This window comes from Streptomyces sp. NPDC048111 (assembly GCF_043202815.1).
In the GTDB taxonomy this organism is placed as follows: domain Bacteria; phylum Actinomycetota; class Actinomycetes; order Streptomycetales; family Streptomycetaceae; genus Streptomyces.
The window spans coordinates 217,034-272,929 of sequence record NZ_JBIDBD010000002.1 but is presented as its reverse complement, the minus strand read 5'-3'; the positions used below and the strand labels follow the sequence as shown (position 1 = coordinate 272,929).

The following is a 55,896-nucleotide window of genomic DNA, read 5'->3' as shown; positions in this document are numbered from 1 at the left end:
GCCGGGCTCCTGGTACGACGCCGACCGCTACACGGTGCGCACCGTTTTCCTCGACGGCTCGGAGCCGGCCGAACTCCTCGACAGGATCCGGGAGTTCGCGGCCCTGCCGCAGCCGCTCCCGGCCGACGCCGAGCAGGCTCTGACCCGGCTGCGCAGGGGCTGGCACCTGCTGACCCCGCAGGAGGAGCTGGTCCACGCCCAGGCCATGGTCGCCCAGTACGCCGAGGCGCTCGACGCCATGACGACCTCGCGCGACCTGTACAAGGAAGCGGCCGAGGCGGCCCACGCCGCCCTCGCGGAGGCCTCCGGGGGGCCCGGAGCCGCGATCCTGCCGGGCCCGCGCCCGGTCAAGCCCGAGGCCTCGCCGCTGAGCTCCCTCACCAAGGCGTTCGGCCGGCTGCGCGGACCCAACAAGTAGGGCGCGGCACGACCCGCTCGGGGCCGCCCGGTGATGCCGGGGCCCCGGGGGGCCGAGCCCGCCGCGACCCCTCCTCCTGTCCGGCGCGTGTACGGCGCCGATCAGCGTGGACCGGCGCCGCCCCGGGCCTCGGCCGCCGTCTTCAGGTTGGTGAGCCAGCCTTCGAGGCCCTCGCGGAGTATGCCGGTGGCGGCGGGCACGTTCGCATCGACCTGGGGGCCGGTGTGGGTCTCCTCGGTGCGTACCAGGACGCCGTCCTTGACCTTGATGAAGTTCCACACGTGCACCCCGTCGATGTGCAGACCCTCGCCGTCCGCGGGACCGGTCCAGCGGATGCACGTGTGGTGCCGCACCTGCTGGACGGTCGAGGTGATCGACAGGCTGGTGGCCGGGGTGGAGGGGTTCGGCGGGATCGGGGTCGTCCACCGGAAGGCCGCCCCCGGGCGCAGGGGTCCGTGGTAGAGCCGCTCCACCGACGAGACGGGTGCCTGCCAGGACGGCCACCGCTGCACATCGGTCTGCAGCTTCCAGATGGTGCTCAGCGGGGCGTGGATCACTTTCTCGGTCCGGTAGCGCACGGCCGCGTCCGGATCGACGCCCCGGCCCCGGCAGGTCAGGGAGGCGGCGGACGGGGACGCGGCTCCGGCGGGCGCTGCGGCGCCACCGATGACGGCGAGCACGAGCGGGACGGCGAGCAGGGTGGCGTGGACGCCGGTGCGACGGGTGATGGACATGGTGAATCCCCTTGCCTGATGGGCGAGTTGAGGTGCGCGTGTCTGAGGGTCCTGAACGGCGAGGATCCAGGGAGGCGCTGTACCGCTATAGATCTTGCCGTTCGTTATAAGTTCTAACATTCTCTGTTCGGAGGCGTCAATCACTTCGGTGATACCTTCTAACCGAAGCGTGGGGCCGCCGTCGTGCGGGTGTGGAGAGGTGAAGGTCATGCCGGAGTCGGGTGCGGGGACACCGCGGGAGCGCTACCGGGCCCAGGTGCGCGAGGAGATCAAGCAGCACGCGTGGGAGCAGATCGCGACGGCGGGCGCCTCCGCGCTCTCGCTCAACGCGATCGCCAAGCAGATGGGACTCAGCGGCCCCGCGCTCTACCGCTACTTCGCCGGCCGGGACGACCTGATCACCGAACTCGTCCGGGACGCCTACCGCAGCCTGGCCGACGCGCTGCGACGGGCGACCGAGGCCTCGGGGCCCGATCTCGCGGCCCTCGCGCACGCCCTGCGGGAGTGGGCGCTCGCGGACCCCAACCGCTACTTCCTCGTCTACGGCACCCCCGTACCGGGCTACCACGCGCCCGACGACACCGTCCTCATCAGTGACGCGATCATGCGGATGATCCTGGACGCCGCCATGACCCTGCCCTCGCCCGGGGAGCCGGAGCCGTTCGCCGCGCACCTCGAAGAACGGCGCCAGTGGGCGCAGGGCCATCCCGCCCCGCCCGCGGTCCTGCACCGCGGCCTGCTGTTCTGGACCCGGCTGCACGGCGTGCTGTCCCTGGAGGCCGCGGGCCACTTCACGGGCATGGGCCTCGACCCGGCCCGCCTCTTCGAGGCCGAGCTGGACGACTTGCTGCGGCGCTAGGGCGTGTCTGACTCGTCCCGTCCGTGGCGCGGCCCGGGCGGACGACGCCGTGTGTCAGACGCGCCCTGTCCGAACCACCCCGCCCGCAAGCCGAGTTGGCCCGGTGGCGCAACCGCGCGGGTCATCGCGGTACGGGATCCGCCGCCCTGCGCAGGGCTTCCCGGCAGGCCTCCACGGCCGGATGCCGGCCGCGTCCGCTGCGTACGACGGTCAAGACGCGGCGGGTGTGCCGGCCATGCGGAAGCCGCCGCAGGGGGACGGTCGGGCGGCCCGCGCTCCAGACCAGATCGGGCAGGAAGGCCGCGGCGTGCCGCTGCTCCACGAGGCGCAGGTGGAGCAGGAGATCGGGCGTCTCGAACCGTACGTCCGGCTCGAATCCGGCGCTCCGGCACAGCGTCGTCGCCCAGTGCCGGGCCGCGCTGCCCTCCGGCTCCATGACCCACGCCTGACCGGCCAGCGAGCGCAGCGCGGCCAACGGGGCGGCGGGAACCGGAGGTTCGGTCCCGTCGAGGTGCGGGGGCAGGGCGAGGCGGAGCGGGTCGTCCAGCAGGACCTCGTGGTCGAGCCCGGCCGGGCGCGGGACGGGGTGGTCCGGGTACTCCTCCGCGAGGACCAGGTCGAAGTCGCGGGCCAGCAGCGCCGGCAAAGCGCTCTCGGGCTCCAACTGCGTGATGTGGACGCGGAGTCGGGGGTGGGCGTCGCGCAGCAGACCGAGGGCGGCCGGGACCAGGGCCAGGGCGGCCGTCTGGAAGCAGGCGATGCGCAGGGTGCCGCTGAGGCCGGTCAGCGATGTGGCGATGTCGGCCTCGGCGCGCTCCAGGCGTTCGAGCACCGCCTCGGTGTGGGCGACGAGGATCTCGGCCTGCTCGGTCAGCCGCACCCGGCGCCCGACCGGTTCGAGCAGGGGCACCCCCACCTCGTGCTCCAGTTGCGAGAGCTGCTGGGAGATGGAGGAGGGCGCGTAGGAGAGGGCCGCTGCGACGGCGGCGAGCGTGCCCCGGTGTTTGAGCTCGCGCAGCAGGCGCAGCCGGTGCAGATCGAACATCGTGGGCCCGTCCCCCCTTGACGCGACGTCGTGCCGTTGTGCCCGGGTGTTCCGCCCATCATGGATCGGCTTGCCCGGGTGTTCCGCCATCATGGGTCGGCCTGTTCGACGAGTACAGGTCGCAAACGTGCGCTGGACCGATCACTGGTACGGGCCCCACCCTGGTGACGTGCCCGAGACCACCTCGCCCCTCCGCGTCCTGCCCGAGACCTGGCTCGCCCGTCCGGGCGCCCGCACCTGGCGCTGTCGGCCGGCGCCTGCCGAGGTCCGGGCCTTCCATGCCGCCCTGCGCGGCCACGCACCCACCCCGCTCGTGGAAGTCGCCTCGCTCGCACGGGAGTTGGGGTTCGGCCGCGTTTTCGTCAAGGACGAGTCGTGCCGCCTGGGGCTGCCCGCGTTCAAGGCGCTCGGCGCCTCCTGGGCGGTGCACCGCGTCCTCGCCGAGCGGGCCGAGCGCGGCGCCGGACCGGGCCCCGTCACCCTGGTCACCGCGACCGACGGGAACCACGGGCGCGCGGTGGCCCGGGTGGCGCGCCTGCTCGGACAGCGCGCCCGGGTGTTCGTGCCGCGCGGAGTGCACCCGACGGCGGTGACGGCGATCGCCGGCGAAGGGGCGGAGGTCGTCGCGGTCGAGGGCCCCTACGACGAGGCCGTCCGCCGTGCGGCCGGGGCCGCGGCGGACGCCGACACCGTCCTGGTCCAGGACACGGCCTGGCCCGGCTACGAGCGGATCCCGGGATGGATCGTCGAGGGCTACTCCACCCTCTGTGCCGAGATCGACGAACAACTGGCGGAGCAGGGCGTTCCGGCGGGGCCGGATCTCGTCGCCGTACCGGTCGGCGTGGGGTCCCTGGCGCAGGCCGTGGTGACCCACTACCGCAGCCGGCCGGCCGGGAACGCGCCGGCGCTCGTCGCGGTGGAGCCGCGGGCCGCGGCCTGCGTCCTGGAGAGCCTCACACGGGGGGAGCTCGTCAGCGTCGCGACGGGGGACACCCGCATGGCCGGGCTGAACTGCGGAACGCCCTCCAGCATCGCCTGGCCCCACCTGCGCGCCGGACTGGACGCCGCCGTCGCCGTGTCCGACGCCGCGTCCGCGCGGGCGGCCGTGCACCTCGCGGAGCACGGAGTGGCGTCGGGCCCGTGCGGTGCGGCGGCGCTGGCCGGGCTGCGCGCCCTGCTCGGCGGGAAGGACGGCGACGGACGCCGCGCGGCGCTGGGGCTCGGCCCGTCCTCGGTGGCCGTGCTCCTCAGTACCGAGGGCGCGGGGGCCAACCCGTCACAACCGCAGGCGGCGTCCGCCTGACGGGGCGGGGCTGTCGCACGGGGCGCGGCCGTCTCCGCCTGACCGGTACGTGCTCGCCGAATTCCGGACGGGCCGAACGACTGTTGACACAGCCGAATCACTTCTGAAACCTGCGGCGTTGACACGGGTCGTACGCGGCCACGAGAATTCCCGGCATGAACAGCGCGCAGGGATATTCCCCGATGGCCGGTTCGCGGCAGGTCCGCCACCCGGTGCTCGCAGTCGCGCCCTCCACGGTCCGGCGGATTCCGCTGACCAGGTGCCGATTCATCGATCTGATGCGGATCGGTCGCACTCTCTGTTGCTGACGTGCGCAGTTGTGCGCGCAGCCGTCCCGTCGACGCACTGACGGCCTGACGGCCTGACGTGCCCGGCGCGCGGAGGCGCCCCCGACATGCCGGGGCGCGCTCCGCCCCGTGCCCCGACCCGACCCGCCCCGGCCCGCTCCGCTCCGCGAGGGGTCCGTTCTGCGGACATGCGCGCATTTCCTGTCCCGCGCAATTCCCCCAAGTTCTCGGCGTGCCCCAATAAGGCCCTGATCTCGCCGCGCCCATTCCTTCCCACTGTGCGGAGCGCATTGCGTGCCGCGCGCCGGCCGCCCTTTCGCGTGCGCTCCTTTTTCCTGAACATCCTGAATTCACGGAGTCCTGACATGCCACCAGTGCCACCAGCCGTCCCCGGAGTCGACCGGCGGCTGTTCCTGTCCTCCCTGCTGGGCGTCGCTGCCGCCGCCGCGCTCAGCGGCTGCGCGGGCGTCGGTGCGGCCGACACCGTGGCCAAGGGGGCCGCGACCGCCCCCCTGGCCACCACCGTGCCCGCCGGTACCCGCTTGAAGATCGCCTCGTACCAGGGTGTGCAGCAGCTCCAGTTCAAGCTGGCCGGCCTGGACGATCTGCCCTTCACCGTGTCGGACTGGGTCAACACCGGGGCCGGGCCCGACGTCATCAACGCGTTCCGCGCCAAGTCGCTCGACGTCGGCAACAACGCGGGGATCCCGCCGATCCAGGCGCGCTTCCAGGGCTACGACGCGAAGATCGTCGCGATCGACCTCACCCGCAGGCCCACCTATGTCTTCGCCACCAAGCCGGGCAGCGGCATCCGGGACGTCTTGGGGTTCCGTGGCAAGAAGCTCGCCTTCTCGCAGGGGCAGGCGCAGGGCGTCGTCCTGCTGCGCGCCCTGAAGAAGGCGGGGCTCTCGCACGACGACGTGCACCTCGTGCCGCTGACCAGCAACCAGTTCTTCACCGCGCTCCAGGCGGGCCAGGTCGACATCGCCCCGCTCGCCAACAGCCAGGCGCCGGCCTACCTCAAGCAGTACGGGCCCAGGGGGGCCCACACCATCGCCACCGACGTGGTGGACCTGCTCAATGTGCTGTGGGCCCCCGCCTCCGTACTCGCCGACCCGGCGAAGGCCGCCGCGGTCGCCGCGTACGTCCCGCGCTGGGCCAAGGGGCAGGTCTGGGCGTACGAGCACCCGGACGCGTGGAACCAGGAGTTCTACGTCAAGACCCAGAACCTCAGCCTCGACCAGGCCCGCTCGATCACGGCGCTCGCCAACAAGCCGCTGTTCCCCGCCAGTTGGGACGAGGCGGTGAAGTGGGAGCAGGAGACCGCGGACCTGTTGGCCGAGGGGGGCTTCGTGAAGCGGTTCCCGGTCGACGGGCTCTTCGACCGACGTTTCGAGGGCCTCGCGGCGAAAGCCGTGCCCGCCGAGTACCAGAGGTGACGGCCATGACGACCACCGCGACGACCACCGCGACGTCCACCGCGACGTCCACCGCGACGACCCCGCAGACGCCCCCTTTCGCGTCCGCTCCCGTTCCACCGGCGGCACCCCCGCGCAAGGCCCGCCGCCGTGCTCTGGCGCCCGGCAGGCGGCTGCCGGCCTCGCGGCTGATCGGCCCGGCCCTCGTCCTGGCCCTGTGGGCCGCCGCGTCCGCCGCCGGGCAGCTGGACCCCGCCGCGATCCCGGCCCCCTGGACGGTCCTGCGGACCGCGGGGGAGCTGTGGACCGGCGGCACCCTCTCCACCGATGTGCTCACCTCCCTCGAACGCGCCGCATACGGCTTCGCGCTCGGTCTGACCGCCGGGGTGGTGCTGGCCCTGGTGGCCGGGCTCAGCCGGATCGGTGAAGCGCTGATCGACGGAACGGTCCAGCTCAACCGGGCCATCCCCACGCTCGGTCTGATCCCGCTGTTCATCCTCTGGCTCGGCATCGGCGAAACGTTCAAGATCGCGATCATCGCCATCGTCGTCTACATCCCGATCTATCTGAACCTGCACGCGGCCCTCGCCGGCATCGACGCGCGCTTCGTCGAACTCGCCGAAGTCCAGGGCCTGTCCAGGGCCCGCTTCATCCGGCAGATCGTCGTCCCCGGTGCCCTGCCCGGCTTCTTCGTGGGGCTGCGGCTCGGTGTGACCGGCTCCTGGCTCTCGCTGGTGGTCCTGGAGCAGATCAACGCCACCAGCGGCCTCGGCTATCTGATGTTCCGGGCCCAGAACTACGGGCGCACCGACATCATCCTGGTCGGCCTGTTGATCTACGGCGTCTTCGGCCTCGTCTCGGACACCGCGGTCCGCCTCATCGAACGGAGGGCGCTGTCATGGCGACGCACACTGAGCAACTGACCCCCCAGCAACAGACCGCGGTCCGCGCGCCCGCGGTGCGGATCGCCGGACTCGCCCGGTCCTTCGAGGGCCGCACCGTCCTGGACGGCATCGACCTCGACATCCCCGCGGGACAGTTCACGGCACTGCTCGGCCACAGCGGATCCGGCAAGAGCACCCTGCTGCGCGCCATCGCCGGGCTCGACCACCAGGTCACCGGCAGCGGCCGACTGGACGCCCCCGAGCGGGTGTCCGTGGTCTTCCAGGACTCGCGCCTGCTGCCCTGGCGCCGGGTGCTGGACAACGTGACCCTGGGCACGGACGGCAAGGAGGCCGCCGAGCGCGGTCGTGCCGCACTCGCCGAAGTGGGCCTCGCGGGGCGCGAGCGGGCCTGGCCCAACGAACTGTCCGGCGGCGAGGCCCAGCGCGCCGCGCTCGCCCGCTCCCTGGTGCGCAGGCCCGAACTGCTCCTGGCCGACGAGCCGTTCGGCGCCCTGGACGCGCTCACCCGCATCCGCATGCATGCGCTCCTGCGCGAACTGTGGGAGCACCACCAGCCCTCCGTCCTGCTCGTCACCCACGACGTGGACGAGGCGATCGTGCTGGCCGACCGCGTCCTCGTACTCGACCGGGGCCGCATCGGGCTCGACCTCACCATCGAGCGCCCTCACCCGCGCTCGTACCGCGACCCGCTCCTCGGCGAGTACCGCGAACGCCTGCTGGCGGCCCTCGGCGTGACCGCCCACGAGGACCGCGCCCAGAACCCCACCCACGCCCCCGCGACCGCATCCCACCAGGAGGACCCCCAGTGACCCGGCGCCAACTCCACCTCAACGCCTTCCTGATGAGCACTGGGCACCACGAGGCCTCCTGGCGGCTGCCCGAGAGCGACCCGTACGCGAGTGTCGACCTCGCCCACTACCGCGACCTCGCCCGCATCGCCGAACGCGGCACCTTCGACTCGCTCTTCCTCGCCGACGGACCGGTCCTCTTCAACCACGTCGGCCAGCGCCCCTCGGGCGTCCTCGAACCGCTCACCCTGCTCACGGCGCTCGCCGTGGCGACCGAGCACATCGGCCTGATCGCCACCGCCTCCACGTCGTACAACTCGCCCTACAACCTGGCCCGCCGGTTCGCCTCCCTCGACCACATCAGCGGTGGCCGGGCGGGCTGGAACATCGTCACCACGGCGGGCGCCGACGCGGCCCGCAACTTCGGGCTCGACGACGAACCCGCGCACGCCACCCGGTACGAGCGCGCTGCCGAGTTCCTGGACGTGGCGCGCAAGCTCTGGGACAGCTGGGAGGACGACGTCGTCGTCGCCGACAAGGCGGTCGGCGTCTGGGGCGACGAGCGCAAGATCCATCCGCCGCGCCACCGGGGGACCCACTTCAGCGTCGAGGGCGCCCTCAACGTGCCGCGCGGACCGCAGGGTTACCCGCTGCTGGTGCAGGCCGGGTCCTCACAGGACGGCCGGCACTTCGCCGCCCGCCACGCGGAGGCCGTGTTCACCGCCCAGCAGACGCTCGGCGACGCGCAGCGCTTCTACGCCGACCTCAAGGCGCGCGCCGCGGCCGAGGGGCGCGATCCCGACCACCTCAAGATCCTGCCGGGGATCGTGCCCCTCATCGGCGCCACCGAGGCCGAGGCGCGCGCCCACGAGCGGGTCCTCGACGAGCACATCGTGCCCGAACACGGCCTCCAGCACCTGGAGCGGCTGCTCCGCCTGGAGCCCGGCACGCTGCGCCTCGATGCCCAACTGCCCGCGGACCTCCCCCCGGAGAGCGCCATCGAAGGAGCCAAGAGCCGTTACACGCTCATCGTCGAACTCGCCCGCCGCGAGCGCCTGACCGTACGCGAGCTCATCGGCCGGCTCGGCGGCGGGCGCGGCCACCTGACCTTCGCCGGCACTCCCGAGCAGGTGGCCGACGCCATCGAGAAGTGGTTCGGTCTCGGCGCCGCCGACGGCTTCAACATCATGCCCGCCCTGTTGCCCTCAGGGCTCGCCCTCTTCGTCGACCACGTCGTGCCGATCCTGCGCGCCAGGGGGCTGTACCGCACCGAGTACGGGCCACGCGGCACATTGCGCGACCGCTACGGCCTGCCGCGCCCCGTCAACCCGTACACCGTCCCGTCCCTCACCCACGCCTGAGCCCGCGGGCCGACACCCTAGGCTGCCCCTGGTTACCGACCCCGACCCCAGGAGCGCGCACCGTGTTCGACCCCGCATCCGAGAACCCCTATCCCGACGCCGGCACGCCGGACGGCAAGCCCGCTCCGCACGCGCTGCTCGGGCCCGTGCTCGGCCTCCTCGGCACCTGGCACGGCCGGGGCGAGGGTGAATACCCCACGCTCGACGCGGATTTCGCGTACGCCCAGGAGGTCACCTTCAGTCATGACGGCCGCCCCTTCCTGCGCTACGAGGCCCGCGCCTGGCTCGTGGACGCCGACGGCGCCCCGCTGCGTCCTTCGGCGCGGGAGAGCGGCTGGTGGCGGCTCCAGGCCGACGGGCGCATCGAGGCGCTCATCACCCAGCCCACCGGGATCGCCGAGATCGCGGTGGGCAGCGCGAGCGGCACGACGGTCGACCTCGCGACCCACGAGGTGGCCATCACGCCGACGGCCAAGCAGGTCGACGCCACGCGACGGCGCTACGAACTGGCCGACCAGGACACGCTGACGTTCACGCACGACCTCGCCGCGGTGGGCCGCCCGCTCCAGCACCACTTGTCGGCCCGGCTGCGCCGCCGCGCCTGAACAGGGGCCCACGGCGCCCGAAGGGGGGGCCACGGGGACGTCGGCAGGGGCGGCCGTCCTGCCCTTTACGGGGGCGGACGAGCCCCCGCAGGCCGTGGCGCCCCGGTCACCCGATGCCGAGCCAGCCCTCCAGGGCGGCCTCGCGCTCGCGGGCCCGGAGGACTTCCGCGGGGCGCACCTCACGCCACCAGCGCGTCAGGACGCCGGGGGAGAGCTCGCCCCGCACGAAGCGGGCGAGCAGGCCGAGCGAGAGGTCGACCTCGCGCTGACTGTGCGCGACGGCCGCGCCGGAGAACACCGGCGTCTCGGTGCTCTCCCCGTCCTTCGTGGTGAGCGTCACCGTCATCTCGGCCGGCCCGCCGGGTATCCAGGCGTCCACGGCGGCGGCCGCCACGGACAGGGCGTGCGTCGCCCACCGCGTGACGGCCGAGCGGACCGGGGCGTCGGACACCCGCAGGTCGAGCAGGTCGGACCAGAGCCACTCCCGGGGCGCGTCCCCGCTGATCCGCACGCCCGCCGGCGTGAGGAACACCCCCGCTTGCCGAGGGCCGGGCGGTGTCCCGAGACACACCTCTTCCCCGTTGATCCACAGCAGCCCGACCACGCTGCCGACCTTGCGGCCCGCTGCGGGTGACGGTGACGGTGACGGTTGCACCCTTGCTCCTCCTCGCTCTCACGACGCTTCGGCCGCCGGCCCGTGGCCCGCGGGTGCGGGGCGCCGGCGCCCGCCGCGTCGGCGGAAACGCGTCCGCCGCAGGTAAAACGCGTACCGCCCCGGTGTCGTTCCCTGCGCGCCGCCGTCGGCCCGCGGCGGTTCCTGGGCTCTCAACCCGCCTATGGCGACGGGGTGTTGCGTGAGCCCCCGGTGCATCGGCTGCGGCAGCGCCCCGCCGCGCGCCACTCCGGGGGGTTTGGCTCTGGCCATGGTGGCTACCCGGTGTGATGAGGCCTCGACGGGCTCCCCTCGCGAGACGGACGACGAGACGGACGAGAAGAGGACAGGTCTGTGATGAACAATCGGCTGGGTTTGGGGCTCGCGGTAGGTGCGGGCTATCTGCTCGGACGCACCAAGAAGGCGAAGCTGGCGTTCGGCATCGGAACACTGGTCATGGGCAAGCGCCTGCAACTGAGCCCACGGGCGATCGCGGACTTCGCGGCGGCACAGCTGTCGGAGAACCCGCAGTTCAAGGAGATAGGCGACCAGCTCAGGGAGGATCTGCGCGGAGTGGGCAAGGCCGCCACCGGCGCCCTGCTCAACCGGCAGATCGAGGGCATCGCCGACCGGCTGCACGACCGCACGCTGAATGTCCAGGACCGCATGTCGGGCGTGGCTCCCGAGGCCACCGGCAAGGTGCTCGGCAAGGACGATCCGGACGAGGCGGACGACGTGGAGGAGGACGAGGACGACGACCGCTCGGCGAAGTCGTCCGCGAAGTCCTCGTCCCGGTCCTCTTCCCGATCCTCCTCCCGGTCCTCGGGCTCGTCCTCGCGGTCGTCCTCGGGACGTGGCTCCGGCCACGGCGCGTCGGACGACGACGAGGAGTCCGCCAAGCCGCGTTCGACCGGGCGCACGGGCGCCAAGTCGGCCGCCTCGAAGGCCACTTCGGCCAAGAAGACGGCCAAGTCCGCTCCGCGCGGCGCCAAGAGGGCGCCCGCGAAGAAGACGGCGAGCCGGCGTGGCGGCCAGGGGGGCGGCGACCGTGGCTGAGTCCAAGAACCCGCTCACCCAGAGTCCCGCCGCCGACCGCCTGAAGTCGGAGCTCCAGGGCTATCTGCTCGCCCAGGGCGAGCGACTGCTCACCGGGATGGGCCACAAGCTCGGCGAGACCACGAACAAGCTGAACGACATCGCGGAGGGCAACAGCCCCGGCTTCGCCAAGCTGGCGCTCGAAGGCGGACGCAAGGTGGCCGAGGGCAAGGGCCCGGTCCGCGCCGCGGTGGAGATGGGCGCCTCGCATCTGAAGGACAGCGCCAAGGACATGTTCAAGGGACTCGGCGGCAAGCGGAAGAAGGGCGGTGCGGGCCGCAAGCCCACCGTCATCATGGAATCGGTGGACGTCGGCGTCCCGGTCCGCGAGGCCTACGACCAGTGGACCCAGTTCCAGTCGTTCTCCACCTTCGCCAAGGGCGTGAAGAGCGCGACCGTCGCCGACGACACCACCTCCGACTGGAAGGTCAAGGTCTTCTGGTCCAGCCGCAGTTGGAAGGCCCACACCACCGAGCAGGTGCCGGACGCCCGCATCGCGTGGACCTCCGAGGGCGCCAAGGGCACCGTCAAGGGCGTCGTCACCTTCCACCCGCTGGGCGAGAACATCACCCGCGTCCTGCTCGTCATGGAGTACTACCCCAAGGGACTCTTCGAGAAGACCGGCAACATCTGGCGCGCCCAGGGCCGCCGCGCACGCCTCGACCTCAAGAACTTCGCGCGCCACATCGCCCTGCGCGGCGAGGCCGAGGGAGGCTGGCGCGGTGAGATCCGGGACGGCGAGGTCGTCGTCAGCCACGAGGACGCGGTCGCCGAGGAGGAGCAGGAGGAGCAGGAGGAGTCGGGGGAGTCCGGCGAGCGGGGCCCCGACGACGAGGCGGTGGCGCAGGAGGACGAGGACCAGGACGACGCCGCGCTTCGCGACGAGGACGACGAGTACGAGGACGAGGACGGCGAAGCCGAAGAGGACGAGTACGACGACCGGGACCAGGACGGGGCACCCGAGCAGGAGGTCGAGCAGGACGAGGAGCCCGAGGCCGAGCCCGACGAGGATTACGAGGGCGACTACGAGGACGAGGCGGAGCCGGAGGAGGAGTACGAGGACGAGCCGGCCCGGGGCGACCGCGAGGACCTCGAAGAGGAGCCGGCCGAGGACGAGCCCGAGGACCTTGAGGACGAGCCGGTCCGGGACGACCGCGAGGACCTTGAGGACGAGCCCGACGAGGACCCGGAGGAGGCCTCGTCCGCGCGCAAGCGCCGCGCCTACGCGGGCTCCCGCGACGGCCGCCGCTGAGGCGACCGGGACCGGGGCGCGCGAACGGCGGGCGGGAGGGGCGGTGTCCCTCCCGCCCGCGCGGGGCACGTACCGCACGGGCTGTGCGAGGTGTGCCCGGTGGAACCCGCGAGGTCCGGGCAGACATCGCGGGGTCACACGAGGGCGCGCGCGAACGAGAACTGCGAGAACGAGAACTGACGGATGATCACATACCGCGCCGCGACGGGGACATGGTGAAGTGACCGCAGACAAGAACGACCGCAAGACCCGGCTGACCGTCCTGGTGGCGCTCGGGGCCAACCTCCTGATCGCCGCCGCCAAAGCGGTGGCCGGAGTCGTCGCCGGGTCGCCGGCCCTGCTCTCCGAGGCCGCGCACTCCGTGGCCGACAGCATGAACGAGGTCTTCCTCCTCGCGGCCCTGCGCCGCAGCAGGCGCCCGGCCGACAGCCGGCACCCCTTCGGCTACGGCAAGGAGCGCTACTTCTGGTCCCTGCTCGCCGCCGTCGGCATCTTCGTGATGGGCGGCTGCTTCTCCTTCCTCCAGGGCATCGAGGCGCTGCGTTCGCACGAACAGGAGTCGACCGGCGGATACATCGTCGGCCTCTCGGTGCTCGGCGTGGCCCTGGCGGCCGAGGGCGGCTCGCTGCTGCGCGCCCTCTACCAGGTGCGCCGCCAGCCGGGCGGCATCGGCCACGACCCGGCGCTGCGCACCGTCATCGCCGAGGACGGCACGGCGGTGCTCGGCGTGCTGCTCGCCGCCGGAGGCATGGCCCTGCACATGGTGACCGGGAACGTCGTCTGGGAGGCCTCGGCCTCGCTCGCCATCGGCCTCCTCCTGGTGTACGTGGCCTACCGGCTGGGCAAGGAGGCCCGCGAGCAGCTCATCGGCGAGGCCGTGGACCCGGAGCTGCGCGACGGCATCAGGGGGCTGCTCGACGAGCAGCCCGAGATCGACAACGTGGCCTCCCTCCTGACGATGCGGCTCGGCATGGACTCCACGCTCATCGCGGCCAGGATCGACCTGCGGCCCGGTCTGGACAGCGAGGACGTCGAGCTGGTCTCCGAACGGATCAAGGGGGCCATCGCGAAGGCGTGGCCGGAGGCGGACCAGGTCTTCCTCGACATCACGGACGCCCCGCCCCACACCGCCGCCGAACACCGCTCGCACGCCTGAGACCGGTCCCGGGTACCAGTGGCCCGGGCACGCGTCCGACCGGTGGCGCGCCCCCGGCTCCGGCTCGGCGAAGGCCCAACAGGACGATGCCCGGCCGCAGTTGGCGGCCGGGCATCGGGTGGGGAGGGGGCTCACATGTGCGGGCCCCCGTAGTACCCGCCGATCTGCTCGTGATAGGTCGGGTCCCCGAGGTGCTTCTCCTTGTCGAACTCGGGGGAGTTCTTGATCTGCTCCTTGGAGCAGGCGACGTGGATCGTCTTCTCGACGGGGTCGATGCGCGTGAGGACTCCGGCGGGCAGCAGCACGCTCTTGCCGAAGATCCACGGTCCGGTGTCGACGACGATGTACGAGGCGCTGACCTCCTCGGAGTGCTTGTCGACCTTGCCGATGCTGCCGTCGGTCGCCTCGACCTTGAAGCCGGTCAGGTCGGTGCCCGGCTGGTACGCGGCGGCCTCCTGGTAGGCCCAGATGTTCTCCATGGTGCGGTTCCCTTCGGGGGACGGCGAGTGCGGAGTGCGGACGGCGAGCGCCGTGGCTGCACGGCACCGCGCCCGCGCAGCTGCCGGGTGCCCCGGTGCCCGGGCCCTACACCCGCCGGGCCCGGCGAGGGGATTCTTCCGGCCGAAGGGCGGTGCGGGGGCCCGCCCGGGGGTACTCCTGTGATCGGCCGATGGCGGGCGTGGACCGTGGGACGAAAGGTGGAGCGGCGTGACCGGCATCGATGGGTTCCTCGACCGTCTCGACTACCCCCTGTACGTCGTGACGGCGGCGGCGGGCGGGGAGCGGGCGGGGTGCCTGGTGGGGTTCGCCTCGCAGTGCTCGATCGAACCGGTGCGCTTCATGGTGTGGCTGTCCACCGCCAACAGGACGTACCGCGTGGCCTGTTCGGCCGAATTCCTCGCCGTACACCTGCTGGACCGGAGCCGGCACGACCTGGCCGAGCACTTCGGCGGACTGACGGGTGACGAGGTGGACAAGTTCGCCGGCGTCGCCTGGCACCTGGGGCCCGAGGGCACGGTGCTCCTGGACGGGGCGCCGGCCTGGCTCGTGGGGCGGGTGGAACAGCGCCTGGAGGGCGGCGACCACGTGGGCTTCCTGCTCAGTCCGGCCGGGGCGGGGGCCGGGGCGGCGCTGCGGCGGCCGTTCCGGCTGAGCGACGGCCGGGACATCGACGCCGGCCATCCGGCCTGAGACGTGTGAGGCCGCACGGCCGTGGGGCCGGGGCGGCGCAGCTCACCGTAGCCGGGCGGCTCAGGTCTGGGCGGTGGGGCGGACGACGATCTCGTTGACGTCCACGTCGTCCGGCTGCTCGATCGCGAACGCGATGGCTCGGGCGATGGCCGCCGGTTCGATCGCGAACGTGTCGCGCGCGGCCTGGTACTGGGCCCGCACCTCGGGGTTCGAGGTCTGGTCGACGAAATCCGTCCTGACGAAACCCGGACTGATGAGCGTGACACGCAGCGCCTCACCGGCCTCCTGGCGCAGCCCCTCGGAGAGCGCGTGCACGGCTGCCTTGGTCGCCGAGTAGACGCCCTGCTGGGGCATCGTGCGACGCGCGGCGGTGGACGACACGTTCACGAAGTGCCCGAAGCCCTGGCGGCGGAAGACCGGCAGCGCGGCGGCGATCCCGTACAGGACGCCCTTGATGTTGACGTCGACCATGGCCTCCCATTCCGCCACGCGCAGATCGTCCAGTGGGGACACGGCGCCGAGCCCCGCGTTGCTGATGAGCGCGTCGAGCCTGCCGTAGCGGCCGGTGGCGAGTTCGACGAGCGCCCCGAGGTCCTCGCGGCGCGTGACGTCCACGGGCAGGTGGGCGGCCGTCGCACCGGAGGCGGTGATGCGCTCGGCCACCGCCGCGAGCCGCTCGGAGCCGCGGGCGCCGAGCACGACGGTGGCGCCCCGCTCGGCCAGCAGCCGCGCGGTCGCGGCGCCGATTCCGGCACTCGCGCCGGTGATGGCGACGACCTTGCCGTGGAGCGGGCGGGCGGTGGTGATCTGGGTGCCTGACACGGATACCTCGTTCGTGGGGAGTGGGTGCGTCGCGGGCAGCGCCGTAGGAGCCCTAGAGTGAAAGCGGAGGCGCCGCCGGTTCTCAGCATAAGCGGAGGGGCCTCCATTTAGCGAAGGCGCATGACGCGAGGAAGAAGGGGACTCCGGTGGCGGACGACTCGAAGCGGCCCCTGCGGGCGGACGCCCAGCGGAACAGGGACAGGATCCTGACCACCGCGGCGCGCATGTTCGCCGAGCGCGGCCTGGACACGCATCTGGAGCACATCGCGAAGGAGGCGGGGGTCGGCATCGGCACGCTCTACCGGAACTTCCCGACCCGCGACGCCCTGGTCGAGGCCGCCTACCGCAACGAACTGGCCCGCCTGTGCGACGCGGCTCCCGAACTCCTGGCCGCACTGCCGCCGCGCGAGGCACTGCGGGCCTGGATGGGCCGCCTGCTCGACTACGCGTCGGCCAAACAGGGCATGGCCGACGCGCTGCGCTCACTGGCCGCCCAGGGCGCGGCCCCGCACGCCCGCAGCCGCGAGCTGATCCAGGACGCCCTCGCCTCGCTGATGGACGCGGCGGTCGGCGCGGGCACGATCCGGGCGGACCTCACGTCGGACGACCTGTTCGTGGGGCTCACCGGCATCGCCCTGGCCGCGGCCGGACCCGAGCAGCGCGAGCAGGCCGAACGCCTCCTCGACCTGACCATGGACGGGCTGACCACCCGCCCGCGCTGAGCCCGTCGGCGAGGGCCCCGCGCGGCTCGGGCAGGCGTGCGCGCCGCCGGATGCGAAGGGCGCGGCGGAGCTCCCGGGAACGCACCGTGCCGCCGACCGGGTGCGGGGCACGCGGTCGGCGGCACGGTGAGGACGCGGGTGGACGGCCGGCGGACGTCCGGGTGGTTCGGGAGTGGGGGAGGCGCCGGGCCCTCAGGCCTGGCGGGCTTCCTTCTCCTTGTTCTTCTCCTTGATGCGGACCGCTTCCTTGCGGACATCGGCCTGGGTGGCGCGCTCCTTCTGCAGCCACTCGGGGTTGTCCTGCTTCAGGGCGTCGATCTGCTCCGTGGTGAGGGCCTCGGTCACCCCGCCGCGCGCGAGACCCGCGATGGAGACGCCGAGCTTCGCCGCCACGACGGGCCTGGGGTGCGGGCCGGTGCGTCGCAGGTCCTGCAGCCACTGGGGCGGGTCGGCCTGCAGGGCGTTGAATTCGGTGCGCGAGACGACCCCCTCCTGGAACTCTGCGGGGGTGGCCTCGAGGTACACACCCAGCTTCTTCGCCGCGGTCGCGGGCTTCATCGTCTGGGTGGTCTGGTGCGACGTCATGCTTCCAAGAGTAGCGAGCGTGTGCGAGGGCGCCGACCACGACCGGTAACCTGGCGGGGTGACTGGCTCGGAAGAACCCCCCTCGTTCCGGCTCGCCTATGTTCCTGGTGTGACGCCGAGCAAGTGGGTGCGGATCTGGAACGAGCGGCTGCCCGACGTCCCCCTGACCCTCAGCACGGTCTCCGCCGCGGAGGCGCCCGGTGTGCTGCGCGGCCGGGGCGCGGACGCGGGGTTCGTACGGCTGCCGATCGACCGCACGGGCCTCAGCGCGATCCCGCTCTACACCGAGACGACGGTCGTCGTGGTCCCCAAGGACCACCTCGTCGCGGCGGTCGACGAGGTCTCCGCCGACGAGCTGGCCGACGAGATCGTGCTGCACCCCCTCGACGACACCCTGGACTGGGAACGGCCCCCCGGCAGGCCCGCGTTCGAGCGCCCCGCCACCACCGAGGACGCCGTCGAGCTCGTGGCGGCGGGGATCGGGCTGCTGTTCGTGCCCCAGTCCCTGGCCCGTCTGTACCACCGCAAGGACCTCACCTACCGCACGGTCACGGGCGTCCCCGAGTCGCGGGTGGCCCTGTCGTGGCCGGAGGAGGAGGTCGCTCCCGACCTGGTCGAGGAGTTCATCGGGATCGTCCGCGGCCGTACCGTGAACAGCTCGCGCGGCCGCACCCCCACTCCGCCGCAGCCCAAGCAGAAGCGCCCCGACAAGGGCGGCGCCCCGCGCAAGCAGGGTGCGGGCAGGACCGGTGGCAAGCCGGGCGCCAAGAACGCCCGCGGCGGCTCCGGCACCCCCAAGGGCGCCGCCAAGAAGGGCAAGCCCCGCCGCCGTCCGTAGCGCCGGTCAAGAGCACGTAATAAGCCAGAAGTTACCCTCAGGTATCTAGTGACTTCTTAAACAGCCGCCAGTAGAACCTGTTCTCACTCCCCCAAGAGTGAGGAATGTCACATGAGTGACACTACCATGCAACACTCAGGTTCCCAGGGCGTCTCCCGGCGAAGATTCATCGCAGGAACAGGTTCTATTCTCGGGGCGGCGACGCTGCTCGGGCACGGCTCGGCCGCTCACGCGCAGAGCATGGCCAGGACGGCCGTGATCGGCGACGGCGCCCATGTCCCGGCCCTCGTGATCGGCACCGGATACGGCGGCTCGGTCGCGGCCCTGCGCCTGGCCCAGGCAGGCGTCGACGTGCAGATGGTCGAGATGGGCATGGCCTGGGACACCCCCGGCTCGGACGGCAAGATCTTCTGCAACACGACCACGCCGGACTACCGCTCGTACTGGCTGCGCACCAAGACCAAGCAGCCCCTGAGCAACTTCTTCGGCATCCCGATCGACAAGGCGATCCCCCGGTACACCGGGATCCTGGACGCCGAGGACTTCAGCGGCATCACCGTCTACCAGGGCCGCGGGGTGGGCGGCGGCTCGCTGGTCAACGGGGGCATGGCGGTCACGCCCAAGCGGGAGAACTTCGGCGCCATCCTCCCGTCCGTCAACCCCGACGAGATGTACAACACCTACTATCCGCGCGCCAACGCCGGCCTCGGATCGGGACTCATCGACCCCGCCTGGTTCGACACCGTGGACTGCTACCAGTTCGCCCGGGTGGGCCGCAAGCAGGCCCAGCGCTCCGGCTTCCCCTTCGTGTTCGTGCCCGATGTGTACGACTGGGACTACATGAAGCAGGAAGCGGCCGGAACCGCGCCCAAGTCGGCCGTCGCCGGCGAGATCCTGTACGGCAACAACTACGGCAAGAAGTCACTGCAGAAGACCTATCTGGCACAGGCCAGGTCGACCGGCCGGGTCACCATCTCCCCACTGCACCGCGTCACTTCGGTCTCGCCGGCCTCCGGCGGGCGCTACACCGTCGTCATCGAGCAGCTGAACACCAACGGTGACGTCACGGCGACCAAGACCGTCACCTCCGACAAGGTGTTCTTCGCGGCCGGCAGCGTCGGCACCAGCAAACTGCTCGTCAAACTGAAGGCCACCGGCGCGCTGCCCAACCTCAATGGCGAGGTCGGCCGCGGCTGGGGCGACAACGGCAATGTGATGTGCGGCCGGGCCAACTACCTGTGGGACCCCACCGGCAAGGTCCAGGCGTCCATCCCGTGCGGCGGCATCGACAACTGGAACGCCGGAGGCGCGTTCGCCGAGGTGGCACCGCTGCCCACCGGCATCGAGACGTACGCCTCGTTCTACCTGTCGATCACCAAGAACCCCAACCGCGGCACGTTCTCCTGGAACCCCGCCGCCGGAAGGGTCGACCTGGACTGGCAGACCGCCTGGAAGCAGGCGTCCATCGACATGGCGAAGACGATCTTCGACAAGATCAACGCCACGGAGGGGACGATCTACCGGACCGATCTGTTCGGCGTCTACAAGGTCTGGAACGACACGCTCACCTACCACCCGCTGGGCGGCGCCGTGCTGAACAGGGCCACCGACAACTACGGTCGCCTCCAGGGCTATCCGGGCCTGTACGTCATCGACGGCTCGCTCATCCCGGGCAACACCAGTGTCAATCCGTTCGTCACGATCACGGCGCTCGCCGAACGGAACATCGAGAAGATCATCGCCGTCGACCTCGCGTGACGGCACGGTGCGGGGCCGCCCGGGACGCCGGGCGGCCCCGTCGCGGTGTCCGCGTACCGACCGGTGCGCGGCGCCGCCGCACCGGTTCGCGGGCGCCTCACTGGGTCGGCAGGACGCACACGGAGTCGAGGCCGAGGACATGGTTGAGCCGGCCGAAGGCCAGCCACGAGCCGATGCTCATGCTGAGTTCCACGATCTCGACCTGGCTGTAGTGCGCGGTCATCCGGTCCCAGAACTCCTCGTCGAGCCCGTGGTGGTCGAGCGCGTACCGCTCGGCGTACTCCGCGGCGAGGCGGGTGCGCACGTCGAAGGCGTCGGTGGTGCGCCAGTCGGTGACCGCGTCGGCGAACGACTCCTCGACCTTCTCGCCGTCCCGGTCGGTACGCCAGTCGAGACAGAACTGGCAGCCGTTGATCTGGGCGATCCGCAGTCTCGCCGCCTCGAACTCCCGCAGCCCCAGGGTGGTGTGGGCGTAGACGGACAGGGAGAAGTTCGCGGCGGCCATGCCGATGCCGGGGACCATGTCGCCCCACACGTACCCGATGGGCTCCTGGCCCTCGGGGATGTCGATCCTCATCGTTGCTTCCTTCCGAGTCCCCCGACTGCCGGGCGCAGCGGGACGTCGAGCGCGTCGTAGAGTCCGGGTTCGGCCGCCGCCAGCCAGTCGATGGCGTTGACCAGCCGTCCCACCGCGGTGGCGTTGCCGCCCGCCGAGCGGTTCTCGCCCTCGTCGGTCGCCTCGACGGTGACCTCGATGCGCGGGCGTCCCTCGATCACGACGCGGTGCGCCCCGTCGCCGCCGTCGGGCGGGGACGGCCAGTCGGGGGCGCAGGAGGGGTGGATCCGGGTGATGTGCTCGATGACGATGCGCGGTTCGCCCGCGACGATGCCCTGCACTTCGAAGCGCACCGCGCCCTGCGTGCCGGCCTCGAAGGTGCCCATGGTGCGGGTGTGCACCGTGGCGTCCAGCGCGCGGCGCTCCACGGTCTCGCGGATGTCGTCGAGGCCGACGCCCAACCCCCTTGCCATCAGGCGCAGTTGACCGCCCCACACCATGGTGGGGATGGACGGGGCGAGCATCAGGGGCTCGTAGTCCATCGGATGTCCCATGCCGATGAGGTGGCGCACCGACTCCTCCTGGTCGTAGGTGGAGTAGTCGAAGATCTCCTGGCAGCGGACCGCGTCCACGATGGTGCCGAGGCCGCTGATCAGCAGGGGCAGGACGTCGTTTCCCCAGCCCGGGTCGACCCCGGAGACGAACAGCGAGCCGCCGCCCTCCGCCACCGCGGCGAGCACCGGGTCCCGGAACTCGGGCGGGGCGCTGCGGTGGTCGTAGAGGGGGTACAGGGCGGGGGTCACCACCACGGCACCGGCCCGGACGGCACGGGTGACGTCGGCCAGGGCCTCGTCGGGGCGGATGTCGCCGGACGCCGCGTAGACCACGGCGCGCGGACCGGCGGCGAGGACGGCGGCGATGTCATCGGTGGCCGCGATCCCCAACCGGCCCTCAAGGCCCGCGAGTTGGGCGGCGTCGCGGCCGACTTTGGCGGGGTCGTGGACGAGGACGGCGGAGAGTTCCAGTGCGGGATGGGCGTCGACGGCACGTATCGCCGCACGCCCGACATTGCCGGTGCCCCAGACAACCGTGGAAATCATGCGCGGAGGGTAGCGAGACGGACCAGAGGTTCCTAGAGCCGTGCCCGGAAAAGATGTGGCCCGGCGCCCGGGCGGCCCACGCGGGGCCGCCCGGTCCGCTAGAGCCGGTGGCCCTGGCGGGCCGCCGGTGTGCGCACCTGGGTGAGGTGGGCGAAGACGACGAGGTTGCTCTCGTACCCCGTCTTGGGCGTGTACCGCCCGCCACAGGTGATGAGCCGCAACTCCGGGCGTCTGGAGGGCCCGTACACCTCCTGGTCGGGGAAGTGCGCCTTCTCGTACGTCATGACCTTGTCCACGGTGTACACGGCGACCCGGCCGTCCGCGCGCCGGGCCTCGACCAGGCGGCCGGGGTGCAGCGAGCGCAGGCTCGCGAAGACCGCCGGCCCGGTCCTGGTGTCGCGGTGCCCGACCACGACCGCGGTGCCCGTCTCGCCGGGGCTCGGCCCGCCCCCGTACCAGCCCACCACCTTGGGGTCGTCCACGGGCGGGGTGGTGAGGTGGTGCTGGGCGTCGAGACCGAGGGGGACCACCGGGGCCTCGATGCCGAGGCGGGGGACGGCGAGCGACACCGCCGGAGACGGCGGCAGGGGGCGCGGCGCCGCCGTCCGCGCGGGCGCCGGACCCCGGCTGTCGCCCGCCGGGGCGACCGCCGTGCCGGAGTCCCGGGGGCCGGTGCTCGCGAGCGTCGCGGGGTCGTCGTCCTGTGCCCACCAGACGCCGCCCACCACCAGGGACAGGGCCACCGCGGTGGTCCGGGTCAGGCGGTAGGCGCGCGTCCGGCGCCGGGCGAGAGGGGCGCGCCTACGAAGCGCCATCGGTGCGGCGGCGGAGTCGGCGGATGTAGAGCACCCCGGCGACCGAGACGAGACCCACGCCCGCCACCGCTCCGGCCTGCGGGATGCCCGGCGTCTCGGCGAGGCCGCCGCCGCCCGCGGCCACTCCGCCCAGCGGCGGGACGGCGCGGCCGACCGTGTTCAGGCTGCCGCCGGCCGCCGGGGTCGCCGTGCAGTCGACCTTGAACACCTTCTGCTTGCCCGCACCCTTGCCGCCGACGATGCTCCACACGAGCTTGTACTGACCGGCGGGCAGCGTCAGGGGCGTGGTGTGACCGGTGCCGGCCGTGAGCTGGAGGGCGCCCGACAGGGAGGCGCCGCCGGCCCGCGCGGGCTGGGTGGCGATCTGCCACGTGATGCCCTGGACGGTGTCGAAGTTGAAGGCGTCGAGGTAGAAGCCGCACACCTTCGGGTCGTTGCGCTGGTCGGTGAACTTCGTGCCCATGGCGTGGATCTTGACGTCGCCGTTGTCACCGGGCGCGGCGACGGCGGGCGCCGCCACCAGGACGGTACCGGCGAGGGTGAGCGCCGCGACGGCGGCGATCCGCGTGCGCGGGCCGGTGGGGGTGCGGAGTGCTGAGGCAGACATGCGCGTTCCTCTGGATCGGATGATTGTCATACGAATGGCACTTCGGGGGACTGCCTTTCATGTCGCGGCGCCGATGTGTCCGAGCCCCGCCGTGCGCCCCGCCGGATATCACCCGTCCGACCCAATGGATCCGCCCCCGGGCGTATCCGTCGGCGCCCGGCGCACCACCGGAGTGCACGCCCCCGTGCTTCCACGACGGCCCGCAGAGCGGCGAAAGTCCTGCTGGCGGGCTGCGGGCGGCGAAATACTGGGCGCTGTTCCCGCGGGGCAGGACCGGCGGCTCGACCACCCGGCCCGGCCGTCCCGCGTCCACGTGGCTCGCCGCGCGCCCGGCCCCGCATGGCCGAGGCCCAGCGGGCCGCCGACGAACAGGAGTTGTTCCATGCGCCGTTTCCGCTCGTTCGCCGTCGCCGCCGTGGCGCTCGCCGCCGCCCTGGGCGTGGTGCCCACCGCGACCGCGGCCCCCGAAGCACCCGCCCGCGCGGCGGCCTACAACTGCTCGCCCGGATACTTCTGCATCTACAACGGCTGGAACGGCTCCGGCGTCCGCTGCCAGTGGTCGCAGTCCAAGCTGGCCAACACCGCGGACAACTGCTCCTTCATCCAGCGGGGCCAGAACGTCCGCTCCGTGTGGAACAGGACCGGGCACCGCGTGCAGTACTACACACAGACCAACTACCACGCGCGCGTCGGCTCCACCCCCTCCGGCAAGGGCGGCAACCTCCAGGGCAACTACCAGATCCGCTCCTTCAAGCCGCAGTGACCGGGCCCAAGACCGCTGCTCCACAAGGGTTCTGACGGAGCATCACATTCGGGTGGCGGGAATGGCGGTGTTGCCTCTGCGCCGTACGATGCGCAAGCGTGCTGTGTCATGGAACGTGACACCACCGCCCTCCCCGCCTCCCTCTCCCGCCGTCAGCTCCTGGCCGCCGCGGGCGCCGCGGGTGCCGTCACCGCCGTCGGCGCCGTGCCCGCGCCGGCCGGCGCCGCGCCGCGCACCGGACCCGCACTGTCCTTCACCGCCGCCACCAACGGCGCGGCGAGCCTCGCGCCCGCGGGCGACCGGCTGATCGCCGAGGTGCAGGACGTCCTGTGGTCGCTGCCCCGCGACGGCGGCCCGGCCCGCCCCCTCACCCCGGCGGGACTCGAACCCACCCGCCCGGTGTACGCCCCCGACGGGGAACTCGTCGCGTTCTGCGCCTACCAGGACGGCGGCTACCACATCTGGACGATGCGGCCCGACGGATCCGAGGTGCGCCGACGCACCGAAGGGCCCTGGGACGACCGCGGCCCCGCCTGGTCACCGGACGGCACCCGCATCGCCTTCTCCTCCGAGCGCGCGGGCGACCCGGTGACCGGCAGCCCCTACCGCATCCACGTACTCGACCTGCGCACGGGCCGCCTCACCCGCCTCACCGGACTGCCCGGTCAGAGCGGGCCGCTCCAGGACGGCGCCTGGGAGGACTTCGACCCCACCTGGTCACCGGACGGGCGGCGGATCCTGTTCGTCCGCGCCTCGTCCGTCACCACGCCGTTCGGACTGGGCGTGGACGCCAGAACCGTCGCGGCCGTCGCGTCCGACGGCTCGGGCGCGGTGACCGTCGAGCACACCGAGACCGGGACCGCCCAGGTCATGACCCCGGCCCTGGCCCCGGACGGGCAGCGCCTCGCCTACCTGCGCACCACCGCCGCGCCGAACGCGTCCTGCGTCCTGGTCGTCGACGGCGCGCCCGTGCCCGTCGCCGGCGACATCGCCCCGATGCCCCCGCGCTGGACCGCCGACGGCGCGCTGCTCCTGACCGTGGACGGACGGTTCACGTTCGTGCGGCCCGAGGACCCCGCGCGGCCCGAGGTCGTCCCGTTCGCGGGTGAACTGCCCGTCGACCGGCCGCGCTACCGGGTCAAGACGTACGACCTGGGCGAGGACCGGGTGCGTCCGGTGCGCGGCATCCATCTGCCGGCGCTGTCGCCGGACGGTACGCGCATCGCCTTCGCGGCCCTCAACTCCCTCTGGCTGGCCGACGTTTCGGGCTCCGCGCCGCCGCGGTGCCTGCGCCGCGCGGACCCGACGCGCTATCTGCTCGGCCCGGTCTGGGCGCGCGACGGGCGCTCGCTCCTGTACGCCGACGACCGGGACGGGCTGCTGGGCATCTACCGGCGCGACCTCGCCTCCGGTGAGGAGAGCGCGCTGGCGACGGGCGGCCGGGTGCATCCCGCGCTGTCGCCCGACGGGACGCGGCTCGCCGCCGTCGACATGTCGGGGCGGCTCGTCGTACGCGACCTCGCGGGCGGCACCGAACGCGTCCTCGTCCCGGCGCTCGGGGCGGGCGGCCTGCCGGGCCGGCCGAGCTGGTCGCCCGACGGGCGCCATGTCGCGTTCTGCGACCGCAACCGGCTCAACCTCCGCTTCCGCGAGGGATACAACGTCATCCGCGTCGTCGACACCGGGACCGGTGCCGACCGCCTGCACGCCGTCGCCCCGCACGCCTCCATCGCCGACCGCTACGACTCCGGGCCCGTGTGGTCGCCCGACGGCCGCTGGATGGCGGTCGTCGTGGAGTCCGCGCTGTGCCTGCTCCCCGTCGCGCCCGACGGCACCCCGCAGGGCCCGCTCCGCGCGCTCACCACCGAACCCGCCGACCACCCCTCCTGGTCCGGCGACTCGAAGACCCTGCTTTACCTCTCCGGCACCCGGCTGCGGCTCATCGGTGTGGACGGCGGCGCCGCGCGCACCGTGCGGGTGCCGCTCGACCAGCGCAGGCCGGCACCCGCCGACACCGTGGTGCACGCCGGGCGCCTGTGGGACGGCACCGGCGAAGCGGTGCGCGAGGACGTCGACATCGTGGTGCGCGCGGGGCGGGTCACCTCGGTGGAGCCCCACCGCAGGCGCGCCGCCCGGCACAGCGTCGACGCCTCGGACCGCACCGTGCTGCCCGGGCTCTGGGACACCCACACCCACCCCTGGCAGAGCACGTACGGCGGACGTCAGACCGTCGGGCAGCTCACGTACGGCATCACCACCGCCGTCTCGCTCGGCGGGTTCGCCTACGAACAGGCCCGCATCCGCGAGGCCGTGGCCGCCGGACAGCTCGCCGGGCCTCGTCTGCTGGCCACCGGCGAACTCCTGGACGGCGCCCGCGTGGCCTACAGCATGGGCCGCGCCCACCGCACCGGGGCCGGACTCGCGCGCTCCCTGGAACGCGCCGCCGCGCTCGACTGGGACTTCGTCAAGACCTATGTCCGCGCGCCCAGTTGGCTGATGCGGGAGGCGGCACGCTTCGCCCACGAACGGCTCGGCGTGCGCTGCGGAAGCCATCTGATCTCACCCGGCGTGGAGGTCGGACAGGACCTGACGACCCATCTACTGGCCACCCAGCGCGCCGAGTTCGGGCACGCCACGACCGTGGGCGGGCGTGCCTACGAGGACGTCGTCGAGATCTATACGGCCAGAGGCGTCAACTTCGCTCTCATCGCGACCCCGTTCACCGCCGCCCCCCTCCTCGGCGCGGACCCGGCCCTCGCGGACGACCCCCGGGTCACCACCGTGATGCCCCCATGGGACTCCGCCGCCGTACGGCAGTCGGCGACGTCGGCCCCCACCGCCGCCCAACTGGCCACCCTGCGCCGGGAGACCGACGTGTACCGCGCCGTCCTGGAGCGCGGCGGCCTCGTCGCCCTCGGCACGGACCAGCCGCTGGTCCCCGTGGGACTCGCCCTGCACCTGAGTCTGCGCGCCCTGCACCTGGGCGGGCTCTCCCCGGCCGAGGCGCTGCGCACGGCGACCGTCCACCCGGCCCGGCTGTTCGGGCTGGACAAGGACCTCGGCACGGTCGAGCCCGGCAGGCTCGCCGACCTCACCCTCGTGGACGGCGATCCGTTCAGCGATTTCGACTCCCTGGTGCGCACCACCGGCGTGCTCAAGGGCGGTGTGCCCTGGATGACCGACGATCTGGTGGCCGCCTATGAGCCGCACGAGCGGCATCCCGCGGCCACGGCCGAGGACTGGCTGGAGGTGGGCCGCGCGATGCGCCGCGACGGCTGCTGCGACGCCGGACTGTGAGACGCCGGTGCAAGCCGCGCACCGGGTCGGGCCCGCCGGGTCACCCTCGTGGTCCGGCCCGTGCGCGGGCGGCGTCAGCCGAGGGCGCCGAGCCCCTTCGCCAGGTCCTCCCGGTTCATGACCGGTGAGATGTCGACCTTGGCGCCGAAGTCCTGGAGCAGCGGCTCGGCGATCTTCGGGATCTCGGAGGAGTCGGTCATGTCGAAGAAGATGAGCGCCGTGCGCAGGCCGTTCTCCGCGGTGAAGTAGGTGGCCTCGGGATGCAGGGTCTCCATCAGGGACTGCATCGTCTTCTCCATGGTCCCGTCGCGGATCGCGTCGTTGCACTTCTCGGTGTCGAGCTGGGCCTTGAGCAGTACACGCACGGCACTCACCTCTTCCCGGCCGGGCGGGTGCGCTCGACGTACCGGAGGTTCCCGGCCGCGTTCACCACCAGCCTCCCCCTTTTGTCCCGCTATCACAATGCCTGCCCCGAACAGCCCACCAGGACGCGCGCCCGGCCGAGCGGGCGGGCTCCAATGAACGGGTGACCGCGCCTCCCGACGACTGCCTCGCGCGCAATGAGTGGATCTGTGGTGCCTATCTGACGAGCCGCCGCCAGATCCTGTGGGACGCGGTGCTCCAGCACCTCCAGCTCACGGCCCTCTCGGTGCTGATCGGCCTGGCCGTCGCCGTACCGCTGGCCGTCGCGGCACGGCGCTGGCGCTGGGCCGCGGGCCCGGTCCTCGGAGTGACGACGGTGCTCTACACCATCCCGTCCCTCGCGATGTTCTCGCTGCTGCTCCCGGTGTACGGGCTCTCCGCGTCGATCGTCGTCGCCGGCCTGGTCCTGTACTCACTGACGCTGCTGGTGCGCAACATCCTGGCCGGACTTCGGGCCGTGCCCGAGGACACCCGGCAGGCGGCCCGCGGCATGGGCTACGGGCCGGTACGGCTGCTGCTCGCCGTGGAGCTGCCGCTCGCGCTCCCTGCCGCCATGGCGGGGCTGCGGATCGCCACCGTCTCGGCGGTCTCGCTGGTGACGGTCGGCGCCATCGTCGGCTACGGCGGCCTCGGCAACCTGATCTACTCCGGGATGAACACCTACTTCAAGGCGCAGGTGCTCACCGCCTCCGTGCTGTGCGTACTCATCGCCGTCGCCGCCGACCTGGTCCTGCTCGGCGTCCAACGCCTGATGACCCCCTGGACCAGGGCGGTGCCCTCGTGACGACACTCTCCGACACCTGGTCGTGGCTCACCTCGGCGGCCCACTGGTCGGGCGAGAACGGGATCTGGAACCGGCTGGGCCAGCACCTGTGGCTCACCGCGGTGTGCCTCGTCCTGAGCTGTCTCATCGCCCTGCCCGTGGCCCTCGTACTCGGCCACCTCGGCAAGGGCGGCACGCTCGCCGTCAACCTCTCCAACGTGGGCCGCGCCGTGCCCACCTTCGCCGTCCTCGTGCTGCTCCTGCTCACCCCGCTCGGCCGGTTCGGCGAGGGGCCGACCATCGTCGCCCTGATCCTGTTCGCGGTGCCGCCCCTGCTGACCAACGCCTATGTCGGGATGCGCGAGGTCGACCGCGACGTGGTGCGCGCGGCGCGCGGCATGGGCATGACCGGGCGCCAGCTCCTGTTCCAGGTCGAGCTGCCCCTGGCCCTGCCGCTCATCCTCACTGGTGTGCGCATCGCCGCGGTCCAGCTCGTCGCGACCGCCACCCTGGCCGCCCTGGCCGGCGGCGGCGGGCTCGGCCGGATCATCACCGCGGGGTTCAACCTGGCCTCCACGCCCCAAGTGGTCGCCGGCGCCGTCCTGGTGGCCGTGTTCGCGCTGATCGTGGAGGGCCTCTTCGAGACGGTCCAGCGTCTCGCGCCCCAGTGGGCCAGGGGCGGTTTCGAATGAGGCCGCGGCTGCTGGCGGCGGCCCTCGTACTGACGGCGGCCACCGCGTGCGCCACCGGCCCCAGTCTGGAGAAGCAGGGCTCCGTCACGGCGCCGCCCGGCGACAGCAAGCACCTGACGATCGGCTCGGCCGGCTTCACCGAGAGCGATCTGCTCGCCCAGATGTACGCGCTGCTCCTCGACAAGGCCGGCTACCACACCAAGATCCTGTCGGTGACCAACCGCGAGATCTACGAACCCGCCCTGGAGCACGGCCAGATCGACGTCGTGCCCGAGTACGCGGCGACCTTCGCCGACTGGCTCAACGCCAAGGCGCACGGCCCCGACGCCGAGCCCGTCGGCTCGCCCGACCTCACCCGCACCATGACGGCCCTGCGCGCCCTCGCCGTGCCGCGCGGCCTCACCGTTCTGGACCCCGGCAGGGCGGTGGACCAGAACGCCTTCGCCGTCGCGGCCTCCTACGCGCGCGAGCACCGGCTCACGACACTGAGCGAACTGGGCGCCGCCCGGCTGCCGGTGCGGCTCGCCGCCGGCGACGAGTGCGTCCAACGGCCGTACTGCGAGCCGGGGTTGAAGAAGACGTACGGCATCGACATCACCGCCGTCGACCCCAAGGGCGTCGGCACCACCCAGGCCAAGCAGGCCGTCCAGAGCGGTCAGGACCAGATGGTCCTGACCACCACCACGGACGCCACCCTCGGCGAGTTCGGCCTGGTGCTGCTCGCCGACGACAAGCACCTCCAGAACGCCGACTACATCGTGCCGGTGGTGAACCGCTCCCGCGCGGGCAGCAAGGGCGTGACGGAGGCTCTCGGCCGGCTCAACACCGTGCTCACCACCGCCGACCTCGCCTCCCTGAACGAACAGGTCGACAGCTGGCGCCGGCTGCCCGAGGACGTCGCGAAGAACTACCTCACGTCCAAGCACCTGATCTGAAGCCGGGCCAACGCCCCTGTTGCTCAACGCCCCTACTGCTTCAGGAAGTCGAGCACCCCCTGGGCGGTGGGAGCGTCGGTCAGCAGGTCGTTGTGGGCGAGGCAGCCGGCGTCGGTGTTGACCGCGCCGGACAGCGGCACGCTGCTGTTGGGCAGGATGAAGCCGTCGCAGTCCGACCAGAAGGTGGCGTACTTCGTCGGGCCCGGCGTCTCGGCGCCGCTCGCCAGATGGCTCTGCACATAGGAGTTCGGCGTCATGTCCCGGCACCCCTGGTCCCAGATGGCGCAGGCCCAGGCCAGGCTGGTGCCGTGATTGGGGCCGCCGAGCGAGACCCAGTGCCGCACCACCTGCGCGCCGCCGCCGAACTTCACGTACCAGCGGGTGGGCAGGCTCCCCTGGCTGTGCGCGACGATGTCGACCTGCGCCGAACCGGTCTGCGCACGGACCGAGTCGACGTACGCGGTGAACTGCCCGGCCAGCACCTCATTGGTCGACCGGCTGGAGTCGTAGCCCCAGGCGAACAGGTCGCCGTCGGGGTAACCCGCCTGCCGGAAGCGGTCCTTCATGGTGCCCCAGACGCCCGGGTCGGCGTTGCGGCCGTGCACGAACACGACGGGGACGGGGGCGGCGGCCGTCGGGGCCGGCTGCGCGGCGGCGGCCGCGGGGGCGAGCGTGGTCGTGCCGGCGAGCAGGGCGAGCGCGGTGGCGGCGGTGGCGAGGCGCATGGCGGCTCCAGCGGGGGAGGGGTGCGGGGATGCCCCGAACGAGGGCTACCGGATGGTAACCACGCGCTTCGCGGAACGTAAGAGCCGCGCGGGCCCAACTTCCGGTGCCCTTGCGCGCGTTGTGGACGAGTCGTGCGGGGTTGGGCCGCACCCTTGGGCCCGGTGGGTCTGCCTCGGGCGTCGGCGGGTGTCGCGCCCCGGGCCCCGCAGGGCGCCGCTTCCGGGTCCCGGGGCAGGGTTCCTACGCGTCGGCGACCGAGTCGAAGTCGACCTCCGCGCGCTCCACCCCCTGCGCGTCCGCGTCCACCGAGCGCCGCAGCGCCTCGTGCAGCTTCGCCGGGGTCAGCACGCCCAGGAAGCGGGCGCCGTCCAGCACGGCCACCCAGCCGGCGTCGTACTGGAGCATCTCGCTGAACGCCTGCTTGAGCGGTGCCCCGAGCGGCACCCACGCCTCCATGCGCCGCGCCAGGTCCGCGACCGCACCCGCCCCGGCGAGCGCCAGCTCGTCCGTGCCCACCCAGCCGTGCAGCTCCCCGCCCTCGTTGAGGACCACCGCCCAGCGCGCGTCCTCGCCGCGCAGCCGGGACGCGGCGGCCCGGGCCGGCTCGTGCAGCCGTACGACCGGCGGCTGCTCCAGGTCGTCCGGCTCCACCGTCGTCACCGACAGACGCTTCAACCCCCGGTCGGCGCCCACGAATTGGGCCACATACGGCGTGGCCGGCGTCCCGAGGACCGAGGCCGGGGTGTCGAACTGCTCGATGCGCCCCGACCCGTACACCGCCATGCGGTCGCCCATCCGCACGGCCTCCTCGATGTCGTGCGTGACCAGGAGGACGGTCTTGCGCACGGTGGCCTGGAGGCCGAGGAACTCGTTCTGGAGGCGTTCGCGCACCACCGGGTCGACCGCGCCGAACGGCTCGTCCATGAGCAGCACGGGCGGATCGGCGGCGAGCGCCCTGGCGACGCCCACGCGCTGGCGCTGGCCGCCCGAGAGCTGCGCCGGGTAGCGCGATCCGTACGTCCCCGGGTCGAGCCCCACGAGGTCGAGCAGCTCGGCCGCCCGTGCCCGCGCCTTGGCGCGCTTCCAGCCGACCAGTGCCGGGACGGTCGCGGTGTTGTCGAGGACGGTGCGGTGCGGGAACAGTCCCACCTGCTGGATGACGTAGCCGATCCGGCGGCGCAGCTTGACCGGGTCGAGCGTGGCGATGTCGTCGCCGTCGACGAGGATGCGTCCCGCGGTGGGTTCGATGAGCCGGTTGACCATCATCATCGTGGTCGTCTTGCCGCAGCCGGAGGGCCCCACGAGGGTGACCAGTTCACCCTCGGCGACCTCGAACGACAGGTCGTCGACCGCACGGGTCCCGTCCGGGTAGACCTTGCTGACCTGCTCGAACCGGATCATGAACCCACGCTAGGAGCACCGGGCCCCGCCCGCACTCGGGCCGGTCCGGGGGAGTGGGGGCGTCCTGCCACACGGGCTCCGCTCCCGGCGCCCTTAGCGGCATCGGCCCCCGGTTGTCCCGGTGCGCGGGCTCCGCTCCCGGTCGTTCCTCCCCGCGCCCGTCCGCTCGTCTCACGAGGTGGGCAGCAGCACCCGGAAGACCGCGCCCTCGCCCGGAGCGGTCTCCAGTTCCACCCGGCCTCCGTGCGCCTGGACCAGCGCCGAGGCGATGGCCAGGCCGAGGCCCGCGCCGCCTCCCGTCTGCCGGCTGCGCGAGGCGTCCACCCGGTAGAAGCGCTCGAAGACCCGCGCCGCCTGTTCGGGCGCGAGCCCCGGGCCGCGGTCGGCGACCTCGATGATGCCGAGGCCCGCCGCCGCGCCCACCCCGATGCGGACGGGAGTGCCGGCCGGTGTGTGGGCCACCGCGTTGCCGACCAGGTTCGCCACCACCTGGCGCAGCCGCGCCTCGTCGCCGAGAACCGGAGCGGGTGCCGGGGAGCCCTCACCGCCCGGGCCCGTCAGGGTCACCTCGCGCGTCGGGTCGAGGGCCCGGGTGTCGTGCAGCGCGTCCACCGCGAGGGTGCGCAGATCCATCGGGGCGAGCTGGAGCGGGCGCTGCTCGTCCATGCGGACGAGGGTGAGCAGATCCTCCACCAGACCGCCCAGGCGCACCGCCTCGCTCTCGATGCGGGCCATCGTGCGCTTCACATCGGCCTCGTCGGGCAGCGCCCCCATCCGGTAGAGCTCGGCGAAGCCGCGGATGCCGGCCAGCGGGGTGCGCAGTTCGTGACTCGCGTCCGCGACGAAGCGCCGCATCTGCTCCTCGGACTCGGCGCGCGCGGCGAAGGCCGATTCCAGCTGCGCCAGCATCCCGTTGAGCGCGCTGGTCAGCCGGCCCGTCTCCGTACGCGGCGAGGCGCCCGGCATGCGGTGCGAGAGCGGGCGGCCGGAGGCGATCTCGGCCGCGGTCGCCTCGATGCGGCGCAACGGCCGCAGCCCCGCCCGCACCGCGAACCAGCCCGCCACCCCGAGCAGCAGCGCCACCACGACACCGATGAGCTGGAAGGCGGTCGCCAGATGGCCGACCGTGGAGGACACCTCTTCGAGGGGCGCCGCGACCACCACTCCCGCGGGCAACGCCGGATCGCCACTGTCCACCGGCACGATCAGCACCCGCCAGGTGCCGCCGCCGTGATCGCTCGGCACCTCGAACGGTCTGCCCAGCCGGGCCCGCAGCCCCGCCGCGTCCATCACGGGCCAGGTGGGCCGCGGGTCGCCCGCGGCGACGGGCTGGCGGAACTGCTCGGTGACGCGGCCGTCGTCGGCAGCGAAGGCGATCACGTACTGACTGGGGAGCCAGGCCCGGCCGCCCCCCGTTCGGCCGGGCCTGGACGCGGGGGCGCCCTCCACGCGGACGCGGTGGGCCACCGAATCGCCGAACCGGTTCAGCTGCTGGTCCACCCGGCCCACCAACTGGCCGCGCACCGAACTCAGGACGACGGTGTCGCTCACCGTCAGACCGAGCGCCACCAGGGCCACGGCGAGCAGCACCAGGCGCGAGCGCAGCGAGAGCGCGGCGAACCGGCGCGGCAGCCGCCCGAGCCGCGCCCTCAGATACCTCAGCATCGGCAACTCACCATGCCCGCTGCCTCAGGACTGCGGGCGGCGCAGCACATAGCCGATGCCGCGCACGGTGTGGATCAGCTTGGGCGCCCCCTCGGCCCCGGAGTCCACCTTGCGGCGCACGTAGGAGATGTACGACTCCACGATGCTCAGGTCACCGCCGAAGTCGTACGCCCACACGTGGTCCAGGATCTGCGGCTTGGACACGACGCGGTCGGCGTTGGCCATCAGATAGTGCAACAGCTTGAACTCGGTGGGGGACAGGGACACCGGCCGGCCGGCCCGCAGGACCTGGTGGCCGGCCGGATCGAGTTCGAGGTCGCCCGCCACCAGGCGGCCCTCGCCGCTCGGGCCTCCGGTGCGGCGCAGGATCGCGCGGATCCGGGCGATCAGCTCCTCCAGGCTGAACGGCTTGGTGACGTAGTCGTCGCCGCCGGCGGTCAGCCCGCTGATCTTGTCGTCCACGCCGTCCTTGGCGGTGAGGAAGAGCACCGGCAGACGGTCGGCGCCCTGGCCGGCGCCCGGCTCCTCGCGCAGTCTGCGCACGACGGCGAAGCCCGTCATGTCCGGCAGCATCACATCGAGCACCACCAGGTCAGGACGCTCCTTGGCGACCGCGGCCAGCGCGTCGGCGCCGGTCGCCGCCGAGACGACCCGGAAGCCGACGAAGCGCAGCGAGGCCGAGAGGAGCTCCCTGATGTTGGGCTCGTCGTCGACGACCAGCAGGCTCGCCTCGGATGTGGCGGTGTCCGTCGGGGCCATCGGTTTCCTCCTCGTGGCGGCGTGGCGGCGTGGCGGGCGTGGGCGGCGGGTGCGCCGTCAGCCCCGGCCCCCGCCGAAGCCGCCCGCGCCGCCCTGGGTGACGGTGGTCGCCGCGACGTCCCCGGAGGCGTTCTGGCTGCCGCGTACGGTCACCGTCTGGCCCGGCTGGAGATCGGAGACCTTGCCGCTCTTCGACTCGGTGACCTGGGTGCCGGCGGCCGTGGTCACCTTGACGACGTTGCCCTGGGTGTCGGTGACGTAGAGGGTGCTGCCGTCGACGAGCTTCACCGTACCGATGGTGAGTCCGCCGCCCGCGCCCGGGCCGGTTCCCTGGCGCCGGCCGTCCTGGCCCGACGCCGCTGCCTGCCCGGTGCGCCCCGCGCCGAAGCCCTGCCCGCCGCCCTGCGCGCCTGCGCCCCGCGACGCGCCGGCCGCGGTGGGCCGGGCCGCGGAGGAGTCCTGGCCCTGGGCCTTCTCCACCAGGGCGCCCCCGGTGAAGGAGAGCCCGGCCACCAGCCCGCCCGAGAGCAGCAGCGTGAGCCACGGCAGCCTCGGGCGGGGCGGTGCGCCCAGCTCGGCGGAGATGTCCCGGCCGTCCGGTGGTTCGGCGAGGATGCGCTCCGGGTCGCCGCTCTCGGCGGGCCCGGCGCTCTCCAGGATCTCGGCGTTGCCGAACATGTCCTCTCCCTGTCCGTACATGGGGTTCATTCGTGCCGCAGCGCTTCGATGGGCCGCAGGCTCGCGGCGCGGTTCGCGGGGTAGCCGCCGAAGAACAGTCCGATGGCGACCGCGATGGCGAAGGCGCCGACGACCGATTCGGGGATGATCACCGGCTTGATGCCGACGATGGTGAAGTGCGAGCCGATGAGGCCCGCCGCCACGCCTAGCCCGCCGCCGATCAGCGACAGCAGGGTCGACTCGGCGAGGAACTGCCCGAGGATCACCCCGCGCGGTGCTCCGATCGCCTTGCGGATGCCGATCTCGCGGGTCCGCTCGGTGACCGTCACCAGCATGATGTTGGTGATGCCGATCCCGCCGACGAGCAGCGAGATCGCGGCCACCGCGCCGAGCAGCACCGTGAACGTCCTGTTGGTGTCCGCCTGTGTGCTGAGCAGGGTGGCCTGGCTGCTGACCCGGAAGTCCAGGGCGTTCGGGTCCTTGATGCCGTGCCGTCCCATGAGGACGGTCGTGATCTCGTTCTGGGCCGCGGTGGTGGCGTCGGCCGACGTGGCCTCGACGAGGATCTGGCCCAGCGACCCGAAGCCGGTGAACGCGTTCTGCACGGTGGGCAGGGGAGCGAGCACGATGTCGTCAGGGTCCTGGAAGCCGGTGCCGCCCTTGGTGGCGAGGACCCCGACCACGGTGAACGGGGTGCCGCCGAGCGTCATCTTCCTGCCGACCGGATCGACGGTGCCGAACACGTCCGTCGCCGTGGTCGAGCCGATGACGGCCACCTTGCGCGAGCCGAGCACGTCGTCCGCACCGAAGTAATCGCCCTTCGCCACCTTGCTGTTGGACGCCTTGAAGTACGCCGGGTACGTGCCGACGACCTGGCTCACCGTGTGCGAGGTGCCCTGGTACAGGGCGGTCTGTGAGGTGGTGGTCTCGGGTGCGACCGACTCGACGTGCGGCGCGGACGCGGGGTCGGCGAGGGCCCGCGCGTCGTCCACGGTCAGCGGTTTGGTGGCGGTGGCGCCCGAGGAGCGCGAGCCGCCGAACCCGCCGCCCGACGACACGGTCAGCGCGTTGGTGCCGAGCTTTTCGATCGAGTCCTTGACGGCCTGCGAGGAGCCGTTGCCCACGGCGAGCAGCACGATGACGGCGGCCACGCCGATCAGCACCCCGAGCATGGTCAGCGCGGAGCGCACCTTGTTCGCAGCGAGGCCCCCGAAGGCGAAGCGCAGTGTCTGCAACGGGTTCACCGGTCGCCTCCGACCAGTGCGCCGCCCTCGCGCAGCGCGGGCGGCGGACCCTCGACGGGGGCCTGGCGCACGTCTTCGACGATCCGCCCGTCGACCAGCCGCACGACTCGCTTGGCGTGCCGGGCCACCTCGTCCTCGTGGGTGATCAGGACGACGGTGCGCCCGGCCGCGTTGAGCCGGTCCACGACGGCCAGCACCTCCTCGGTACTGCGGCTGTCGAGGTTGCCGGTGGGTTCGTCGGCGAGCAGCATCGCGGGCGAGGTCACCAGGGCGCGGGCCACGGCCACGCGTTGCTGCTGACCACCGGAGAGCTCGGCGGGACGGTGGTCCATCCGGTCGGCGAGACCCACCAGGGTCAGCGCCGCCACGGCCCGTCTGCGCCGCTCGGCGGGCTTCACCCCCGCGTACGCGAGGGGCAGTTCGACCTGCGCGAGAGCGGGGGTCCGGGGCACCAGGTTGAACGACTGGAACACGAAGCCGATCTTGCGGTTGCGTATGAGCGAGAGCCGGCGCTCGTCGAGCCCGCCGACATCGATGCCGTCGAGCAGATACCGCCCGGCGGTCGGCACGTCGAGACAGCCCAGGATGTTCATCAGGGTCGACTTGCCCGAGCCCGAACTGCCCATCACGGCCACGAAGTCGCCCTGCCGCACGACGAGTTCGACGCCCAGCGCCCGCCCGTCCACCGGGTCCGTCGGACCGCTGAGCGCGTGCACCGCCGCGTCGCCCTGCCCGTACGTCTTGACCAGCGAGCGGACCTCGATGACCGGAGGCGGTGCCCAGGGCCCCGCGTCGGACGGGCCCTCGGGCAGTGCGGCGGCTCTGCGCGGCCACCGGGGCGCCCTCATCCGCGGCCACCCCCGCCGCCACCGGAACGCAGGCCGCCGGTTCCGCCGCCGCGGGTGCGGGCGCCGCCGCCGAAGCCGCCGGGGAGGGCGCCGCTCGGGAAGCCGCCGTTGCCGCTCGCCGACACGCTGGTCAGCTGCACCTTCTCGCCTTCGCTCAGGCCGCTGAGGATCTGGTCGGCGCTGTCGCCCTCCAGGCCCACGGTGACCGGGGTGCGCTCGGTGCTTCCGTCCGCCTTGACCACGCTCACCGTACGGTTGGCCCCGGTGCCCGTCACCGCGGCGGTCGGCACCGACAGGGCGCCGGACGCCTCGCCCGTGACGACCTGGATGCTCGCGCTGAGCCCGGTGCGCAGATCGGCGGTGGGGCTGGTGATGGCGAGCGTGGCCGCGTACTGCACGGCGCTGCCCGAGCCGCTGTTGCCTCCGCCGCCGGAGCCGGATCCGCTGCTGACGGGCAGTGAACTCACGGACAGCACCTTGGCGTTGAGGAGGGTCCCGGACTCGGCGTTGAGCGTGACCGTGGCCGGCTGCCCCGGCTTGAGCTTGAGCGCGTCGGCCTCGGAGAAGTTGGCGGTCACCTGCATGCCGGCGGGGTTGGTGAGCACCACGAACCCCGAGAGCGCGGAAGCGGAGCTCGAACCGGCGTTGCTGGAAGCTGAGTTGGCGCCGCCGCTCGAACCGCCGGCACCGCCCCCGCTCGTGCCGGTGCCGCCGGTGCCGCTGACGGTGTCGCCCACCTTGGCCGACACCGACGCGACCGTGCCGGCCACCGGGGCGGTGAGCGTGGTGCCGTCGACCGCGCGCTGGGCGGCGTCCACGGCGTTCTGCGCCTGGGAGAGCTGGGCCTCGGCCTGCGCGAGCTGGGCGGGATCGACGGTGGGTGTGGCGGCGGGGACGGGAGCGGAGCCGGCGCCGCCCCGCGTACCGGAACCGCTTCCGGACCCGCCGCCCGACCCGGTGCCGCTCACGGTGCTCGAACTCGTCTGCCCCTCCCGGGCCTTGGTGAGGTTGGCCTGGGCGGCCGTCAGGGCGGCCTCGTCCTGGGCGAGGGTCTCCTTGGCGGCCGTGTCGTCCACCTTGCCGAGCACCTGGCCGCGGGACACCTTGTCACCCGGCCTGACGTCGACCTGCGTGAGCCTGCCGCCGGTGGTGAAGTTCACGCCGGCGTCGTTCGGCGAGGCCAGCGAGCCGGACCCGGACACGGTGGCGAGGACCGTGCCCTTGGTGACCGTGACGGTCTTCTCGCCGGTCCGTGCGGGGGAGCTGTCATGGCCGCTCACCGCGGCGTAGGCACCGCCGGCGCCGGCCAGGACGGCCGCGCCGAGCACCGAGTTGATCAGGACGGCTCTGCGCCGTCGTGGGAGCACCTTCATGACGGCGGATCCTCGCGGCCCGCACTTTGGAACGCCTGGGAGCTTCCTGGGAGTTCCCTGGGAGCGGGGGACCGGGCAAAACCTGGACATGGGGGTGATCGTGCCGCATACCACCCCGCCGTGGTGGGCCGTCCGCGCCCGCATGTGGGGCGGCTCCCAGCGAACTCCCAGCCTTTCCCCCGGGGGCGCCCACCCGGATGGGGTTCAGTCATGGGTCGCCGGGGGCGCGCCGACCCGCGGCCGTCGTCCGCCAACGCACCGAGGAGACAAGGGACATGACCTGGACCAAGCGCGGGCCCGCCACCCCGGGTACCGCGAGCGCGGCGCGGGCCGCGGTCTGTGCGGCCGTGGTGGGGGTGTGCGGTCTGCTGCTCGCGGCCTGCTCTTCCTCGGCCGCGGCCCCGAGCACCCAGGCGAAGCCGTCGGCGTCGGTCTCCGGGGCCTCCGGGTCCTCCGGTTCCTCCGCGGCGAAGGGGATGGACGCGTACCGCCAGTGCCTGGCGCAGCACGGGGTGACGATGGCGCCCCGGCCCAGCGGGAGCGGGCGCCCTCAGGGGACGGGGCGGCCGAGCGGGGGCGGGTTCGGAGGCTTCGGCGCCGGGGCCTCGGCGGATCCGGCTCAGCGGGAGGCGGCGCAGGCGTGTGCGAGTGTGCGGCCGCGGTTCAGTGGGGGGCGGGGTGGCGACAGCTCGGCGCTGAAGGCGTTCACGAGCTGCCTGAAGGACCATGGGGTGGTACTGCCTTCGGCTTCGCCGGGTGGGGGTGGGGGCGGGGTGCGGGCCCTGAACACGACGGACCCGAAGTCGGCCCAGGCCCTGCAGACATGCAAGCCCCTGCTACCACACCGGGGCCCGTCACCGACCCCCTCGCCCTGAGGCGGCATGCGGGGCGCCCCCGGGCTGGGCGTCCTTTTGCGCAGGCCCCTGCGCCCCTGGCCGTTCGTTGGTGTGCGGGCCGTGGACGCTCCTCGCGCAGTTCCCCGCGCCCCTAGCTCCGCCTGACTGTGCGGGCCGTGGTTGTCTGCGGCCGCGGGGACTTTTGCGCAGTTCCCCGCGCCCCCTGGCGGGGTGGGTGCTGGCCGGGCTGCGCGTGCTGGGGGCGTCACTGCCATGCTGGCGCATAAGGCTCGTGGGGGGTGAGCATGAGCGCCCCGTGGGGGTGCAGGGGGCGGAGCCCCCGCCGGGGTCTGGGGCGGAGCCCCAGGGGCTCGACCTCTCGGTGCCCGTCATGGGCGGGTCGGTGGGCAAACCCCTGGGGGTCTGGGGCGAAGCCCCAGGTGACCCCGGGCCCCAGGTGACCCCGGACCCCAGGTGACCCCGGACCCCAGGTGACCCCGGACCCCAGGTGACCCCGGACCCCACGTGCCCCCGGCCCCAGCGGGTCAGACGTGGGGCCGGTGCCCGCGCTCCTGGCGGGGCAGAGCCTGATCCGCCCCAGGCAACCCCGGCCTGGGCAAGGCACCCACCTCCCACCGAGCCTCCGCCAACCGCTCAGCCGTGTCGTCCGGCAGCCGCGGCACCCGATGCGCCGCGCTGCCGAAGCGGAACGCACTGGTCAGGTCGCCGAACGTACGCCGGCGCCAGGGGCTGATGTTCGGCTCCTGGACCCCCGTGAACCGCTCGAGGAACCGCAGCGCCGACGTGTGGTCGAACGCCTCGCTCGCCACCCAGCCCCCCACCGTCCAGGGCGACACGATGATGGCCGGCACCCGGAAGCCGCCGCCGATGGGCAGCCCGTCGACGAACTCGTCCGGGGTGCCGGCCTCGGGCGTCGGCGGCGGCACATGGTCGAACAGGCCGTCGTTCTCGTCATAGTTGAGGATGAAGGCCGTCTTCGCCCACACCTTCGGATGGGACGCGATCGCCTCGATCTTCTGTGCCACGAAGTCGGCCCCGGCGGCCGGCAGATAGTCCGGGTGCTCGGACTGGGAACTCGTCGGGATGATCCAGGAGACCGCGGGGAGCCGGTCGTTCGCGGCGTCGTCCTCGAAGGTCCCCGCGGGCTGCGGGCGCACCCCTCGTTCGTACAGCGCGGAGCCCGGCTTGGCGTTGCGGAAGGACGCGAACTGCTCCAGGAGGTTGCAGCCGTAGTCGTCGTCCTGCTGGTAGACCTTCCAGCTGACCCCGGCGGCCTGGAGCCGCTCGGCGTACGTGGTCCAGCGGTACGGCTGGGGCGCGGTGTTGTTGAGCACGGGCCCGCCCCTGGTGCCGCCCGGGTCGATCGTGCCGGTCATCCAGTACAGCCGGTTCGGCCAGGTCGGGCCGAGCGCGGAGGAGTAGTAGTTGTCGCAGATGGTGAAGGCCTCCGCGAGCGCGAACTGGAACGGGATGTCCTCGCGCGTGTAATAGCCCATCACATAGGGCCCGTTGACGCCGTCCGCCTTGCGGTGCGCGGGCAGCCACCGGTCCATCCGGCCGCCGTTCCACGCCTGGTGCTGCACCGCCCAGGCGTGGCTCGTGGACGGGATGGCCTGCGCGCTGGTGCTGTGCGTGTCCAGGTGGAAGGGCAGCAGATAACCCCGCGGGTTCTCGGTGTCGGGCTGGTAGAACACCGAGCGTCCGCCGGGCAGTTGGAGCGCGTGCGGGTCACTGAATCCCCGCACGCCCGACAGCGTGCCGAAGTAATGGTCGAAGGACCTGTTCTCCTGCATCAGCATGACGACGTGCTTGATGTCGCGCAGCGAGCCGCCCCGGGGCCGTCCGGCGGCGACGGCCTGCTGCACGCTGGACGGCAGCAGGCCGAGCGCGGCGCCGCCGCCGATGGCTCCGGCCGATCCGAGAAGTCTGCGTCGTGTCAACTCGGCCATGAACGCCCCTTCCAGAGCTGTCGGTTGAGACCAGTGACGTGGACCTGCCAGTCAGTCTCGCGCCGTTCGGCGTGGAGCGGTGGAGGCAACCGGTGAACACCCGCCCAACGAAGGAGGAGAGCTGGACGAAGCCCGGCCCCGGGCTTCACCCGGAGCCGCGAAAGGCTCGCCGCCGGGGGTGCGCGGTGCACGGAAGTCGCCTAGCCTCAGTAGATCTGACGGGTAGTCAATATCGGTACCAGCAGCATAGGGAAGGGGACGGGCGTTGATCGACACCCTGGACCGGCGGGTCGCCGAGGGCGAGGAGCGCATCCGGTACGAGATCACCCCGGACGGCGTCGGCGTCCTCACCCTGTGCCGGCCCGGCAAGCTCAACGGATGGAGCTGGGAGTCCAGCCGGCAGCTGGGACTGATCGCCGACCGCATCCGCTTCGACGAGGCCGTGCGGGTCGTCCTGCTGCGGGCCGAGGGCCGCGCCTTCTGTGCCGGGATCGACGTCACAGCCCCCGGCGGTGCGATCACCGGCCGCTCGTCCGCGGAGCGCACCCACCACTACTACGAGGGCATTCGCTGGGTCCACGAACGCTTCGCCGCCTTCGCCGGGCTCCCGCAGCCCGTGGTCGCCGCGGTCCAGGGCCACTGCCTCGGCTTCGGCTTCGAGCTGGCCCTGATGGCCGACGTCAGGATCGCCGCCACCGACGCCGTCTTCGCCCTGCCGGAGACCGGCATCGGGGTCGCCGTGGACGCGGGCGGCGATCTGCGGATCGCGCGCGACGCGGGCGCCGGGTGGGCCAAACTGCTCGCCCTGACCGGGCGCCGGATCGACGCCGCAACCGCCGAGCGCATCGGCATCGTCCAACAGGTCGTGGCCCCGGGGGAGTTGGAGGAGCATGCCCTCGCTCTCGTGGCCGAGATCGCGCGCAACGCACCGCTCGCGGTGCGCTCCGTCAAGCGCGACATCGACGCCTTCGCCGACGCCGGGCTCGCCGGGGCGCTCGACCGCGCGGCCCTGTCCGCGGCCCTCACCCTCACCTCGGAGGACGCCCGCGAGGGCTACGCCGCCCGGGCCGCCCGGCGCCCTCCCGAGTTCGGCGGGACGTGAGCGGCCGTGGCTACGCGCCGAACGGGCCGCGGCTCAGCTGGTCGCGCACGCTGTCGACCGGCGGTGTCACCAGGGCCCGCCGCTGCCAGTTCGCACCGTCCACCACCAGGGTGTGACCACTGATGAAGCGGGCGTAGGGGGAGGCCAGGAAGGTGGCCGCCCAGCCCAGTTCGCGAGGCAGGCCGACCCGTAACGCGGGCTGGCGCAGGGCGAGTTCGCCCTCGTCGGCGGCCCGGTCGAGGCCCGCTCTGATGGCCCCGGGCAGGTCCGGGTGCGGCATCAGGCCGGGAACCAGGCCGTTGACCTGGATGCCGTACGGGCCCCACTCCACGGCCAGCGTCTCGACGAGATTGCGTACGCCCGCCTTGGCCGCCGCCGAGTGCGCGTGGCCGGGGCCGCCGGTCCAGGCGTACGAAGCGCCGATGTTGATCACGGATCCCGGGGTGCCGGCCGCCAGATGGCGGCGCGCGAACTCGCGCGTCATGAACCAGGTGCCGGTCAGGGTGATGTCGAGAACCGCGCGCCAGGCGTTGGGCGTCAAGTCCTCGGCCGGGGAGGGGAAGTTGGCGGCGGCGTTGTTCACCAGCACGGCCGGCAGGCCCAGCGCGGCTTCGGCCGCGTCGAAGACCTCGGCGATGCGCTCGGGCTCCCTGATGTCGCACACCGCGGCGGCCACCCGCCCGCCCAGCCCGGCCAGCTCCTGTTCGGCGGCCTTGAGCCGGTCCGCCGAGCGGCTCACGATCATGAGGTCGGCGCCCAGCCGCGCGAACTCGGCCGCCATCGCCTTGCCGAGCCCCGACCCGCCTCCCGTGATCAGGACGACGCTGCCCTCGTAGGTGCCCGGCGGCAGGGCGCGGGAGCCGAGCGGGGGAGGCGCGGGCAGTCCCGGGTGCGGCCGTGCGCTGTCATCCGTCATGGCGCATGCGTACCCGCTCCCCGCGCAATGCGCCATGGTCGTGCACCGGGCCGTGCGGCCACCCGCGGCCGAAAGTGGTCCAGCTGTTTCCCTCGGGGCAAGCGACCGCTTAGTATGCCCGCGGAGCAGTGGAACGTACTCAGCGGTACGCAGCCGTACCGCGCCCGGCGTGTGGAGGCCCTTGATGCAGGCATGGCGAGTGCACGAGAACGGCGAGCCGGGCGAGGTGATGCGGCTCGACGAGGTGGACCGGCCCGTGCCCGGCGCCGGCCAGGTGCTCCTGAGGGTGCGCGCCGCGAACATCAACTTCCCGGACGCGCTGCTCTGCCGCGGCCAGTACCAGATCCGCCCCCCGCTGCCCTTCACACCCGGCGTGGAGATCTGCGGGGAGACCGAGGACGGCCGCCGGGTGATCGCCAACCCCGCGCTGCCGCACGGCGGGCTCGCCGAGTACGTCGTCGCCGACGAGGCCGCACTGCTGCCCGCACCCGAAGCGCTCGACGACGCCGAGGCCGCGGCCCTGCACATCGGCTACCAGACCGGGGTGTTCGGACTGCACCGCAGGGCGCACCTCCAGAAGGGCGAGACACTGCTGGTGCACGCCGCCGCCGGAGGCGTGGGCAGCGCGGCCGTGCAGCTCGGCAAGGCCGCGGGCGCGCGCGTGATCGGCGTGGTGGGCGGACCCGAAAAGGCCGCCGTGGCACGGGAGTTGGGCTGTGACCTGGTCATCGACCGGCGCTCCGACGACATCGTGGCCGCGGTCAAGGAGGCCACCGGCGGGCGCGGCGCCGACGTCATTTTCGACCCGGTCGGCGGCGACGCGTACGCCAAGTCCGCGAAGTGCGTCGCCTTCGAGGGCCGCATCGTGATCGTCGGCTTCGCGAGCGGCTCCGTACCGGCGCCCGCCCTCAACCACGCCCTCGTGAAGAACTACTCCATCGTCGGACTCCACTGGGGCCTGTACGCGCAGAAGGACCCGGCCTCGATCGCGCGCTGCCACGAGCAGCTGACCGAACTCGCCGCCCGGGGCGCGATCAAGCCGCTCATCAGCGAGCGGGTCCCGCTGAAGGACGCCGCCGCCGCCGTGCAGCGCGTCGCCGACGGCACGACCACCGGCCGCGTGGTCGTCCTCCCGGAAGGAGCCGACCGATGACCGACGCCGCCGGACTGCGCACCCGTACGCGGGCCCTGCTCGCCGCGCACCCGCCCGCCACCACCGAGCCGCTCGACTTCCTCAAGGCCCGCTTCGACGCGGGACTCGCCTGGGTGCACTACCCGCTGGGCCTCGGCGGCCTCGACGTGCCGCGCTCGCTCCAGGCCGTGGTCGACGCCGAGCTCGCCGAGGCCGGGGCACCCGACAACGACCCCCGCCGGATCGGCATCGGGCTCGGCATGGCCGCGCCGACCGTCCTCAAGTACGGCACCGAGGAGCAGAAGCGGCGCTTCCTGCGCCCGCTGTGGGTGGGCGAGGAGGTGTGGTGCCAGCTGTTCAGCGAACCCGGCGCCGGCTCCGACCTCGCCGCGCTCGGCACCCGCGCCGTGCGCGACGGCGACGACTGGGTGGTGGACGGGCAGAAGGTGTGGACCTCCAGCGCCCACCTCGCCCGCTGGGCCATCCTGATCGCCCGCACCGACCCGGCGCTCCCCAAGCACCAGGGCATCAGCTACTTCATCTGCGACATGACCGACCCCGGCGTCGAGGTGCGCCCGCTGCGCCAGATCACCGGCGAGGCCGAGTTCAACGAGGTGTTCCTGAGCGGGGTCCGCATCCCCGACGCGCACCGGCTCGGCGCCGTCGGCGAGGGCTGGAAGGTCGCCCAGACCACCCTCATGAACGAGCGGGTCTCCATCGGCGGCATGCGCATCCCGCGCGAGGGCGGCATGATCGGGCCCGTCTCCCGCGCCTGGCGCGAGCGGCCCGAGCTGCGCACCCATGATCTGCACCAGCGGCTGCTCACCCTGTGGGTGGAGGCCGAGGTGGCCCGGCTCACCGGTGAACGGCTGCGCCAGCAGCTCGTCGCCGGCCAGCCGGGACCCGAGGGCTCGGGCATGAAACTCGCCTTCGCCCGGCTCAACCAGGAGATCAGCGGCCTGGAGGTCGAACTCCTCGGCCAGGACGGCCTGTTGTACTCGGACTGGACCATGCGCCGGCCCGAACTCGTCGACTTCACCGGCCGCGACGCCGGATACCGCTATCTGCGCTCGAAGGGCAACTCCATCGAGGGCGGCACGAGCGAAGTGCTCCTGAACATCGTCGCCGAACGCGTCCTCGGCCTGCCCTCCGAGCCGCGCAACGACAAGGACGTCGCCTGGAAGGACCTGGCCCGATGACAGCGCAGACCGCCACGGAAGCCGCCCCCGACCTGTTGTACTCGGAGGCCGAGGACGACCTCAGGTCGGCCGTGCGCTCACTGCTCGCCGACCGCACCGACGTCCCGTCGGCGCTGGCCCGCGCCGAGTCCGCCACCCCCTACGACCCGGAGCTGTGGCGTTCGCTCGGGGCCGGTATGGAGCTCGCCGGGCTGCTCGTGCCCGAGAAGCTCGGCGGCCAGGGCGCCTCGCACCGCGAGGCCGCGGTGGTCCTGGAGGAGATCGGCCGGGCGGTCGCACCGGTGCCGTTCCTCACCAGCGCCGTGATCGCCACCGAAACGCTGCTGGCGCTGGCCGAGCGTGATGAAGTGGCCGCGCTGGTACGGGAGTTGGCCTCGGGGCACCGGACCGCGGCCCTCGTCGTGCCGTTCTCGACGGGCCCGCACGCGCTGCGACTGCCGGACACGCTCGCCGGGACGGTCTCGGCGGTCGCCGACGCGGCAACCGCCGATGTGCTGCTCGTGCCCACCGGCGAGGGCCTGTACATGATCGACGCGGCCGAGGCCACGGTCGTCCCGCTGACCCCGCTCGACCTGACCCGCCCGCTCGCCGCCGTCACCCTGGACGGCGTCGCCGGCACCCTCCTCGCCGGACCGGAGGCCGCCCTCGCGGCGGTGCGGCGCGGACTGCTCGCCGGAGCCGGACTGCTCGCCTCCGAACAGCTCGGGGTCGCCGAGTGGTGTCTGACCGAGACGGTGGCGTACACCCGCGACCGCAAGCAGTTCAACCGCCCGGTCGGCTCCTTCCAGGCGCTCAAGCACCGCATGGCGCAGCTGTGGCTGGAGGTCGTCTCGGCCCGGGCCGCCGCGCGGAACGCCGCCGACGCGCTCGCGACGGCAAGCCCCGAGGCGCCGCTCGCGGTGGCGGTCGCCCAGGCGTACTGCGCCCGGGTCGCGGTGCACGCGGCCGAGGAGTGCGTCCAGCTGCACGGCGGCATCGGCATGACGTGGGAGCACCCGGCGCACCTGTACCTCAAGCGCGCCAAGTCGGCCCAGATCGCGCTGGGTTCGGCCGGCGAGCACCGCGCGGCACTCGCCGAACTCATCGATCTGCGGGCGCCCTGACGGCGGGCCGGATGCTGCCCGCGCGGTCCGCGGGCGGGCAGCATCCGGCCTCACCGCCGCGTCAGAGCCGGTGCACGGTGTGGAGGGTCCTGGCGTAGACGCCCGAGCCCTCAAGGACCGACGCGCCGCCCAGGTCGGACATCGTCGGCCCGTTGCCGGTCTTGCGGCTGGAGAGGAAGCGCCGGTTGCCCCGGTCGTCCCGGCCGAGATAGATCCCCACGTGGTCGATCGTGAGGGTGTCGGTCCTGGGCTCGTCGTCCGTCGAGTCCGCGTTGAAGAGCAGCAGGTCGCCGGGCTGGAGCAGGGTCGCGGCGGGCGGGGTGAACGGCTTGGCCACCGCCTGGTCGATGCGGGCGCCGGGGGCGCCGTCCACCATGTCGCGGGACTTGCGCGGGAGCCGGCTGCCCGCGCCGTCCGCCCGGGCCGACAGCGGTACGCCCATGTGGTGGCCGTAGACCATGCGCACATAACCCGAGCAGTCGAGGTTGCCCACCTGCTTGGAGGAGGCCGGGACCGTGGTGCCGTCGGGGAAGGTCCAGGCGCGGTTCATGTACTCGTGGAAGTCGGCGCCCTCGTAGCGGTAGCCCTGGGGGTCGAGGTAGCCGTAGCCGGCCTCGCCGAGCACCCGGCTGCCCGCGGTCGCCCCGGATCCGCTGCGCACCTCGGGCGCGCCCGCAAGGAACATCGCGGCGTACGCGAGCACATCGGGCGCGGTGGACCCGGCCCACGCGCGGATCCGCTGCTCGACGTCCGGGGTCCAGGCGCCGTCGAAGGGCTCCGGCAGCACCCGCACCCAGTCGTGGTGGGTGACCGACGGCGGTGCGGCCCAGTTCGCCGCGTCCACCTGGAACAGGTCGACCGAGCACCGGACCGGCAGTGCGCCCGATCCCTTCGAGACGATGGCCCGGACGCCGACCCGCCCCTTGGCGAAGGTGCTGTCGTCGGCCTCGGCCATCCAGGAAGCGGGCTCGGCGAGATCGGTGCGCCAGGCCTTCGCCCACATCCGCGATCCTTCGCGGCGCACCCGCACGGTCCAGGAACTGCCCGCGCCGGCAGCGGCGTTGACGGTCACGGCCGCCGCGAGGTCCGTGACGGCGTTCGCCTGTTCCTTCTCCAGGCGCAGTTCCACCGCGCCGGACGTCAGGAAGTAGAGCCGGGCCCGGTAGGAGTTGTCGCTGTTCTGGTAGCCGAAGGACAGCGCGAACGACTGGGCGGCGCCGGCCGGCGCCTTGTCGAAGCGGGCGACCGCCCGCACGTCCACATCGGCGATCTCGCCGTCCCGCACCGTGACATGGCGGCTGGAGTTCTCGCCGGTGACGGTGATGATCCCGCTGCCGCCCCCGGCGGGGTCCACCCGGTAGTCGCCGGCGGCGCCGTTGACGGTGACCCAGGAGCCGCCGCCCGGAGTGGAGCCCCAGCCCCAGACCTGCTGGTCCTCGGGCTTGGCCGGGTCGGGTATCGTCCGCGCGAAGTCGTCCGTGAAGCCCTGCTTGTCCTCGCGGAAGGTGCGCCCGGGACCCGGGAGCAGCACGGTGCGGGCCCCCTTGGTGAGCAGGGCGACCCGGGTGCCCCCGCTGGTCACCTCGGTGCGCTCGGGCGTCCCCGGGAGCACGGCGGCGCTGAGCGCACCGAGCGACACCTGGCTGAAGAAGGACGCGTCGAGCGGGGCCGTCGTCACCGAGGACAGGCCGCCGGGGGTGCCGGGCGCGGGCGTGAACGGGGGCACCGCGGTCTGTGCGGCGGCCCGGGCAGGGGCGGCGCCGAGTGCGCCGAGCGGCAGGGCCGCGGCGGACGATGCGAGGACCGCGAGCAGGCCGCGGCGTGAGGTCATGGGCATGGCCACATGATCCACCAGATGCGGGGAGTTGCCGAGCCCCTGCCCCGCCAGAGCCCGCAGCCGCCCCCGCGGCGGGTGTGCCGGCGCCGCCGTCGGCTCCGGGTCACGGGGTCACGCGCAGTCAACACCCGTACGGCGGACATGTCTTGAGCCGGTCGGCGGCGCCCGCTCCGCCACACTGTCGCCCGAATGCCGGGAATCCGGCGCGGTGGAGGAGGCTCGTCATGGCTGTTTCGATCTCGGTGGTCCTGTTGCTGGTGGTTCTCGCGGCGGTCTTCCTGCGGAGCGGCGGGCTGAAGCTCTCGCACGCCGTCGTGTGCGCGCTGCTCGGGTTCTTCCTGGCCAGTACCAGCATGGCGGCGACCATCCAGGAGGGGCTCAACGCGACGGCCGGAGTGGTCGGTAGCCTCAACCCATGACCCAGGCCCGCCGGAAGATCACCGCCGAGGAACGGCGCGCCCGCCTCGGCGCCCGCCATCTGCTCGCCCCCACGGCGCGGGCGGCCAGCTCGGAGGAGGTGGTCGAGGGCGTGCTCGCCCTGCACGCCACCGACCCGGCCTCCGTGCACCTTTCCGTGGCCGCCCGGCTGCGGGGCCCGTCCGTCGCGGACCTGGAGCGGGCGCTGTACGAGGACCACACGCTGGTCCGGATGCTGTGCATGCGGCGCACCATGTTCGTGGTGCCGCGTGAACTGGCCCCCGTCGTGGACGCGTCGACCGCTCGTGCGGTGGCGGCCCGCGAGCGCAGGAACCTGATCAGGGACATTCAGGGACAGCTCGGCTTCGACGACCGCTGGTTCGCCGCGACCGAGAAGGCGGTCCTCGCCGCGCTCGGCCGGCGCGGTGAGGCCACGGCCGCCCAGATCGCCGACGAAGTGCCCGACCTGAAGTCGAAGATCGTGGCGGGGGCGGGCAAGCCGTACGAGAGCCGGCCCCGGATCACCAGCCGCTTCCTCGGCGTGATGGCCGCCGAGGGACGCATCCGGCGGGGCCGGCCGCTCGGCACGTGGGCCTCCAGCCAGTACCGCTGGATCCCGGCCGAGCCGCACCCCGAACTGCCCCTGGACGAGGCCAAGGCCCGGCTCGCGGCCCGGTACCTGGAGTCCTTCGGGCCCGTCGCCACCGAGGACGTCAAGTGGTGGACGGGCTGGACGCTCACCGACACCCGCAAGGCGCTCGCCGCGACCGATGCGGTCGAGGTCGACCTCGACTCCGGGCCCGGGTACGCGCTGCCCGCCCATCTCGACGCGCCCGCCGAGCCGGAGCCCTGGGCCGCCCTGCTGCCGGCGCTCGACCCGACGCCCATGGGGTGGCGGCACCGCGACTGGTACGTCGACGCCGACCACAGGGCCCAACTCTTCGACACCAACGGGAACATCGGGCCGACGGTGTGGTGGAACGGGCGCGTGGTGGGTGGGTGGGGGCAGCGGGCCGACGGGGAGATCGTCACGGAGCTGCTCCCCCTGGCGGGGGCTCGGTCTCGGTCCGGGGCCGGCGTGGGGCGGGAGGCGCGGGTGGCGATCGAGGGGGAGGTGGAGCGGGTTCGGGGGTTCTTCGGGGATGTGCGGATCCGGCCCAGCTTTCGTACGCCCTTGGAGCGGCGGCTCGCGTCTTAGCGCCCTGGTGCCCCTGGTGTCCTGGTGCCCTGGTGACCTGGTGTCCTGGCCGAGCGCCGCTTTCGGGTGCGGGCCGTGGGGGTTGCTCGCGCAGTTCCCCGCGCCCCTAACCCCGTTTGCGGCTGCGGGCCGTGGGGGTTGCTCGCGCAGTTCCCCGCGCCCCTAACCCCGTTTTTGGCTGCGGGCCGTGGGGGCTTGTCGCGCAGTTCCTCGCGCCCCTAACCCCGTTTTCGGGTGCGGGCGGTGGGGGTTGCTCGCGCAGTTCCTCGCGCCCCTAACCCCGCTTTCGGCCTCGCGCCGTGGGTGGTTGCTCGCGCAGTTCCCCGCGCCCCTAACCTCGGGTGCGGGTTGTGGGTGGTTGGTCGCGCGGTTCCTTGCGCCCCTGGCCCCCTGCGGCTGGGGCTCGGAGTAGGTGGGAGCGGATGAGGAAGCGGACGCCTTCGGGGGCTTCCAGGGAGAAGCCGCTGCCCCGGCCCGGCACCACGTCCACCGTCAGCCGGGTGTGCCGCCACCGTTCGTACTGGCTCCTCGACATCCAGAACGGCACGGGTTCCGCCACGCCCTCCACCGCGAGGGACGCGAGCAGGACGTCGGAGCCTCCGGTGCGGAACTCTCCCGCCGGGTAGCACATGGGCGCGCTCCCGTCGCAGCAGCCGCCGGACTGATGGAACATCAGGGGGCCGTGGGTCGCGCTCAACGCGCGGAGCAACTCGCCTGCCGCTGCGGTCAGTTCGACGGCCGGAGGCGGGGTTGTCGCTGCGGGCGGTTCCGGGGGCGGGTCCTCGCCCGGCCGCCGGGTGGGGCCCGGGTGGTGGTCCTGCGGCATGGCTGCTCCCTCACCTCTGCGCGGTCCGGCCGCCACTTCACCATGCCCGGGGTTGCGGGCGGGTTGCAGTGGTCCGCGCTGCCGAGTGCCCCGGTCCGTAGGGGAGTTGGGCACTCGGCGTGCGGGAGGGCGAGCGGCCGACGGTCAGATGAGGTCCATAGCGGCGACCTCGTCGGGGCTGCCGTAGCTCACCGGACCCTGGAAGCGACGGCGGGCCGTGGCGAACCACCAGACGGTGGCGATCAGCAGGACCACACCGAGCGCGATCGGCGCGTAGTTGAACGAGTCGGCGGTGATGGGGGAGACCTGCGGCAGCATGAACAGGATGCTGCTGAGGACGATCCAGATCACGGCGATCGCCGCGACCGGCCTGCCGTAGCGGCCCAGGTTCCACGGTCCGGCCTGGAAGTCGTTCAGGCGCAGCCGCAGGAAGATCGGCACGCCGTACGCCAGGTAGAGGCCGACCACGTTGACGCTGACGATGGCGGTGAACGCGGTGTGCGACCACCAGCCCGGAATGATCAGCACGAGCGCGCAGGCAGCGGCGAGCCACACGGCCTTCACGGGCGTGCGGGTGCGCAGGGAGACCGAGTGCCACCAGCGCGAGCCGGGCATGGCGCCGTCGCGCGAGAAGGCGAATATCTGGCGGGTGTTGCTGGTCATGTTGGCCAGGCCGCAGAACAGCATCGCGCCGATGACGATGAGCAGGAGCAGCTTGGCGGTGCCCATGCCGAGGGCGTCGACCAGGATCTGCACGGGCGGCGCGGCGGCGCCGAGCTCGGCGGCGTAGTCCCGGATCGAGTAGACCAGGGCGAGCATCAGGACGAGACCGGCGAGCGCCGAGTAGATGATCGCGCGCATGATGCCCTTGGGCGTGTTGACGGTCGCCTGCACCGTCTCCTCGGACATGTGGAAGCTGCCGTCGAACCCGGTGAACGTCCAGCTCGTGACGAGCAGGCCGAGCATCGCCGCGTAGAGGCCGTTGTCGAAGCCGGTGCTGTTGACGAAGTGCGTCGCGAACGAGACCGGCTGGTGCGAGGACGGCTTCACGGTCAGGGCGGCCACGATGACCACCATGCCGATCAGGAGCCACCACACGGAGATCCGGTTCACCAGGGCGACCAGCTGCACGGTGTAGGTGTTCGCGAGGGCCTGGACCAGCAGGATCGCGGTGGCGATGGCGACCGTCTGCTGCGGCGTGCCCTCGTAGGACGGCCACTGCATCGAGATGAAGGCCTGGATGAAGGTGGCCGCGGCGTAGTTGGTGGCGGCCGTGCCGCCGACCTGACCGACGAAGTTCAGCCATCCCGTGTACCAGGACCAGGCGCCGCGGTGCCGCTTGGCCAGCTTGCCGGCCGAGAAGTACAGGGCGCCGCTGGTCGGGTAGGCGGAGGCGATTTCACCCATCGCGGCGCCCACGAACAGCACCATGACGGAGACGCCGATCCAGCCGAAGATGAGAATCCGGGGACCGCCGGCCCCCATGCCGAAACCGAATGCGGAGAAAATGCCGGAAATTATGTTGATGATGGTGAAGGATATGGCGAAATTGTCGAAGCCCTGGAATCTGCGGGTGAGTTTCCGCGGGTATCCCATCGCATGCAGCGTGGCATCGTCATCGAATGCCACCGATGGTTCCTGGCGGCTCGATGGGCGGGGGCGGGACTTCTGCTCGGACACAGTGGCAACCTTTCCTCGGGGTGAAAAGACGCGTGGGTCTCGCGGTCGGGCCAAGTTCGCCCGGTGGTGCCGGGGCCGCCGGCGGTCAGGCCGGTGCGGGGATCGGGAGTCCGCAGGACCGCCTGGCCCTGGTCAGCTGTTCCCCGGGATCGCCGAACACGCTCCAGGGCATGCGTGAGGCGTAGGGGCCCATGGCCGTCAGGACTTCCCGCGCCTCGAATTCGCGTTTCGCCATGAACAGCGCGTGCGCCAGATAAGCGAGGTCGAGCACGGGCGTGAAGCGGTAACTCGCCGCCTGCGGAAACCAGTTGTGGTAAATCCCGATCGTGGTGGTGGCCCATTGCGGCTGCTGCCAGGTCTGATCGGCGAGGAGCGCCTTCGGATCGTAGTCCTCGACGAGCGCGACCAGGGGAAGCAGACGCAGTGCGGAGGTGGCGGGGGCGCGGTGGCTGAGGAACGAGGCGACGTCCCAACGCGCGCTCGCGGAACCGCCGTTGCGGGTGAAGAAACACGCCAGGAACCGGTGGTGGGCCTCGCGGTGCCAGGGGTCGAGCCGCAGGACGTGCGAGAACATCTGCCACGGCCCGGGCGGCGCGGTGAGCAGTCCCCGCGGGGCGGGGTCGCGCGGTCCGTCGATGCGGGCCAGGGCGAGTTGGGCCACCCAGGGGGTGGGATCCTGGGGCAGCAGGCGTGCCGCGCGGACGCAGGCCGCCTGCGCTATCCGTAACAGGGTGTCGGCCCGCGCGTCGCCCGCGTCGGCCATGCGCAGCGCGCGGATCATCGCGACGCGCGCTCCCAACAGCGCCGCCTCCGGGCCGGGTTCCTCGGCCATCCAGCGTTCGGCGAGGTCGGAGTCGGCCGCCTCGGAGGCCAGGACCAGGGAGCGGTGCGCCCTCAACTCGTAGTCGCCGCGCGCCTCTTTGAGCACGTTGTGGGCGCCGAGGTAGCGCCCGGCGCGTACGTCCGTGCAGGCCCGGGCCAGCTCGCGATCGTCGGCCGCCGGATGCCACACGTAGTGTCCCTCGAACGAGCCGGCAGCCACGATCCTCTCCCCGTCCCCGCAGACCACATCCTGCGCCCTACCGCATTCCAGCCATGCGGAATTCTGCCGGAGCCCTGCGCTTACGCAGGTTCACCGACAGCGACCCACACCTTACTCATCCCTTAGGCGTATCGAAACTCGCCGCCCGGAATATCTGGTTCCGTGCCCTTTAGGGAAGCGTGGCGTTGCCCCTTAATTCATTGGCTCCGAGTCAGTTTTGGTTGGCTCATTCGCGCGCCTGCCTTCGCGGTATGCGTCTGGCATATGCGGGAGGAACGGTGGGAGGGGCGGTCGCGGGCAGGGCGCCCCGCTCCATCGCGCCGCCGCGGCCGGGCGGCACAAAAGTCCAAGCCCGGCCGACGGATGTCCGTGGACGGTGGTCCGCGCGCTGCGCAGACTGCCCAGCACGCGGACGGCCACGCCGTCGGCCAGCACCCCACGGCTTCCCGCACACCGTCCACCGCTCCCCGCACACCGTCCACCGCCCCCACGCCCCGTGGGCCCCAGAGAAGGAGCGCCCGTGTCCTCCCCCACTCTCAGAGCACTCGCCGCGGCCGTCGGCGCGGCAGCTCTGGCGCTGACCGCCATGGCGGCGCCTCCCGCCGCGGCCGCCGCGCCGGACCCCGCGTACACGGTCTCCGTCGGCTCCCCGGTGCCGTACGCGCACCCGACCGACACGCCCGCCTCGGTCTACGTCGACAAGGACGGCACGTTCTACTTCCAGCAGTCCGCCGCCCTCTACGGCGCGAAGGACCCCCGGTACTGGGACTTCTTCACGGGCACCGACATGGACAGCGCCACCCGGTCCGGTGCGATCAGCGACGCGGTGAACCCCGCCAACGCCAACGACCGCAACAACGACACCACGTGGCGCTGCAACAACAGCCCGACCGGCCTCGAAGCCTCGTACGCCGTCGGCAACGCGGGCTACTCGCAGAAGAACTACTGCGACCTGTCGGGCGTGTGGGTCGACCCGGACACGGGCGACTGGTACGGCCTGGTGCACAACGAGTTCACCCCGGCGCCGTTCGGCGACGGCATCCACTTCGACGCCATCGACTACGCCGTCTCGAAGGACCAGGGCCGCACGTGGACCATCAAGGACCACGCCATCACCTCGCCGTACAGCACCAAACGCGGCGACACCGCGCAGTTCCCGCACGAGACCTACTCCTACGGCGACGGCGACCAGCGGCTGTTCGTCGACACCGCCTCCGGCTACTTCTACGTCTACTACGGCTCGCGGATCGTGGCCAAGGGCGGCAACTGGCAGGACAGCCTCGCGCACGTCGCCCGGGCACCGATCTCCGGCAAGATGGCCCGGGGCTCCTGGCAGAAGTGGTACGACGGCCACTGGTCGCAGCCGGGTGTGGGCGGCCTGGAGAGCAACATGGTGCCGGTCGACGGCGCCGGGTCCACCGGGTACACCCCGGTCTCCGGTGACTACGACCCGGCGCACGCCGGCACCGTGAGCCAGCAGATAGCGGCCGGTCAACTCCCGCCGAAATCACCGCTGTTCGTCATGAACATCACCTACAACGCCTATCTCGGCCTCTACATCGGCGAGCCCGAGGCGGTGAACGGCACGGCGCCCCAGCGCTTCTACGCGACCGACGACCTCGCGAGCCAGAAGTGGCACCTCATCGGCGACACCGGCGCCTACACCAACAACTCCTGGTACCGCTGGTTCCTCGACGGGGCGAACCGCACCAACTCCACCATCGTCGGCAAGACCTTCCGCTCGTACTGCTCCATCGACTGCCACGGCGGCGCCGACGGCGAGTACGTGGACGTCACCATCGGCTCGTCGGCGCCCGCCGCGTCGCCCGTGGACGTGACCAAGGCCTACCGGATCGGCAACGGCGACGGCCGCGTCCTGGCCCAGGCGGCCGGCGGCGCGGCCACCACCTCGACCGCCCCGGGCGCCCAATCCGCCCTCGCCTCCTGGGTGTTCACGCCGAACGGGGACGGCTCGTACCGCATCGCCAACGCCTCCACCGGCGGGCTCCTCGGCGTTCCGGACACGACCAGGGCGGGGCGCGCGTGGGGTGCGAAGCCCACCGTGACCGCTGCCCCGGCGGGCGGCCCCACGGCCGGCCAGCAGTGGTTCGTCACCCCGGTGGCCGGCCCCGGCTCCGTCCGCCTGGTCAACCGCTACAGCGGCCTCGTCCTCGGCCTGTCCGCGCAGAGCGGACGGCT

At 72.7% G+C, this 55,896-nt stretch carries 52 protein-coding genes (2 of these 52 only partly in view); 27 read left to right on the top strand and 25 right to left on the bottom strand.

Translation table 11 applies throughout. The features are described 5' to 3' along the window. A protein-coding gene (locus ACGF3I_RS05940; RefSeq protein ID WP_393129363.1) for a hypothetical protein crosses the window boundary here: on the top strand, positions 1–418 show its 3' end. Its footprint begins 734 nt before the window's first position; the window shows 418 of its 1,152 coding nt (coding positions 735–1,152); the start codon falls outside the window, past its left edge; its stop codon occupies positions 416–418. A 101-nt stretch (positions 419–519) separates the two neighbouring features. On the opposite strand, the gene ACGF3I_RS05935 is transcribed toward ACGF3I_RS05940, so the two are convergent. Then, positions 520–1,152: an SRPBCC family protein gene (locus ACGF3I_RS05935; protein WP_393129362.1), complete on the bottom strand. Its 633-nt coding sequence runs from the start codon at positions 1,150–1,152 to the stop codon at positions 520–522. 208 nt (positions 1,153–1,360) lie between these two features. On the opposite strand from ACGF3I_RS05935, the gene ACGF3I_RS05930 reads away from it, so the two are divergent. After that, on the top strand, positions 1,361–2,011 hold the full coding sequence (locus tag ACGF3I_RS05930; RefSeq protein ID WP_393129361.1) for a TetR/AcrR family transcriptional regulator: 651 nt from the start codon (positions 1,361–1,363) through the stop codon (positions 2,009–2,011). A gap of 121 nt (positions 2,012–2,132) precedes the next feature. On the opposite strand, the gene ACGF3I_RS05925 is transcribed toward ACGF3I_RS05930, so the two are convergent. Then, the gene (locus ACGF3I_RS05925; RefSeq protein ID WP_393129360.1) at positions 2,133–3,056 is read right to left on the bottom strand and encodes a LysR family transcriptional regulator; all 924 of its coding nucleotides are present in this window, start codon (positions 3,054–3,056) and stop codon (positions 2,133–2,135) included. A gap of 169 nt (positions 3,057–3,225) precedes the next feature. Here ACGF3I_RS05925 and ACGF3I_RS05920 point away from each other — a divergent pair, with 169 nt between their 5' ends. The 6 genes from ACGF3I_RS05920 to ACGF3I_RS05895 all read left to right on the top strand — a co-directional run bounded on the left by ACGF3I_RS05920 (position 3,226) and on the right by ACGF3I_RS05895 (position 9,723). Then, on the top strand, positions 3,226–4,359 hold the full coding sequence (locus tag ACGF3I_RS05920; protein ID WP_393129359.1) for a diaminopropionate ammonia-lyase: 1,134 nt from the start codon (positions 3,226–3,228) through the stop codon (positions 4,357–4,359). 652 nt (positions 4,360–5,011) lie between these two features. Beyond that, positions 5,012–6,085: an ABC transporter substrate-binding protein gene (locus tag ACGF3I_RS05915; protein ID WP_393129358.1), complete on the top strand. Its 1,074-nt coding sequence runs from the start codon at positions 5,012–5,014 to the stop codon at positions 6,083–6,085. A 5-nt stretch (positions 6,086–6,090) separates the two neighbouring features. Continuing rightward, entirely contained in the window at positions 6,091–6,987 is an 897-nt protein-coding gene (locus tag ACGF3I_RS05910) for an ABC transporter permease (protein WP_393129357.1), read from the top strand. Next, positions 6,963–7,778 carry an ABC transporter ATP-binding protein gene (locus tag ACGF3I_RS05905; protein WP_393129356.1) on the top strand — a complete coding sequence of 272 codons (816 nt, stop codon included), beginning with the start codon at positions 6,963–6,965 and terminating at the stop codon, positions 7,776–7,778. The genes ACGF3I_RS05910 and ACGF3I_RS05905 overlap by 25 nt, the downstream gene beginning before the upstream one ends. Further along, complete coding sequence (locus ACGF3I_RS05900; protein ID WP_393129355.1) at positions 7,775–9,118, top strand: LLM class flavin-dependent oxidoreductase; 1,344 nt, start codon at positions 7,775–7,777, stop codon at positions 9,116–9,118. The genes ACGF3I_RS05905 and ACGF3I_RS05900 overlap by 4 nt, the downstream gene beginning before the upstream one ends. Positions 9,119–9,180: 62 nt before the next feature. Continuing rightward, positions 9,181–9,723, top strand: coding sequence for an FABP family protein (locus tag ACGF3I_RS05895; RefSeq protein ID WP_393129354.1), 543 nt, complete (start codon positions 9,181–9,183; stop codon positions 9,721–9,723). 106 nt (positions 9,724–9,829) lie between these two features. On the opposite strand, the gene ACGF3I_RS05890 is transcribed toward ACGF3I_RS05895, so the two are convergent. Then, the gene (locus tag ACGF3I_RS05890; protein WP_393129353.1) at positions 9,830–10,378 is read right to left on the bottom strand and encodes a hypothetical protein; all 549 of its coding nucleotides are present in this window, start codon (positions 10,376–10,378) and stop codon (positions 9,830–9,832) included. 354 nt (positions 10,379–10,732) lie between these two features. Here ACGF3I_RS05890 and ACGF3I_RS05885 point away from each other — a divergent pair, with 354 nt between their 5' ends. From ACGF3I_RS05885 to ACGF3I_RS05875, 3 genes are all read left to right on the top strand, one after another. Then, positions 10,733–11,431 (top strand): DNA primase, encoded by a 699-nt coding sequence (locus tag ACGF3I_RS05885; RefSeq protein WP_393129352.1) that lies wholly within the window; start codon positions 10,733–10,735, stop codon positions 11,429–11,431. Further along, the gene (locus ACGF3I_RS05880; protein WP_393129351.1) at positions 11,424–12,722 is read left to right on the top strand and encodes an SRPBCC family protein; all 1,299 of its coding nucleotides are present in this window, start codon (positions 11,424–11,426) and stop codon (positions 12,720–12,722) included. The genes ACGF3I_RS05885 and ACGF3I_RS05880 overlap by 8 nt, the downstream gene beginning before the upstream one ends. A gap of 220 nt (positions 12,723–12,942) precedes the next feature. After that, complete coding sequence (locus ACGF3I_RS05875; protein WP_393129350.1) at positions 12,943–13,878, top strand: cation diffusion facilitator family transporter; 936 nt, start codon at positions 12,943–12,945, stop codon at positions 13,876–13,878. Between the two features lie 131 nt (positions 13,879–14,009). Here ACGF3I_RS05875 and ACGF3I_RS05870 read toward each other — a convergent pair whose 3' ends face one another. Continuing rightward, positions 14,010–14,357 carry a PRC-barrel domain containing protein gene (locus ACGF3I_RS05870; RefSeq protein WP_393129349.1) on the bottom strand — a complete coding sequence of 116 codons (348 nt, stop codon included), beginning with the start codon at positions 14,355–14,357 and terminating at the stop codon, positions 14,010–14,012. 229 nt (positions 14,358–14,586) lie between these two features. On the opposite strand from ACGF3I_RS05870, the gene ACGF3I_RS05865 reads away from it, so the two are divergent. Continuing rightward, complete coding sequence (locus ACGF3I_RS05865; protein WP_393129348.1) at positions 14,587–15,069, top strand: flavin reductase family protein; 483 nt, start codon at positions 14,587–14,589, stop codon at positions 15,067–15,069. Between the two features lie 60 nt (positions 15,070–15,129). Here the strand turns inward: ACGF3I_RS05865 and ACGF3I_RS05860 are convergent, their stop codons facing one another. After that, on the bottom strand, positions 15,130–15,891 hold the full coding sequence (locus tag ACGF3I_RS05860; protein WP_393129347.1) for an SDR family oxidoreductase: 762 nt from the start codon (positions 15,889–15,891) through the stop codon (positions 15,130–15,132). Between the two features lie 146 nt (positions 15,892–16,037). Here ACGF3I_RS05860 and ACGF3I_RS05855 point away from each other — a divergent pair, with 146 nt between their 5' ends. Continuing rightward, complete coding sequence (locus ACGF3I_RS05855) at positions 16,038–16,613, top strand: TetR/AcrR family transcriptional regulator (protein WP_393129346.1); 576 nt, start codon at positions 16,038–16,040, stop codon at positions 16,611–16,613. 192 nt (positions 16,614–16,805) lie between these two features. On the opposite strand, the gene ACGF3I_RS05850 is transcribed toward ACGF3I_RS05855, so the two are convergent. After that, the gene (locus ACGF3I_RS05850) at positions 16,806–17,198 is read right to left on the bottom strand and encodes a DUF5997 family protein (protein WP_393129345.1); all 393 of its coding nucleotides are present in this window, start codon (positions 17,196–17,198) and stop codon (positions 16,806–16,808) included. Between the two features lie 58 nt (positions 17,199–17,256). Between ACGF3I_RS05850 and ACGF3I_RS05845 the strand changes: the two genes are divergently transcribed. Both ACGF3I_RS05845 and ACGF3I_RS05840 read left to right on the top strand, forming a co-directional pair. Further along, a complete protein-coding gene (locus tag ACGF3I_RS05845) occupies positions 17,257–18,036 on the top strand; it encodes a LysR family transcriptional regulator substrate-binding protein (protein WP_393129344.1) in 780 nt (259 codons plus the stop codon). Positions 18,037–18,147: 111 nt separating this feature from the next. Next, positions 18,148–19,794 (top strand): GMC oxidoreductase, encoded by a 1,647-nt coding sequence (locus ACGF3I_RS05840; RefSeq protein WP_393129343.1) that lies wholly within the window; start codon positions 18,148–18,150, stop codon positions 19,792–19,794. A gap of 97 nt (positions 19,795–19,891) precedes the next feature. On the opposite strand, the gene ACGF3I_RS05835 is transcribed toward ACGF3I_RS05840, so the two are convergent. The 4 genes from ACGF3I_RS05835 to ACGF3I_RS05820 all read right to left on the bottom strand — a co-directional run bounded on the left by ACGF3I_RS05835 (position 19,892) and on the right by ACGF3I_RS05820 (position 22,872). Further along, complete coding sequence (locus ACGF3I_RS05835; RefSeq protein ID WP_393129342.1) at positions 19,892–20,371, bottom strand: carboxymuconolactone decarboxylase family protein; 480 nt, start codon at positions 20,369–20,371, stop codon at positions 19,892–19,894. After that, positions 20,368–21,450 carry a dihydrodipicolinate reductase gene (locus tag ACGF3I_RS05830; protein ID WP_393129341.1) on the bottom strand — a complete coding sequence of 361 codons (1,083 nt, stop codon included), beginning with the start codon at positions 21,448–21,450 and terminating at the stop codon, positions 20,368–20,370. Before ACGF3I_RS05830 ends, ACGF3I_RS05835 begins: the two co-directional genes overlap by 4 nt. 98 nt (positions 21,451–21,548) lie before the next feature. Beyond that, complete coding sequence (locus ACGF3I_RS05825; protein WP_393129340.1) at positions 21,549–22,265, bottom strand: class F sortase; 717 nt, start codon at positions 22,263–22,265, stop codon at positions 21,549–21,551. Then, a complete protein-coding gene (locus ACGF3I_RS05820) occupies positions 22,252–22,872 on the bottom strand; it encodes a hypothetical protein (protein ID WP_393129339.1) in 621 nt (206 codons plus the stop codon). Before ACGF3I_RS05820 ends, ACGF3I_RS05825 begins: the two co-directional genes overlap by 14 nt. 382 nt (positions 22,873–23,254) lie before the next feature. Between ACGF3I_RS05820 and ACGF3I_RS05815 the strand changes: the two genes are divergently transcribed. Further along, a complete protein-coding gene (locus ACGF3I_RS05815; protein WP_393129338.1) occupies positions 23,255–23,635 on the top strand; it encodes a peptidase inhibitor family I36 protein in 381 nt (126 codons plus the stop codon). A gap of 108 nt (positions 23,636–23,743) precedes the next feature. Next, complete coding sequence (locus tag ACGF3I_RS05810; RefSeq protein ID WP_393129337.1) at positions 23,744–26,932, top strand: amidohydrolase family protein; 3,189 nt, start codon at positions 23,744–23,746, stop codon at positions 26,930–26,932. A gap of 74 nt (positions 26,933–27,006) precedes the next feature. On the opposite strand, the gene ACGF3I_RS05805 is transcribed toward ACGF3I_RS05810, so the two are convergent. Beyond that, entirely contained in the window at positions 27,007–27,297 is a 291-nt protein-coding gene (locus ACGF3I_RS05805; RefSeq protein ID WP_393129336.1) for a hypothetical protein, read from the bottom strand. Between the two features lie 161 nt (positions 27,298–27,458). On the opposite strand from ACGF3I_RS05805, the gene ACGF3I_RS05800 reads away from it, so the two are divergent. The 3 genes from ACGF3I_RS05800 to ACGF3I_RS05790 are packed head-to-tail and all read left to right on the top strand — an operon-like array spanning position 27,459 to position 29,745. Next, the gene (locus ACGF3I_RS05800; protein WP_393129335.1) at positions 27,459–28,139 is read left to right on the top strand and encodes an ABC transporter permease; all 681 of its coding nucleotides are present in this window, start codon (positions 27,459–27,461) and stop codon (positions 28,137–28,139) included. Then, positions 28,136–28,810: an ABC transporter permease gene (locus tag ACGF3I_RS05795; protein WP_393129334.1), complete on the top strand. Its 675-nt coding sequence runs from the start codon at positions 28,136–28,138 to the stop codon at positions 28,808–28,810. Before ACGF3I_RS05800 ends, ACGF3I_RS05795 begins: the two co-directional genes overlap by 4 nt. After that, the gene (locus ACGF3I_RS05790) at positions 28,807–29,745 is read left to right on the top strand and encodes an ABC transporter substrate-binding protein (protein ID WP_393129333.1); all 939 of its coding nucleotides are present in this window, start codon (positions 28,807–28,809) and stop codon (positions 29,743–29,745) included. Before ACGF3I_RS05795 ends, ACGF3I_RS05790 begins: the two co-directional genes overlap by 4 nt. Positions 29,746–29,777: 32 nt before the next feature. On the opposite strand, the gene ACGF3I_RS05785 is transcribed toward ACGF3I_RS05790, so the two are convergent. The 9 genes from ACGF3I_RS05785 to ACGF3I_RS05745 form a co-directional block, all read right to left on the bottom strand. Next, positions 29,778–30,470 carry a triacylglycerol lipase gene (locus ACGF3I_RS05785; protein ID WP_393129332.1) on the bottom strand — a complete coding sequence of 231 codons (693 nt, stop codon included), beginning with the start codon at positions 30,468–30,470 and terminating at the stop codon, positions 29,778–29,780. 241 nt (positions 30,471–30,711) lie between these two features. After that, a complete protein-coding gene (locus ACGF3I_RS05780) occupies positions 30,712–31,872 on the bottom strand; it encodes an ABC transporter ATP-binding protein (RefSeq protein ID WP_393129331.1) in 1,161 nt (386 codons plus the stop codon). A 171-nt stretch (positions 31,873–32,043) separates the two neighbouring features. Beyond that, entirely contained in the window at positions 32,044–33,537 is a 1,494-nt protein-coding gene (locus ACGF3I_RS05775; protein ID WP_393129330.1) for a sensor histidine kinase, read from the bottom strand. 24 nt (positions 33,538–33,561) lie between these two features. Next, the gene (locus ACGF3I_RS05770) at positions 33,562–34,296 is read right to left on the bottom strand and encodes a response regulator transcription factor (protein ID WP_393129329.1); all 735 of its coding nucleotides are present in this window, start codon (positions 34,294–34,296) and stop codon (positions 33,562–33,564) included. 57 nt (positions 34,297–34,353) lie between these two features. Then, entirely contained in the window at positions 34,354–34,995 is a 642-nt protein-coding gene (locus tag ACGF3I_RS05765; protein WP_393129328.1) for a hypothetical protein, read from the bottom strand. 5 nt (positions 34,996–35,000) lie between these two features. Beyond that, positions 35,001–36,218, bottom strand: a complete 1,218-nt coding sequence (locus tag ACGF3I_RS05760; RefSeq protein WP_393129327.1) for an ABC transporter permease — start codon at positions 36,216–36,218, stop codon at positions 35,001–35,003. Next, positions 36,215–37,066, bottom strand: a complete 852-nt coding sequence (locus ACGF3I_RS05755; protein ID WP_393129326.1) for an ABC transporter ATP-binding protein — start codon at positions 37,064–37,066, stop codon at positions 36,215–36,217. Before ACGF3I_RS05755 ends, ACGF3I_RS05760 begins: the two co-directional genes overlap by 4 nt. Then, positions 37,063–38,439 (bottom strand): efflux RND transporter periplasmic adaptor subunit, encoded by a 1,377-nt coding sequence (locus tag ACGF3I_RS05750; RefSeq protein WP_393129325.1) that lies wholly within the window; start codon positions 38,437–38,439, stop codon positions 37,063–37,065. Before ACGF3I_RS05750 ends, ACGF3I_RS05755 begins: the two co-directional genes overlap by 4 nt. A 1,381-nt stretch (positions 38,440–39,820) precedes the next feature. Then, complete coding sequence (locus tag ACGF3I_RS05745; protein ID WP_393129324.1) at positions 39,821–41,245, bottom strand: alkaline phosphatase family protein; 1,425 nt, start codon at positions 41,243–41,245, stop codon at positions 39,821–39,823. 265 nt (positions 41,246–41,510) lie between these two features. On the opposite strand from ACGF3I_RS05745, the gene ACGF3I_RS05740 reads away from it, so the two are divergent. Then, positions 41,511–42,347 (top strand): enoyl-CoA hydratase/isomerase family protein, encoded by an 837-nt coding sequence (locus ACGF3I_RS05740; RefSeq protein ID WP_393129323.1) that lies wholly within the window; start codon positions 41,511–41,513, stop codon positions 42,345–42,347. Positions 42,348–42,357: 10 nt separating this feature from the next. On the opposite strand, the gene ACGF3I_RS05735 is transcribed toward ACGF3I_RS05740, so the two are convergent. Beyond that, on the bottom strand, positions 42,358–43,263 hold the full coding sequence (locus ACGF3I_RS05735) for an SDR family oxidoreductase (RefSeq protein WP_393129322.1): 906 nt from the start codon (positions 43,261–43,263) through the stop codon (positions 42,358–42,360). Positions 43,264–43,447: 184 nt separating this feature from the next. On the opposite strand from ACGF3I_RS05735, the gene ACGF3I_RS05730 reads away from it, so the two are divergent. Genes ACGF3I_RS05730 through ACGF3I_RS05720 form a run of 3 tightly spaced genes read left to right on the top strand, consistent with a single transcriptional unit; the run spans position 43,448 to position 46,697 of the window. Further along, positions 43,448–44,416, top strand: coding sequence for an NADPH:quinone oxidoreductase family protein (locus ACGF3I_RS05730; protein ID WP_393129321.1), 969 nt, complete (start codon positions 43,448–43,450; stop codon positions 44,414–44,416). Then, positions 44,413–45,594 carry an acyl-CoA dehydrogenase family protein gene (locus ACGF3I_RS05725; RefSeq protein WP_393129320.1) on the top strand — a complete coding sequence of 394 codons (1,182 nt, stop codon included), beginning with the start codon at positions 44,413–44,415 and terminating at the stop codon, positions 45,592–45,594. The genes ACGF3I_RS05730 and ACGF3I_RS05725 overlap by 4 nt, the downstream gene beginning before the upstream one ends. Continuing rightward, the gene (locus ACGF3I_RS05720) at positions 45,591–46,697 is read left to right on the top strand and encodes an acyl-CoA dehydrogenase family protein (protein WP_393129319.1); all 1,107 of its coding nucleotides are present in this window, start codon (positions 45,591–45,593) and stop codon (positions 46,695–46,697) included. Before ACGF3I_RS05725 ends, ACGF3I_RS05720 begins: the two co-directional genes overlap by 4 nt. Before the next feature lie 61 nt (positions 46,698–46,758). Here the strand turns inward: ACGF3I_RS05720 and ACGF3I_RS05715 are convergent, their stop codons facing one another. Continuing rightward, positions 46,759–48,534 (bottom strand): NlpC/P60 family protein, encoded by a 1,776-nt coding sequence (locus tag ACGF3I_RS05715; RefSeq protein ID WP_393129318.1) that lies wholly within the window; start codon positions 48,532–48,534, stop codon positions 46,759–46,761. Between the two features lie 224 nt (positions 48,535–48,758). Between ACGF3I_RS05715 and ACGF3I_RS05710 the strand changes: the two genes are divergently transcribed. Both ACGF3I_RS05710 and ACGF3I_RS05705 read left to right on the top strand, forming a co-directional pair. Continuing rightward, positions 48,759–48,953 (top strand): hypothetical protein, encoded by a 195-nt coding sequence (locus ACGF3I_RS05710; protein WP_393129317.1) that lies wholly within the window; start codon positions 48,759–48,761, stop codon positions 48,951–48,953. Continuing rightward, positions 48,950–50,149 carry a winged helix DNA-binding domain-containing protein gene (locus ACGF3I_RS05705; protein WP_393129316.1) on the top strand — a complete coding sequence of 400 codons (1,200 nt, stop codon included), beginning with the start codon at positions 48,950–48,952 and terminating at the stop codon, positions 50,147–50,149. Before ACGF3I_RS05710 ends, ACGF3I_RS05705 begins: the two co-directional genes overlap by 4 nt. A 331-nt stretch (positions 50,150–50,480) precedes the next feature. Here ACGF3I_RS05705 and ACGF3I_RS05700 read toward each other — a convergent pair whose 3' ends face one another. The 3 genes from ACGF3I_RS05700 to ACGF3I_RS05690 form a co-directional block, all read right to left on the bottom strand. After that, positions 50,481–50,975, bottom strand: coding sequence for a DUF779 domain-containing protein (locus ACGF3I_RS05700; protein WP_393129315.1), 495 nt, complete (start codon positions 50,973–50,975; stop codon positions 50,481–50,483). Between the two features lie 144 nt (positions 50,976–51,119). Further along, positions 51,120–52,571, bottom strand: coding sequence for an amino acid permease (locus tag ACGF3I_RS05695; protein WP_393129314.1), 1,452 nt, complete (start codon positions 52,569–52,571; stop codon positions 51,120–51,122). Positions 52,572–52,740: 169 nt separating this feature from the next. Then, positions 52,741–53,697: a hypothetical protein gene (locus ACGF3I_RS05690; protein WP_393129313.1), complete on the bottom strand. Its 957-nt coding sequence runs from the start codon at positions 53,695–53,697 to the stop codon at positions 52,741–52,743. Between the two features lie 520 nt (positions 53,698–54,217). Between ACGF3I_RS05690 and ACGF3I_RS05685 the strand changes: the two genes are divergently transcribed. Next, positions 54,218–55,896: the 5' portion of an RICIN domain-containing protein gene (locus tag ACGF3I_RS05685; protein WP_393129312.1), read on the top strand. The gene runs 529 nt beyond the window's last position; the window shows 1,679 of its 2,208 coding nt (coding positions 1–1,679); its start codon is at positions 54,218–54,220; the stop codon falls past the right edge of the window.

Excerpts from the sequence above, each read along its gene's own strand:
- ACGF3I_RS05735 (WP_393129322.1), bottom strand. The coding sequence starts at position 43,263 with ATGACGGATGACAGCGCACGGCCGCACCCGGGACTGCCCGCGCCTCCC.
- ACGF3I_RS05790 (WP_393129333.1), top strand. The coding sequence starts at position 28,807 with ATGAGGCCGCGGCTGCTGGCGGCGGCCCTCGTACTGACGGCGGCCACC.
- ACGF3I_RS05765 (WP_393129328.1), bottom strand. The coding sequence starts at position 34,995 with ATGTACGGACAGGGAGAGGACATGTTCGGCAACGCCGAGATCCTGGAG.
- ACGF3I_RS05850 (WP_393129345.1), bottom strand. The coding sequence starts at position 17,198 with ATGACGTCGCACCAGACCACCCAGACGATGAAGCCCGCGACCGCGGCG.
- ACGF3I_RS05885 (WP_393129352.1), top strand. The coding sequence starts at position 10,733 with ATGAACAATCGGCTGGGTTTGGGGCTCGCGGTAGGTGCGGGCTATCTG.
- ACGF3I_RS05775 (WP_393129330.1), bottom strand. The coding sequence starts at position 33,537 with ATGCTGAGGTATCTGAGGGCGCGGCTCGGGCGGCTGCCGCGCCGGTTC.
- ACGF3I_RS05905 (WP_393129356.1), top strand. The coding sequence starts at position 6,963 with ATGGCGACGCACACTGAGCAACTGACCCCCCAGCAACAGACCGCGGTC.
- ACGF3I_RS05730 (WP_393129321.1), top strand. The coding sequence starts at position 43,448 with ATGCAGGCATGGCGAGTGCACGAGAACGGCGAGCCGGGCGAGGTGATG.
- ACGF3I_RS05705 (WP_393129316.1), top strand. The coding sequence starts at position 48,950 with ATGACCCAGGCCCGCCGGAAGATCACCGCCGAGGAACGGCGCGCCCGC.
- ACGF3I_RS05825 (WP_393129340.1), bottom strand. The coding sequence starts at position 22,265 with ATGGCGCTTCGTAGGCGCGCCCCTCTCGCCCGGCGCCGGACGCGCGCC.
- ACGF3I_RS05785 (WP_393129332.1), bottom strand. The coding sequence starts at position 30,470 with ATGCGCCTCGCCACCGCCGCCACCGCGCTCGCCCTGCTCGCCGGCACG.
- ACGF3I_RS05840 (WP_393129343.1), top strand. The coding sequence starts at position 18,148 with ATGAGTGACACTACCATGCAACACTCAGGTTCCCAGGGCGTCTCCCGG.
- ACGF3I_RS05915 (WP_393129358.1), top strand. The coding sequence starts at position 5,012 with ATGCCACCAGTGCCACCAGCCGTCCCCGGAGTCGACCGGCGGCTGTTC.
- ACGF3I_RS05750 (WP_393129325.1), bottom strand. The coding sequence starts at position 38,439 with ATGAAGGTGCTCCCACGACGGCGCAGAGCCGTCCTGATCAACTCGGTG.
- ACGF3I_RS05810 (WP_393129337.1), top strand. The coding sequence starts at position 23,744 with ATGGAACGTGACACCACCGCCCTCCCCGCCTCCCTCTCCCGCCGTCAG.
- ACGF3I_RS05830 (WP_393129341.1), bottom strand. The coding sequence starts at position 21,450 with ATGATTTCCACGGTTGTCTGGGGCACCGGCAATGTCGGGCGTGCGGCG.
- ACGF3I_RS05710 (WP_393129317.1), top strand. The coding sequence starts at position 48,759 with ATGGCTGTTTCGATCTCGGTGGTCCTGTTGCTGGTGGTTCTCGCGGCG.
- ACGF3I_RS05815 (WP_393129338.1), top strand. The coding sequence starts at position 23,255 with ATGCGCCGTTTCCGCTCGTTCGCCGTCGCCGCCGTGGCGCTCGCCGCC.
- ACGF3I_RS05715 (WP_393129318.1), bottom strand. The coding sequence starts at position 48,534 with ATGCCCATGACCTCACGCCGCGGCCTGCTCGCGGTCCTCGCATCGTCC.
- ACGF3I_RS05870 (WP_393129349.1), bottom strand. The coding sequence starts at position 14,357 with ATGGAGAACATCTGGGCCTACCAGGAGGCCGCCGCGTACCAGCCGGGC.
- ACGF3I_RS05835 (WP_393129342.1), bottom strand. The coding sequence starts at position 20,371 with ATGAGGATCGACATCCCCGAGGGCCAGGAGCCCATCGGGTACGTGTGG.
- ACGF3I_RS05770 (WP_393129329.1), bottom strand. The coding sequence starts at position 34,296 with ATGGCCCCGACGGACACCGCCACATCCGAGGCGAGCCTGCTGGTCGTC.
- ACGF3I_RS05820 (WP_393129339.1), bottom strand. The coding sequence starts at position 22,872 with ATGTCTGCCTCAGCACTCCGCACCCCCACCGGCCCGCGCACGCGGATC.
- ACGF3I_RS05695 (WP_393129314.1), bottom strand. The coding sequence starts at position 52,571 with ATGGGATACCCGCGGAAACTCACCCGCAGATTCCAGGGCTTCGACAAT.
- ACGF3I_RS05720 (WP_393129319.1), top strand. The coding sequence starts at position 45,591 with ATGACAGCGCAGACCGCCACGGAAGCCGCCCCCGACCTGTTGTACTCG.
- ACGF3I_RS05725 (WP_393129320.1), top strand. The coding sequence starts at position 44,413 with ATGACCGACGCCGCCGGACTGCGCACCCGTACGCGGGCCCTGCTCGCC.
- ACGF3I_RS05755 (WP_393129326.1), bottom strand. The coding sequence starts at position 37,066 with ATGAGGGCGCCCCGGTGGCCGCGCAGAGCCGCCGCACTGCCCGAGGGC.
- ACGF3I_RS05780 (WP_393129331.1), bottom strand. The coding sequence starts at position 31,872 with ATGATCCGGTTCGAGCAGGTCAGCAAGGTCTACCCGGACGGGACCCGT.
- ACGF3I_RS05700 (WP_393129315.1), bottom strand. The coding sequence starts at position 50,975 with ATGCCGCAGGACCACCACCCGGGCCCCACCCGGCGGCCGGGCGAGGAC.
- ACGF3I_RS05745 (WP_393129324.1), bottom strand. The coding sequence starts at position 41,245 with ATGGCCGAGTTGACACGACGCAGACTTCTCGGATCGGCCGGAGCCATC.
- ACGF3I_RS05935 (WP_393129362.1), bottom strand. The coding sequence starts at position 1,152 with ATGTCCATCACCCGTCGCACCGGCGTCCACGCCACCCTGCTCGCCGTC.
- ACGF3I_RS05910 (WP_393129357.1), top strand. The coding sequence starts at position 6,091 with ATGACGACCACCGCGACGACCACCGCGACGTCCACCGCGACGTCCACC.
- ACGF3I_RS05925 (WP_393129360.1), bottom strand. The coding sequence starts at position 3,056 with ATGTTCGATCTGCACCGGCTGCGCCTGCTGCGCGAGCTCAAACACCGG.
- ACGF3I_RS05930 (WP_393129361.1), top strand. The coding sequence starts at position 1,361 with ATGCCGGAGTCGGGTGCGGGGACACCGCGGGAGCGCTACCGGGCCCAG.